Source organism: Actinophytocola sp. KF-1 (assembly GCF_054661535.1).
The window spans coordinates 1-57,671 of record NZ_BAAFVK010000022.1 but is presented as its reverse complement, the minus strand read 5'-3'; the positions used below and the strand labels follow the sequence as shown (position 1 = coordinate 57,671).

43 protein-coding genes (1 of these 43 running past the window's edge) are annotated in these 57,671 nt (G+C 71.2%); 22 read left to right on the top strand and 21 right to left on the bottom strand.

Translation table 11 applies throughout. From position 1 onward, the window contains the following. The 3 genes in view from ACYQ77_RS42690 to ACYQ77_RS42680 are tightly spaced (at most 2 nt apart) and all read left to right on the top strand, a layout consistent with a single transcriptional unit that may run on beyond the window. Nucleotides 1–9, top strand: partial view of a DHA2 family efflux MFS transporter permease subunit gene (locus ACYQ77_RS42690; RefSeq protein WP_459723018.1) — the final stretch only. It extends 1,392 nt beyond the left edge of the window; the window shows 9 of its 1,401 coding nt (coding positions 1,393–1,401); its start codon lies off the left edge, out of view; it ends in the stop codon at nucleotides 7–9. 2 nt (nucleotides 10–11) lie between these two features. Beyond that, entirely contained in the window at nucleotides 12–1,052 is a 1,041-nt protein-coding gene (locus tag ACYQ77_RS42685; RefSeq protein WP_459723073.1) for a zinc-binding dehydrogenase, read from the top strand. After that, entirely contained in the window at nucleotides 1,049–2,230 is a 1,182-nt protein-coding gene (locus ACYQ77_RS42680) for an acyl-CoA dehydrogenase family protein (RefSeq protein WP_459723015.1), read from the top strand. The genes ACYQ77_RS42685 and ACYQ77_RS42680 overlap by 4 nt, the downstream gene beginning before the upstream one ends. Here ACYQ77_RS42680 and ACYQ77_RS42675 read toward each other — a convergent pair. From ACYQ77_RS42675 to ACYQ77_RS42665, 3 genes are read right to left on the bottom strand one after another with little or no spacing between them, the layout of a single operon-like run. After that, on the bottom strand, nucleotides 2,202–4,601 hold the full coding sequence (locus ACYQ77_RS42675) for a helix-turn-helix transcriptional regulator (RefSeq protein ID WP_459723014.1): 2,400 nt from the start codon (nucleotides 4,599–4,601) through the stop codon (nucleotides 2,202–2,204). The two genes, ACYQ77_RS42680 and ACYQ77_RS42675, sit on opposite strands and share 29 nt — an antisense overlap. Continuing rightward, nucleotides 4,598–6,163, bottom strand: a complete 1,566-nt coding sequence (locus ACYQ77_RS42670) for a class I adenylate-forming enzyme family protein (RefSeq protein WP_459723011.1) — start codon at nucleotides 6,161–6,163, stop codon at nucleotides 4,598–4,600. The genes ACYQ77_RS42675 and ACYQ77_RS42670 overlap by 4 nt, the downstream gene beginning before the upstream one ends. 48 nt (nucleotides 6,164–6,211) lie before the next feature. Beyond that, the gene (locus ACYQ77_RS42665) at nucleotides 6,212–6,808 is read right to left on the bottom strand and encodes a QsdR family transcriptional regulator (protein WP_459723009.1); all 597 of its coding nucleotides are present in this window, start codon (nucleotides 6,806–6,808) and stop codon (nucleotides 6,212–6,214) included. Nucleotides 6,809–6,945: 137 nt separating this feature from the next. Between ACYQ77_RS42665 and ACYQ77_RS42660 the strand changes: the two genes are divergently transcribed. Next, nucleotides 6,946–7,803 (top strand): alpha/beta hydrolase family protein, encoded by an 858-nt coding sequence (locus ACYQ77_RS42660; RefSeq protein ID WP_459723007.1) that lies wholly within the window; start codon nucleotides 6,946–6,948, stop codon nucleotides 7,801–7,803. 870 nt (nucleotides 7,804–8,673) lie between these two features. Here ACYQ77_RS42660 and ACYQ77_RS42655 read toward each other — a convergent pair. Then, nucleotides 8,674–9,903 (bottom strand): PucR family transcriptional regulator, encoded by a 1,230-nt coding sequence (locus ACYQ77_RS42655; RefSeq protein WP_459723004.1) that lies wholly within the window; start codon nucleotides 9,901–9,903, stop codon nucleotides 8,674–8,676. 174 nt (nucleotides 9,904–10,077) lie between these two features. Here ACYQ77_RS42655 and ACYQ77_RS42650 point away from each other — a divergent pair, with 174 nt between their 5' ends. The 6 genes from ACYQ77_RS42650 to ACYQ77_RS42625 all read left to right on the top strand — a co-directional run bounded on the left by ACYQ77_RS42650 (nucleotide 10,078) and on the right by ACYQ77_RS42625 (nucleotide 15,958). Next, nucleotides 10,078–10,842 (top strand): ABC transporter ATP-binding protein, encoded by a 765-nt coding sequence (locus tag ACYQ77_RS42650; RefSeq protein ID WP_459723072.1) that lies wholly within the window; start codon nucleotides 10,078–10,080, stop codon nucleotides 10,840–10,842. After that, nucleotides 10,826–11,530 carry an ABC transporter ATP-binding protein gene (locus ACYQ77_RS42645; protein ID WP_459723003.1) on the top strand — a complete coding sequence of 235 codons (705 nt, stop codon included), beginning with the start codon at nucleotides 10,826–10,828 and terminating at the stop codon, nucleotides 11,528–11,530. Before ACYQ77_RS42650 ends, ACYQ77_RS42645 begins: the two co-directional genes overlap by 17 nt. 11 nt (nucleotides 11,531–11,541) lie before the next feature. Further along, the gene (locus ACYQ77_RS42640; RefSeq protein WP_459723001.1) at nucleotides 11,542–12,420 is read left to right on the top strand and encodes a branched-chain amino acid ABC transporter permease; all 879 of its coding nucleotides are present in this window, start codon (nucleotides 11,542–11,544) and stop codon (nucleotides 12,418–12,420) included. A 2-nt stretch (nucleotides 12,421–12,422) separates the two neighbouring features. Beyond that, complete coding sequence (locus ACYQ77_RS42635; RefSeq protein WP_459722999.1) at nucleotides 12,423–13,430, top strand: branched-chain amino acid ABC transporter permease; 1,008 nt, start codon at nucleotides 12,423–12,425, stop codon at nucleotides 13,428–13,430. Next, nucleotides 13,427–14,749 (top strand): ABC transporter substrate-binding protein, encoded by a 1,323-nt coding sequence (locus ACYQ77_RS42630; protein ID WP_459722998.1) that lies wholly within the window; start codon nucleotides 13,427–13,429, stop codon nucleotides 14,747–14,749. The genes ACYQ77_RS42635 and ACYQ77_RS42630 overlap by 4 nt, the downstream gene beginning before the upstream one ends. Nucleotides 14,750–15,439: 690 nt before the next feature. After that, nucleotides 15,440–15,958 carry a helix-turn-helix domain-containing protein gene (locus tag ACYQ77_RS42625; RefSeq protein WP_459722997.1) on the top strand — a complete coding sequence of 173 codons (519 nt, stop codon included), beginning with the start codon at nucleotides 15,440–15,442 and terminating at the stop codon, nucleotides 15,956–15,958. On the opposite strand, the gene ACYQ77_RS42620 is transcribed toward ACYQ77_RS42625, so the two are convergent. Further along, the gene (locus ACYQ77_RS42620) at nucleotides 15,930–18,875 is read right to left on the bottom strand and encodes an AfsR/SARP family transcriptional regulator (RefSeq protein WP_459722994.1); all 2,946 of its coding nucleotides are present in this window, start codon (nucleotides 18,873–18,875) and stop codon (nucleotides 15,930–15,932) included. The two genes, ACYQ77_RS42625 and ACYQ77_RS42620, sit on opposite strands and share 29 nt — an antisense overlap. 564 nt (nucleotides 18,876–19,439) lie before the next feature. Between ACYQ77_RS42620 and ACYQ77_RS42615 the strand changes: the two genes are divergently transcribed. After that, nucleotides 19,440–19,928 carry a helix-turn-helix domain-containing protein gene (locus tag ACYQ77_RS42615; RefSeq protein WP_459722992.1) on the top strand — a complete coding sequence of 163 codons (489 nt, stop codon included), beginning with the start codon at nucleotides 19,440–19,442 and terminating at the stop codon, nucleotides 19,926–19,928. On the opposite strand, the gene ACYQ77_RS42610 is transcribed toward ACYQ77_RS42615, so the two are convergent. After that, on the bottom strand, nucleotides 19,925–20,089 hold the full coding sequence (locus ACYQ77_RS42610) for a hypothetical protein (RefSeq protein ID WP_459722989.1): 165 nt from the start codon (nucleotides 20,087–20,089) through the stop codon (nucleotides 19,925–19,927). The genes ACYQ77_RS42615 and ACYQ77_RS42610 overlap by 4 nt on opposite strands. Nucleotides 20,090–21,069: 980 nt before the next feature. On the opposite strand from ACYQ77_RS42610, the gene ACYQ77_RS42605 reads away from it, so the two are divergent. From ACYQ77_RS42605 to ACYQ77_RS42585, 5 genes are all read left to right on the top strand, one after another. Beyond that, nucleotides 21,070–24,114 carry a tetratricopeptide repeat protein gene (locus ACYQ77_RS42605; protein ID WP_459722987.1) on the top strand — a complete coding sequence of 1,015 codons (3,045 nt, stop codon included), beginning with the start codon at nucleotides 21,070–21,072 and terminating at the stop codon, nucleotides 24,112–24,114. Between the two features lie 45 nt (nucleotides 24,115–24,159). After that, entirely contained in the window at nucleotides 24,160–24,699 is a 540-nt protein-coding gene (locus ACYQ77_RS42600) for a MarR family winged helix-turn-helix transcriptional regulator (protein WP_459722984.1), read from the top strand. Nucleotides 24,700–24,778: 79 nt separating this feature from the next. Further along, complete coding sequence (locus ACYQ77_RS42595) at nucleotides 24,779–26,164, top strand: FGGY-family carbohydrate kinase (RefSeq protein WP_459722983.1); 1,386 nt, start codon at nucleotides 24,779–24,781, stop codon at nucleotides 26,162–26,164. Beyond that, nucleotides 26,161–27,030: a hypothetical protein gene (locus ACYQ77_RS42590; RefSeq protein WP_459722982.1), complete on the top strand. Its 870-nt coding sequence runs from the start codon at nucleotides 26,161–26,163 to the stop codon at nucleotides 27,028–27,030. The genes ACYQ77_RS42595 and ACYQ77_RS42590 overlap by 4 nt, the downstream gene beginning before the upstream one ends. A gap of 198 nt (nucleotides 27,031–27,228) precedes the next feature. Then, complete coding sequence (locus tag ACYQ77_RS42585; protein WP_459722979.1) at nucleotides 27,229–28,263, top strand: LacI family DNA-binding transcriptional regulator; 1,035 nt, start codon at nucleotides 27,229–27,231, stop codon at nucleotides 28,261–28,263. A 716-nt stretch (nucleotides 28,264–28,979) separates the two neighbouring features. Here ACYQ77_RS42585 and ACYQ77_RS42580 read toward each other — a convergent pair. From ACYQ77_RS42580 to ACYQ77_RS42525, 12 genes are all read right to left on the bottom strand, one after another. Further along, complete coding sequence (locus ACYQ77_RS42580) at nucleotides 28,980–30,380, bottom strand: FAD-dependent oxidoreductase (RefSeq protein ID WP_459722978.1); 1,401 nt, start codon at nucleotides 30,378–30,380, stop codon at nucleotides 28,980–28,982. Further along, nucleotides 30,373–32,172 carry a hypothetical protein gene (locus tag ACYQ77_RS42575; protein ID WP_459722975.1) on the bottom strand — a complete coding sequence of 600 codons (1,800 nt, stop codon included), beginning with the start codon at nucleotides 32,170–32,172 and terminating at the stop codon, nucleotides 30,373–30,375. Before ACYQ77_RS42575 ends, ACYQ77_RS42580 begins: the two co-directional genes overlap by 8 nt. Continuing rightward, nucleotides 32,169–34,589: an alpha-mannosidase gene (locus tag ACYQ77_RS42570; protein ID WP_459722973.1), complete on the bottom strand. Its 2,421-nt coding sequence runs from the start codon at nucleotides 34,587–34,589 to the stop codon at nucleotides 32,169–32,171. The genes ACYQ77_RS42575 and ACYQ77_RS42570 overlap by 4 nt, the downstream gene beginning before the upstream one ends. A gap of 2 nt (nucleotides 34,590–34,591) precedes the next feature. Next, nucleotides 34,592–35,161, bottom strand: coding sequence for a D-sedoheptulose-7-phosphate isomerase (locus ACYQ77_RS42565; protein ID WP_459722972.1), 570 nt, complete (start codon nucleotides 35,159–35,161; stop codon nucleotides 34,592–34,594). Beyond that, complete coding sequence (locus ACYQ77_RS42560) at nucleotides 35,158–36,123, bottom strand: ROK family protein (RefSeq protein WP_459722969.1); 966 nt, start codon at nucleotides 36,121–36,123, stop codon at nucleotides 35,158–35,160. The genes ACYQ77_RS42565 and ACYQ77_RS42560 overlap by 4 nt, the downstream gene beginning before the upstream one ends. Next, nucleotides 36,120–37,013 carry a carbohydrate ABC transporter permease gene (locus ACYQ77_RS42555; protein ID WP_459722967.1) on the bottom strand — a complete coding sequence of 298 codons (894 nt, stop codon included), beginning with the start codon at nucleotides 37,011–37,013 and terminating at the stop codon, nucleotides 36,120–36,122. The genes ACYQ77_RS42560 and ACYQ77_RS42555 overlap by 4 nt, the downstream gene beginning before the upstream one ends. Then, a complete protein-coding gene (locus tag ACYQ77_RS42550) occupies nucleotides 37,013–37,966 on the bottom strand; it encodes a carbohydrate ABC transporter permease (RefSeq protein WP_459722966.1) in 954 nt (317 codons plus the stop codon). The genes ACYQ77_RS42555 and ACYQ77_RS42550 overlap by 1 nt, the downstream gene beginning before the upstream one ends. Then, nucleotides 37,967–39,307: an extracellular solute-binding protein gene (locus tag ACYQ77_RS42545; RefSeq protein WP_459722963.1), complete on the bottom strand. Its 1,341-nt coding sequence runs from the start codon at nucleotides 39,305–39,307 to the stop codon at nucleotides 37,967–37,969. A 68-nt stretch (nucleotides 39,308–39,375) separates the two neighbouring features. Then, nucleotides 39,376–41,025: an alpha-galactosidase gene (locus ACYQ77_RS42540; protein ID WP_459722961.1), complete on the bottom strand. Its 1,650-nt coding sequence runs from the start codon at nucleotides 41,023–41,025 to the stop codon at nucleotides 39,376–39,378. Continuing rightward, nucleotides 41,022–42,833 carry an MBL fold metallo-hydrolase gene (locus ACYQ77_RS42535; RefSeq protein WP_459722959.1) on the bottom strand — a complete coding sequence of 604 codons (1,812 nt, stop codon included), beginning with the start codon at nucleotides 42,831–42,833 and terminating at the stop codon, nucleotides 41,022–41,024. Before ACYQ77_RS42535 ends, ACYQ77_RS42540 begins: the two co-directional genes overlap by 4 nt. Before the next feature lie 24 nt (nucleotides 42,834–42,857). Then, complete coding sequence (locus ACYQ77_RS42530; RefSeq protein ID WP_459722957.1) at nucleotides 42,858–44,519, bottom strand: protein O-GlcNAcase; 1,662 nt, start codon at nucleotides 44,517–44,519, stop codon at nucleotides 42,858–42,860. Between the two features lie 596 nt (nucleotides 44,520–45,115). Next, on the bottom strand, nucleotides 45,116–45,709 hold the full coding sequence (locus tag ACYQ77_RS42525) for a hemerythrin domain-containing protein (RefSeq protein ID WP_459723069.1): 594 nt from the start codon (nucleotides 45,707–45,709) through the stop codon (nucleotides 45,116–45,118). Between the two features lie 128 nt (nucleotides 45,710–45,837). Between ACYQ77_RS42525 and sigJ the strand changes: the two genes are divergently transcribed. The 4 genes from sigJ (at nucleotide 45,838) to ligD (ACYQ77_RS42505) (ending at nucleotide 49,767) form a co-directional block, all read left to right on the top strand. Further along, complete coding sequence (sigJ, locus tag ACYQ77_RS42520) at nucleotides 45,838–46,716, top strand: RNA polymerase sigma factor SigJ (RefSeq protein WP_459722954.1); 879 nt, start codon at nucleotides 45,838–45,840, stop codon at nucleotides 46,714–46,716. 51 nt (nucleotides 46,717–46,767) lie between these two features. Further along, nucleotides 46,768–47,880: an Rv2629 family ribosome hibernation factor gene (locus tag ACYQ77_RS42515; RefSeq protein WP_459722952.1), complete on the top strand. Its 1,113-nt coding sequence runs from the start codon at nucleotides 46,768–46,770 to the stop codon at nucleotides 47,878–47,880. 109 nt (nucleotides 47,881–47,989) lie between these two features. Then, entirely contained in the window at nucleotides 47,990–48,907 is a 918-nt protein-coding gene (ligD, locus tag ACYQ77_RS42510; protein WP_459723067.1) for a non-homologous end-joining DNA ligase, read from the top strand. Beyond that, a complete protein-coding gene (gene ligD / locus ACYQ77_RS42505; RefSeq protein ID WP_459722949.1) occupies nucleotides 48,904–49,767 on the top strand; it encodes a non-homologous end-joining DNA ligase in 864 nt (287 codons plus the stop codon). The genes ligD (ACYQ77_RS42510) and ligD (ACYQ77_RS42505) overlap by 4 nt, the downstream gene beginning before the upstream one ends. Before the next feature lie 652 nt (nucleotides 49,768–50,419). Here the strand turns inward: ligD (ACYQ77_RS42505) and ACYQ77_RS42500 are convergent. The 3 genes from ACYQ77_RS42500 to ACYQ77_RS42490 all read right to left on the bottom strand — a co-directional run bounded on the left by ACYQ77_RS42500 (nucleotide 50,420) and on the right by ACYQ77_RS42490 (nucleotide 53,432). After that, on the bottom strand, nucleotides 50,420–51,412 hold the full coding sequence (locus ACYQ77_RS42500; protein WP_459722947.1) for a cation diffusion facilitator family transporter: 993 nt from the start codon (nucleotides 51,410–51,412) through the stop codon (nucleotides 50,420–50,422). Nucleotides 51,413–51,435: 23 nt separating this feature from the next. After that, nucleotides 51,436–52,494 (bottom strand): tartrate dehydrogenase, encoded by a 1,059-nt coding sequence (locus tag ACYQ77_RS42495; protein ID WP_459722944.1) that lies wholly within the window; start codon nucleotides 52,492–52,494, stop codon nucleotides 51,436–51,438. A 71-nt stretch (nucleotides 52,495–52,565) separates the two neighbouring features. Next, the gene (locus tag ACYQ77_RS42490; protein ID WP_459722943.1) at nucleotides 52,566–53,432 is read right to left on the bottom strand and encodes a LysR family transcriptional regulator; all 867 of its coding nucleotides are present in this window, start codon (nucleotides 53,430–53,432) and stop codon (nucleotides 52,566–52,568) included. Nucleotides 53,433–53,478: 46 nt separating this feature from the next. On the opposite strand from ACYQ77_RS42490, the gene ACYQ77_RS42485 reads away from it, so the two are divergent. After that, entirely contained in the window at nucleotides 53,479–56,208 is a 2,730-nt protein-coding gene (locus ACYQ77_RS42485) for a helix-turn-helix transcriptional regulator (protein ID WP_459722940.1), read from the top strand. Then, entirely contained in the window at nucleotides 56,209–57,414 is a 1,206-nt protein-coding gene (locus tag ACYQ77_RS42480; RefSeq protein WP_459722938.1) for a D-arabinono-1,4-lactone oxidase, read from the top strand. The last annotated feature ends 257 nt before the right edge of the window (nucleotides 57,415–57,671 follow it).

Below are 57,671 nucleotides of genomic sequence, written 5' to 3'. Positions count from 1 at the left end.
ACCGTGTGAGCATGCTTGCCGGGCGGCTGAACCCGAGTGCCGGAACGTTCGAGATGAAGCAGGTCCCGGTACCGGAACCGGGGCCTGGGCAGGTGCGGATCCGCGTCCGCGCCGCCGGGGTGTGCCTCTCGGACGTGCACCTCATCGACGGCAGCCTGCCCCCGGCCTTCCTCACCGAACCGGAAGTGACGCTGGGGCACGAAGTCGCCGGCGAGATCGACGTCGTGGGGCCGGACGTGCCGGACCAGTGGCGGCCGGGCACCCGGGTGACGCTCGCGGCGGGCGAGCGGTGCGGGCAGTGTCCACAGTGCACCCGTTTCCGCGAGCCGTGCCTCGCCGTGCGCACCCGGGGCGTCGACTACGACGGCGGCTGGGCCGAGTACGCCATCGCCACCCACCACACGCTGGTCGCGATCCCGGACTCGCTTTCCTTCGAGCAGGCCGCGATCGTGCCGGACGCCGTGTCGACCCCGTGGGGCGCGGTCGCGGGCGCCGGACGTGCCGAACCAGGCCGTCCGGCCGGTGTCTGGGGCATCGGCGGACTTGGCGCGCACGCCGTGCAGCTGCTGCGCATGCTCGGCGCGGCACCGATCGTCGCGGCCGACCCGCTCGAATCGGCGCGCGCACGGGCGCTGGAGTTCGGCGCGGACTTCGCGTTCGACCCGACCGAGCCGGACTTCGGCGACCGCGTGCTGGCGGCCACCGGCGGCGCCGGCCTCGACGTCGCCTACGACATGGCCGGGGTCGGCGCGGTGCGGTCGCAGGCGCTGCGGTGCCTGGCACGCGGCGGACGGCTGGTACTCGTCGGCCTCACCCCGGAGCCGCTCACCATGAGGAACAGCGTCGCGCTGAGCACGCGCGGGCTGAAGGTCATCGGCCACTACGGCTCCGCCCCCGGCGACGTCGAAAAGCTTGTCGACCTGATCCGCTACGGCCGCCTCGACCTGTCGAAGTCCATCAGCGGCACGCTGCCGCTCGCCGAGGCGCCCGAGGCCGTGCGTGCGCTCACCGACAAGACAGGCAACCCGATCCGGCTCATCCTGGTGCCATGAGCTTCACGGCACACACCGGCGACCTGTTCGGTTTCGAGGAGCAACTGTCCGATGAGGAGCGGGAGATCGTCCTGCGCGTGCGGGAGTTCCTGCAGGCCGAGGTCGCGCCCATCGCCACCGAGTACTGGGCACGCGCCGAGTTCCCGTTCCAGGTCATCGACGGGTTCCGCGCCCTGGACACCGCGGGGCTGATGTACGACGGGATGGCCGCGCACCGCGGCACCCGCCTGCTCACGGGGTTCATCGCGCTGGAGATCGGGCGCGTCGACCCGTCCATGAACACCTTCTACGGCGTCCACACCGGACTGGCCATGGGCAGCGTCAACCGCTGCGGCTCGCCGGAGCAACGCGAGCGGTGGCTGCCCGCCATGGCACGCATGGAGAAGATCGGCGCGTTCGCGCTGACCGAGCCGCACGGCGGGTCCGATGTGGCCGGTGGCCTGGAGACCACGGCCCACCGCGACGGCGACCACTGGGTGCTGAACGGCGCGAAGCGGTGGATCGGCAACGCCACGTTCGCCGACCTGGTGATCGTGTGGGCCCGTGACGAGGCCGACGACCAGGTCAAGGGTTTCGTCGTGGAGAAGGGCACCCCCGGCTTCACGGCGACCAAGATCGAGGGCAAGGTCGCGCTGCGGACCGTGCAGAACGCGGACATCACGCTCACCGACTGCGTCGTGCAGGAGGAGAACCGCCTACAGCGCGCGAACTCCTTCCGCGACACGAGCGACGTGCTGCGCCAGACCCGTGGCGGCGTCGCGTGGGGCGCGGTCGGCTGCATGATGGGCGCCTACGAGGCCGCGCTGCGGTACGCGGGCGAACGCGTCCAGTTCGGTCGGCCGATCGCGGGTTTCCAGCTGGTGCAGGACCACCTGGCGACCATGCTCGGCAACGTGACGTCGTCGCTCGCGATGGTCGTGGGCCTCGCCGGGCTGCAGGACCGCGGGATCAACAAGGACGAACACGCCGCGCTGGCGAAGTCGGTCGTGTCCACGCGCATGCGCGAGACGGTCGCGCTCGCGCGGGAAGTGCTGGGCGGCAACGGGATCCTGCTGGCGAACGACGTCGCCCGGTTCATGGCCGACGCGGAGGCGCTGTACTCCTACGAGGGCACGCGGGAGATCAACCAGCTCATCGTCGGCCGCGCGGTCACGGGGTTGAGCGCGTTCGTTCGCTGACCGCGACGCGGCGCGCCAGCTCCACGCGGGACCGCACCCCGAGCGCGGTGAAGATGTTGCGCAGGTGGTGGTCCACGGTGCGGTGGCTGATCACGAGCCTGCGCGCGATCTCCTTGTTCGTCTCCCCCGCCGCCACGAGCCGGGTGATCGCCGCCTGCTGCGGGGTCAGCCCGGCGAGCGACTGGTGCGGCGCCGCGACGGTCTCGCCCGTGGCCCGCAACCCGGCACGCGCCCGCTCGACGTACCGGCCAGCGCCCGCCTTCTCGAAGCCGCGCAGGGCGTCGCGGAACTGGTCACGGGCGTCCCGGGTGCGGCGGTGCCGCCGCAGGAGCGTTGCGTAATGCAACTGTGTGCGCGCCAGCTCCATGCCGCTGCCCGCGCGGCGGTGGCACTCGATGGCCTGGCGGAAGTGCCGTTCCGCCTCGTCGGTGTCCGGCGTGGTCAGTGCGTGGCAGCGGTGGGAGAGCGCGGTCCAGGAGGGGCTGCCGCCCGCGCGGGTCCACCGGTCGAAGATGCCGAGCGCTTCCCTGGCCCGGCCTGCCCGTTCGACGAGGACGGCCGCCTCCACCAGCTGGGGCGTGGCGAGCACGCGGATGGCGGGCTGGTCCCCCGCCACCCCGGCGGCGAGGTCCTCGAGCCGCCCGAGCGCGTCGTCAGGACGGTCCTCGGCGAGGTCCAGGCACGCCTGTGCCCAGGCGGCCACCGCGGCGGGCCTGCCGAGGCCGCGTTCGGCGATGCCGTCGGCCGCCTCGTCCAGTTCCGGTGCCCGGTCGCCGAGGAGCGCGGCGGCGAGCCCGAGCAGCGTGAGGTGCTCCATGCGCAGGTTGTGCGGTGCGTGCAGCCCGTCGCGGGACGCGGCCCTGGCGCAGGGCAGCCGGTCGAGCGCGATCGCGGACAGGGAGAGGTAGACGAGCGCCCACGACAGCTCGGTGTGCCGCTTCTGCAGCCGTGCCCGGCCGACCGCCGCGGCCGCGCACTCGTGGGCCAGCTCGGCGTCGCCGCGGGCGAAGGCGGCCTCGGCGGCCCAGACCGCGCCCGCGACGTCGGTGGCGGCCATGCCGCGCCGCACGGCCTCGTCGAGCGGTGCCGCCGCGTCCTCGTGCCGCCCGGCGAACATCGCGGTGAAGCCGAGGAAGTGCGCCTCGACGAGTGCGTCCTTCGTGGACAGCCCCCGGGCGAGCCTGCGGTAACCGTGCAGGTCGCCGCCCAGCCTGCGTGCCTCGCCCGCCATCAGCAGCGCGGGTGCGGGGTCGGGCAGCAGCTCCGCGGCGGTGGTCAGCTCGTGGGTGGCGACGGCCGGGTCACCGTCGCGCAGCTCGATCTCCCCGTGCCGCAACGCGACCTCGCCGGGCCGGGAGTCCACACGCGACAACAGCAGGCGGGCCCACCCCGGCCTGCCCGCCTGCCACGCCGCGTCGACCGCCGCCAGCAGCCGGGTGGCCCGCAACGCCGGGTCGGCCGTCAACGCCGCCGCCCGCTCCAGCTGGCGGGCCGCGGTCGCGTGATCGGCGGCGGGAGCGGCGGCCAGCTCGTCGGCGAGCGAGGCGGACTCGGTCGCGGCCGCCATCGCACGGTGCCACGTCCGGTCCGGTCCCTCCAGCACGGACGCGAGGTGCGCGTGTGCCGCCCTGCGGTCCGCGACCGAGGCAGCCGCGTACCAGGTGGACCGGGTCGCCTTGCTCATGTCCGCGGGTGCCTCCGCGGCGTTCGCCAGCAGCCGGACGCGGTCGGCCTCCGACAGTTCCGCCAGGTGCGCCGCGTACCGGGACAGCCGTGACATCAGCACCGGCGACACGGGCTCACGGCCCGCGGCCTGGGCCGGGGTCAGCGACTCCGCCAGCGCCACCAGGTCCGCCGGGTTGCCGCCGCCCAGCTCGACCAGCTGGGGCCGCACGCCGGCCGGGACACCGCGGTCCCGCAGCAAGGCGTCCGCCGCGTCGTCGGTCAGCGGGGGCAGCTCCACCGACTCGAACAGCTCGGAGGCGTCCCGCGACGCCAGCACGACAGCGACCGGGTGCCCGGAGAGCCGCCGCGCCGCGTACGCCAGCGCGGCGAGGGACTCCTCGTCGAGCCACTGCGCGTCGTCCACCCAGCACAGCGTCGGCATGGACACCGTGGTGAGGAGGCGGTGGACCGCGGCGCCGTCGGGCAGCGCGGCACCGAACATCCGCTGCAGCGCGGCGAGCGGCAGCGCGCGCTCGGCCCGCAGGCCCCGCACCCCGAGGACGCGCACGCCGGTGGCGGCACGCAGGGCGGCCAGCAACGCCGACTTGCCCAGCCCTTCCGCGCCGCGCACCAGCACGGCGCCGCCGGCCACCGACCGCAGCCCGCCGAGCACGGCATCCCTGCCACGCAGCGGGTAGCCGGTCACGACAACCGGCCGCGCAGTTCGCGTTTGAGCACCTTCCCCGCCGCCGAGACCGGGATCTGGTCGACGAACACCACGTCGCGCACCCGCTTGTACGCCACGACCTGCTCGTTCACCGCCGACATCAGCGACTCCGCGGACACCGCGTCGCCCGCGGGCACCACGAACGCGACCGGCAGCTCACCCACCGCGGGGTCCGGCTTGCCGACCACGGCCGCCGCGAGGACCCCGGGCTGCGCCGCCAGGATCTCCTCCAGCTCACGCGGGTACACGTTGTAACCCTTGTACAGCAGCATGTCCTTCATGCGGTCGACAATGGACAGGTAACCGTCCTCGTCGAACACGCCGACGTCACCGGTGTGCAACCAGCCGTCCCTGATCACCTCGGCCGTCGCGTCGGGACGGTTGTGGTACCCGGCCATCACCTGCGGGCCCTTGATGCACACCTCGCCGCGCTCACCCGTCGGCACCTCGGCGCCGTCGGAGTCGAGGATCCGCACCCGCGTGTCGAAGATCGGCACGCCGACCGTGCCCACCTTCCGCACACCGGACCGGTGGACGGGTCCGAGCACGGCGCCCATGGTCACCTCGGTCAGGCCGTAGCCCTCGGTCACCACGGCGTCCGGTGCGAGCGCACGCATCCGGTTGATCATCTCCAGCGGCATGGGCGCCGCGCCGGACGAGATCGTCTTCACGGTCGTCAGGTCCGTCGTCTCGATCGCCGGGTGGTTCAGCAGCGCGGCGAACAACGCGGGCGCGCCGCCGATCGACGTGATCTTCAGCCGTTCCGCGTCCGCCAGGTACGCGCCGGGGTCGAGCCGGTCGTGCAGGACGGTCGTGAAACCCATCAGCAGCAACGCGTTCAGGCCCGCGATGGTGCCCATGGCGTGGAACCACGGCGTCAGGTTGATCGCGACCGACTGGCCGAGCCGCGTCGGGTACTCGTCGTCCGAGCCGACCTGGTCGAGCACCACGCCGCCGTCGCCGTCGAGCGCGGGCAGCGAGCCGGTCATCCAGCACGCGTACTGCAGCGTGTTGATCACGACGTTGCGGTGCGGCAGGCGCACGCCCTTCGACTCGCCGGTCGTGCCGCCGGTGTAGGCGAGGTGCGCGAGGTTCTCGTCCAGGTCCAGGTCGACCCGCGGCGGCGTCGTCGGCTGGCCCGCGCACAACCCGGGCACGTCCGCGGCGGTCAGCACCACGTCGGCGCCCGCGTCCGCGATCTGCCTCGCGGCGGCCGCCTCCGGCAGCAGCGGGTTCACCGGCACGAACACCGCGCCCGCGAGCAGCGTGCCGTAGTAGGCGACGGGGTACTCCAGGCAGTTCGGCATCCGCAGCGCCACCCGGTCGCCGGGCTGCACGCCGCGGCCGATCAGCCCGTGCGCCGCCTGCGCCGCCCGCTCACCGAGGTCGCGGTAGGTCAGTGACTCGGCGCCGCGGGAGAAGGCGACCTTGTCGCCGTAGCGGCGAACCGCGCCGAGCAGGATCGCACCGGCCGGAACTTCGGGATATACCAGTGATCCCGGCAGTCCGGGTGGCCAGCTGACGTCCGTCCGGACCGGCATCGGCGCCTCCTCGAAGTCGTGTTCGATGAAACACCAAGCGCGAGTGTTTCACAAGGGGGTGGTCGGCACCCGGCCCTCCACGAGCGCCGCGAGCAGGGTCGACGCGGCGTCGAGGTCGGGCGCGCGGGAGGCGAGGACGTCGGAGTACAGGAACGCCTCGCCGAGCCGGACGATGGCGTAGCAGAGGCTTTCGAGGCTCACGGCGGGCACGAACCCGCCGTCGTCGACGTCGCGGCGCAGCAGTTCGATGTGCGCGGCCATCACCCTCGGCTGGACCCGCCCGTGCGGGTCGGTGAGCACCCGGATCGCGACGGTCGGCTCGTCGTCCAGGAACCGCCGGAAGCCCTTGTTGCCAGCGATGGCCGAGCGGTAGTCCCGCATGACGGCGAGGCAGCGCAGCTCGCCGGACGCGTTGCGCACCGCGGCGCCCTCGGCCCGTTCCCACTTGCGCACCGCGGCCGCCATGGTGCGGTCGGCGAGGTAGAAGAGCGCGTCGCCGAGCAGTTCCTCGCGGTTGCCGACGCGGCGGAACAGCGTGCTGCGGGAGATGCCCAGCTCGTGGGCGAACGTGCGGGTGTCCAGGCGGATGCCGCGATCGATCCAGTGCGCGGCGGCACGGACGATCTCGTCGGCGGAGGGGCTCACGGTCGCCGATCGTACGTCCGGGGAGGTCGCGCCGGTCGTGTCACCGCCACGGACCGGTGATTGCACCGATGCGGCAACCGGCGTCCGTTTGCCACAGTCGGTCACCGACCGTGTTCAACGGCGAACGGAGAGGGCACATGCGGAGAACCACACGGATCCTGTGTGGACTGTCGGCGGTCGCGGCACTCGCGATGGCACCGACGGCCCAGGCGGCGGACAACCCCTACGAGCGGGGCCCGGACCCGACGGAGAGCAGCATCGAGGCACTGCGCGGCCCGTTCGCGGTGTCGCAGACGACGGTGTCGAGTCTCGTGTCGGGTTTCGGTGGCGGCACCATCTACTACCCGACCACCACCTCGGCGGGCACGTTCGGCGCGCTCGCCATCTCGCCCGGCTTCACCGCGACCCAGTCGAGCATCGCGTGGCTGGGCCCGCGGCTCGCGTCGCAGGGCTTCGTGGTCATCACGATCGACACCAACTCGATCTACGACCAGCCCGAAAGCCGCGGTGACCAGCTCCTGGCGGCCCTGTCGTACCTGACGAACAGCAGCTCGGTCCGCTCGCGCATCGACGCGTCCCGCCTCGCGGTGGCAGGCCACTCCATGGGCGGCGGCGGTTCCCTGGAGGCGGCGCAGGACCGGCCAACCCTGCAGGCGGCCATTCCGCTCGCGCCGTGGAACACGCAGAAGACGTGGTCCACCCTGCAAGTCCCGACCTTCATCATCGGCGGCGAGAGCGACTCGGTCGCGCCCGTGGCGACGCACTCGATCCCGTTCTACAACTCCATCCCGTCCTCGGCGGAGAAGGCGTACATGGAACTCGACGGGGCGAGCCACTTCTTCCCGAACACGTCGAACACCACGGTGGCGAAGTACATGATCTCGTGGCTCAAGCGGTTCGTGGACAACGACACCCGCTACGAGCAGTTCCTCTGCCCGGCCCCGAACGACTCGAGCATCGAGGAGTACCGCGACACCTGCCCGCACGCGGGCTGACCCCCGACTGAAGGGCCCCTTCGGCACGATCACGTGGCGAAGGGGCCCTTCGCCACGTCCGGGGTGATGAAGGACCCCTTCATCACTTGGGGAATCCACCCCGCGACAAGGGCGGCGAAGCCGCCCCGCGCCGACAGGCACCAAGCCCGGCCGAGCGAAGGGCGGCGAAAGCCGTCCGGCGCCGAAGGCGCTAAAGCCCACGCGAGTGAAGGGGGCGAAGCCGTCCGGCGCCGAAGGCGCCAAGACCCGCCCGGTGGCGAGGGCGCCAAAGCCCATCCGAACGAAGGGCGGCGAAGCCGTCCGGCGCCGAAGGCGCTAAAGCCCACGCGAGTGGAGGGAGCGAAGCCGCCCGGTGCCGAAGGCGCCAAGACCCGCCCGGCGCCGAAGGCGCAACACCTATCCCGTGGAGAAGCCGAACCTGCGGGCTACCCCGGTATTGGTTCGGTGGTGGCGGCGGGCAGAGAGGCGGGCAGGCGTCAGCCTGCCCGTAAGGGCCTGTCTTAGGGTGGCGGAGGCTCGCGGGTCAAGGGTTGCGCAGCAATCCGGCGAAGCCGGACGCCGAAGGCGCCCTTGACGCGTGAGTGCGCCACCCGCACAATCCGCCGCCACCACCGAACACCACAGAACGGCAAACCCCGGGACCTACCCAAGCCGCACCGCAAACACACCCCGAACCCAAGGAACCCCGCAAACAATCCCCAGGCGGGCCAAGATCAACCCCGGCCTCCGGCCCCCCGACATCCAGCCTAGGGCAGACCACCGACAAGATCAGCCGCCAAGGCCCGAGTTGTCCACAGGCAACGGCCTCCGGCCCCCGAACTCCAGCCTAGAGCAGACCACCGACAAACCCAGGCGAACCATCCACAGGCATCATCGCCGCCCGGCGTACCGGCGTCCGGTGGCCAGCAACCCCAACGTCAGCTCGAACTTGTCGTGCGCGTCGGCGAGATCCCGCCCGGTGATGGACTCGATCTGCTTCATCCGGTAGATGACGGTGTTCCGATGGCAGTACAACGCCTGCGCGGCGTGCGTGGGCGACCCGTCGTGAGCCAGCAAAGCGGCCAGGGTCTCCAGCAACGTGTCCGCCAGCTGCGGCGGCTGCCCCAGAATCGGCCCGACGGTCGACGCCACCAGCACCGGCACCACCTCCGGGCTCCCGGCGAGCAGCACCTCGGGCAACCGGTCGGCGAGCGTCACCAACCGGTGCTCCCCCCGCGGCAACGACTCCGCGGCCCGGGACGCGAGCTGGTAGGCGGTGGCGAACCCGGCGAGCCCGTCAGCGCAGGACGCCACCCCGACGCGGCCGGCGACGCACGGCGACAGCTGGTCACACACGTCCCGCACGGTCAGCCCACCGCGTGACACCAACCCGAAGTAGTTCCCACCGCGCACGTGCCAGTGCGACACGATGCCGGCGCGTTCGAGGCGGTCCTCGGGCGCCCGCAGCGGCTCGTCGAGGGGATCGGAGAACGGCGCGACCACGCACATGATCGAGTCGTCGGCCCCGAGGCTCAGCTCCTCCCTGGCCTCCCGCGCGAACTCGGGGTCGGCCCCGCGGCCCTCGACGAGCCCGTCGAGAAAGCTCTGCTGCCGCTGCAGGTCGCGCCGCTGCAGCCGGGTCGTCTCCCGCCGGTAGGACTCGACGAGGATCGCGTTCTGCACGTCGAGCGCCGCCCACAGCTTCTGCCCGGCGTACAGCAGCAGGTGCTCCCCGATCTCCACCTCGCGGTCCCAGCCCTGCCGCAGCAGCGCCTCCCACAGCGTCCTGGTGCCGAGCGTGTACGCCGACAGCACGCGGTCCATCGGCACGCCCTGCCGCGCACGCAGCCGCCCGGTCTCCCGCCACACGTCGATCGCGCGCTGGTCGGGGTCGGGGACGCCGGCCATGGTCTGGATGCCGCGGCGGATGTGCTCGCGGGTGCTCGCGCGCAGGTCGGCCTGGCGGTCCGGACGCTGCTCCGACCAGTACGGATCGCGTTCGATGAGGGTCAGCGTGATGTCGTCGGCGATGGCGTCTGCCTGGCCGAGCAGCGAGGCCCAAGCCCGCTCGATCTCCCGCTCCATGGCGGGCTCGAGCGTCGGCACCCTGGCGGCTTCCATGTCGGCAGCGTTGCACGCGAGTGCACAGAAGGACCAGTCCGAACGCCCAGTTTGGGTCCGCTCGCACCACCGATTTTGGGCATCGTGCCCATGTTCTCGATCGTGCGGTGCGACCAAAGTTCTACCCACGTTGAACCCCAGCGTTGGGAGCCGTGCGTGGCAGAGACCTTCGAGATGTCCGGCGTTTCGGTGACGTTCGGCGGGCTCGTCGCGCTGTCCGACGTGTCACTCTCCGTCGCGCCAGGGCAGGTCCTCGGCGTCATCGGCCCGAACGGCGCGGGGAAGACCACGCTGTTCAACGTCGCGTGCGGGTTCGTCCGGCCGGACAGCGGCACGCTCACGTGGCGCGGCACCGAGCTCAAGCGCCTGCGCCCCCACCAGCTGGCGGGCCTGGGCATCGCACGCAGCCTGCAGGAGCTGGGCCTGTTCAGCCGGATGACCGTGCTGGACAACGTGCTCGTCGGCGCGGACCGGCACGCGCGGACCGGGTTCTGGCCGTCGCTGCTGGGCCTCCCCCGCCGCGCGCGGGACGAGAAGGCGCTGACCGAGCGGGCGATGGCCGTGCTCGAGGAGTTCGACATCGCCGACGTCGCCGGGCGCTACCCGGGCAGCCTGCCCTACCCGGTGCGCAAGCGGGTCGCGCTGGCCAGGGCGCTGGTCGCCGAACCGGACCTGCTGCTGCTCGACGAACCCGCGGGCGGGCTGTCGTCGGCGGAGATCACGGAGATCGGCGAGCTGGTGCGCGGGCTGACCGGCCGGATGTCGGTGATGCTGGTGGAACACCACATGGACCTGGTGATGAGCGTGTGCGACCACATCGTGGTGCTGGACTTCGGGAAGGTGATCGCGCGCGGCGCGCCGGACGAGGTCCGTGCGGACCCGGCGGTGCAGGCGGCCTACCTCGGCGAGGACGTGGTGACCGGTGCTGACCGTCGATGACCTGTCCGCCGGCTACGGGCCGGTCCGCGCGCTCGACGGCGTGAGCCTCACGGCGGCCGAGGGTGAGATCACCGCGGTGCTCGGGGCGAACGGCGCGGGCAAGACGACGCTGCTGCGCACCATCTCCGGGCTTGTCCGGGCGCGGTCCGGGACCGTGTCGCTGGCCGGCCGCCCGATCACCGGTGTGTCCACTGAGGATCTGCCCGGGCTCGGGCTGGCGCACGTGCCGGAGGGCAGGGGCGTGCTGGCCGAGCTGACCGTCGAGGAGAACCTGCGGCTGGGCGCGCTGGGCGCACGCAGGCGGACCGGCGCGGCCGATCTCGCACGGATCTACGAGCTGTTCCCCGTGCTCGAGGAACGCCGCAACGGGCTCGCGCACGTGCTGTCCGGCGGCGAACGCCAGATGCTGGTGATCGGCCGCGCGCTGCTGTCCCGGCCGAAGGTGCTGCTGCTCGACGAGCCGTCGCTCGGCCTCGCGCCGCGGATCGTGGTGCAGATCTTCGAACTGCTGCGCGGGCTCGTGCGCGACGACGGGCTGACCGTCGTGCTCGTCGAGCAGAACGCGCGGAGCGCTTTGTCCATCGCGGACCACGGCGTCGTGCTCAACCTCGGCGAGGTGGTGGCCGTCGAGGACGCCGCGACCCTCGCCGAGGACGACGCCCTCCGTCACGCCTACCTCGGATTCTGACAGGGGGCCTCGTGCAGCAACTGCTGACCACCGTCCTCACGGGCCTGACGCTCGGCGTGGTGTACGCCGCGTTCGCGCTGGCGCTCGTGCTGATCTGGCGCGCGACGCGGATCGTGAACTTCGCGCAGGCGCCGATGGCGATGATCACCACGTACGTGGCGCTGGTGCTCATCGACGCCGGCTACTCGTACTGGCTGGGCTTCGCGGTCGCCCTGCTGTCCGGCCTCGTGCTCGGCGCGGTGGTGGAACGGTTCGTGGTCCGGTTCGTGTCCGGCAAGTCCGAGATCAACGCGGTGATCCTGACGCTCGGGTTGTTCATCGTGCTGCACGCGCTGGCGGCCATCGTGTTCGGCTCGCGGTACCGGTCGTTCCCGGCGCCGTTCGGGCTGCGCGGCTTCCAGATCGGCGACACCACGATCGCGCTGACCGGGTTCGGGGTGTTCACCATCCTCGCGGTCGGCGCGGTCATGGTCGGGCTGGTGCTGCTGTTCCGCGGCACCGACCTGGGGCTGCGGATGCGGGCGTCGGCGTTCAACCAGGAGGTGTCCCGGCTGCTCGGCGTGAAGGTCGGGCGGATGCTGACCCTCGGGTGGGCGCTCGCCGCGCTCGTGGGCTCGCTGTCCGGGCTGCTGATCGCGGGCGGCGGGCTGGTCCACCCGTCCTACATGGACGGTGTGGTGGTGTACGGGTTCGTCGCGGCGGTGCTCGGCGGGCTGGACAGCCCGGTCGGCGCCGTGGTCGGCGGGGTCCTGCTGGGCCTGTCGCTGAGCCTGGTCAGCGGCTACGTCGGGGCGGAGCTGGTGCCGCTCGCCGCGCTGGTGATCCTGATGGCCGTGCTGCTGCTCAAACCGGGCGGGCTGTTCGCGAGCGTCCGTGAGCGGAGGGTCTGACCATGGTCCGCAGGCACCTGTTGCTCGCGCTCGGCGCGCTCGTCGTCATCGTGCTCGTGCTGGAGAACACCAGCCAGTTCCGCAACGCGCAGTTCGCCGCGATGGCGTACTACGCGATCGCGGCGGCCGGCCTGACCGTCCTCACCGGACTCAACGGCCAGTTGTCGCTCGGGCACGGCGCGCTGATGGCGGTCGGCGCGTACGCCACCGCGCTGATGCTCCAGTCACGGGAGGCAACGCTGCCGCTGCCGGTGGTCCTGCTGCTGTCGGTGGTGATCACGCTGGTGGTCGGGGCGGTCGTCGGGGTCGCCGCGGCCCGGCTGCACGGCCCGTACCTGGCGGGGGCCACGCTCGCGCTCGCGGTGGCGGTACCGGGGATCCCGGTGTACTTCGGCGAGTGGCTCGGCGGCGACCAGGGGCTGAACGTGCGGATGCCGGAGATCCCGGGCTGGCTCGCGGACGCCGCGTACTTCGTCACCGGGCAGGACCTCACGCCCATCAGGTACCTCGCCTACGTCGGCTGGCTCGCGGTGGTCGTGGTGTTCGTGCTGCTCGCGAACCTCGCGCGCAGCCGGGTCGGGCGCCAGTGGCAGGCCGTGCGGGACGACGAGGTGGCGGCCGAGCTGGCCGGCATCGACCTCGGCCGCGCGCGGGTGCTGGCGTTCGTGGTGAGCGCGGGGTGTGCGGGGCTCGCGGGTGGGCTGATGGCGTTGTCGGCGCGGCTGGCGGCGCCGAGCGGGTTCACGTTGACGTTGTCGCTGCTGCTGTTGTCGGCGGTGGTGCTCGGGGGGTTGGGGAGTCTTGTCGGGGCGCTGGTCGGGGCGGCGCTGCTGACGTTCCTGCCGCAGGTGGTGACCCAGGCCGGCACGGGCCTCGGTCTCTCCGACGTGCAGGCCGCGCAGCTGGCGCCGTTGATCTACGGCCTGGTCACCGTCCTGGTCGTGCTGCTCGCACCCGCAGGCCTCGCCGGCGGGTTGCGGAAACTCATCCACTGGAGGCGAAGTTCATGAAGCGCTGGTACACGGGTACGGCGTTACTCCTCGCCGTCGCGGTCACGGCGGCCGCGTGCGGGGCGGGCGGCCGGCCCGAGAGCGAGGAGAAGGGCTCGACCGTCGGCATCACCGACACCACCATCAAGATCGGCGCGCACTTCCCGCTGACCGGCGTCGCGGCGCCGGGGTACAGCGAGATCCCGAGCGGGCACAAGGCGTACTACGACTACGTGAACGCGAACGGCGGCGTCAACGGCCGCAAGATCGAGTTCGTCGTCAAGGACGACGCCTACAACCCGACGAACACCAGCCAGGTGACCAACGAGCTGGTGCTGAACGACGAGATCTTCGCGATGGTGGGCGGTCTCGGCACGCCGACCCACAGCGCCGTCGTGGACTACCTCAACGACGCCAAGGTCCCGGACCTGTTCGTGTCGTCGGGGTCGCTGCAGTGGGGCGACTGGCCGAAGGAGAAGCCGTTCACCTTCGGCTGGCAGCCCGACTACGAGATCGAGGGCAAGATCATCGGCGATTGGGTCGCGAAGAACATGCCCGACGCGAAGGTGGGCCTGTTCCTGCAGGACGACGACTTCGGCCGGGACGGCGAGAAGGGCGCCCGCAGGTACCTGGACAAGCAGATCGTGGCGGTCGCCAAGTACACGCCGGGCAACACCGACGTCGCGCCGCAGATGGCGCAGCTGCAGGCGGCGGGCGTGGACGTGGTGCTCGGCTTCAACGTCCCGTCCTACACCGCGCTGAGCCAGCTGGTGTCGCTGCGGCTGAACTTCAAGCCGACGTGGTTCTACAGCAACGTCGGCTCGGACCCGGCCCTCGTGGGTTCCCTGCTGGCGCGGTTCTCGGAGGGCAAGGTGACCGACGGCGCGTCCATGCTGAACGGCGTCATGAGCACCGAGTACCTGCCGGGCGTGGACTCGCCGGACGACCCGTGGATGAAGCTGTGGCAGAAGGTGTGGGACGAGCACGGCGCCGACGGTGAGCTGACGAACTACCGCGTGTACGGCATGTCGCAGGCGTACACGTTCGTGCAGGCACTGCAGGCCGCGGGCCCGAACCCGACCAGGGAGGGCATCGTCGAGGCGATCGAGAAGTCCGGCAAGGACTTCGCGGGGCCGGGCCTGGCCCCGTTCCGCTACACCGGGGAGAGCCACCTCGGCATCTCGGGCATGGCGGTGGTCGAGATCCAGGACGGCATCGGCAAGGACCTCACCCCGGTGCTGGTGACCGACCTCGGTGACAGCCCGATCAAGGAGGACGACTCGGCCGCGGGTGACGCCCCGCCGTCGAACGGCATCCCGGACGTCAAACCCGCGGAGTAGCGCGCGAGATCCCGGCCGGCGGCGTGGCGACCCACGCCGCCGGCCGCTTTGCGTTGGCTGGCAAGGTGGACCGGCGTGCACCCGATCGGGTTCAGTCCCGTGAGGACGGACACAACGCAATACGACACCCGCACGTCAGGTCGCGCACCAGCGGTGAAATACCTCTTGTACGGACAGTTCAGAACACGAAACGACCGGACACGCGGACGTCAGCTCCGCCCACGCAGCGCACAACGGTGCGCGTGGAAGCCAAGGCACGCAACGCATTCGCCGCTCCGCGGTGCGCTTGACCGCGTTCACCCACGTACTTTAATGTGCGTCGTGATCACCACAGCACGTAAAGTAATCGTCGAAACATTCCCGCCCAAGTGATGAAACGCGATCACGATGGGTGTCGTTCGCCCACCGGACGGCGGCTCGCGCCTCTACCCTTGGACAGAGGTGCGACGCGGCCTTCCACATCGGTGCGAAGGACCGCCAGGCCATGGGCGGATTCGGTCAGCCCAGCCGGTGCATCGGCGGCCGGACACCGGACATGTCCCAGCATGACATCCCGGAGTCGAGGCACGCCCCCAACGACAACACGCGCATCGGCTTTGGGCTGTGACCGGAACGGGAGAACACTCGGATGACCCCTCAGCACACGGGCGACACCCCCGTTCGCCCTGCCACGCACCAAGGCAGGACCGTGTGAGCACATCGCGAAACGAGGCCACCGAGAGGGCCATCTCCCGTGCGATCGGGGAGGAACTGCGCCGTGCCCGCGAAGCGAACGGCTGGTCACGCGGCCAGCTCGTCTCCCGGCTGCCGTCGGGCATCGGGGACCGCACGCTGCTCTCGTACGAACACGGCACCCGGCACCTCACGGTGCTCCGCTTCATCGAACTGTGCTCCGTGCTGGACGTCGCGGCGCCGACGCTGTTGAACCAGGGCCTGCAGCGGGCACGCATCCAGCTGCAGAACGTGATCCTGCAGATCGACCTGCGCGACCTGCTCAGCGACCGGAACGAGCGGTTCCTGCCGATCATCCCCTGGGCGCGCAACAAGTTGCGGGAGTTCCCGGACGGCGTCGTGGCGCTGCCACCGTCGTCGGTGCGGGAGCTCGCCACCTTCATCGGCAGGCCCTACCACGAGCTGGCCGGCTACCTGGCGAAGTTCATCCCGGACGAGCCGTTGCCCTTCAGTTCCGATATCGCGACAGACGGATGACGGACATCCTGTGCACGACCGCCTCACCCGACGGCTCCTCGGCACGCGCCGCGGGCACCCGGCCGGGGAACCGGAACTTGTCGATCTTCTCCTGCAGCCGCGCGATGAGGCCCGGTGATCCCGTGTAGTCGTACAGATCCATGGCTTCCTGCCACGTCGACAACGCCGCGTGCGGCTCGCCGCTGTTGTGCAGCGCGTCCGCGAGCGCTTCGACCGCGACGGCCTGCGCCGCGAACTCCTGGGTACCGCGGAGCAGATCCACGCCGTTCGAGGCGTGCGCGACCGCCTTCGCGAACTGCCGTTGCTCCATGCGGATCTCCGACAGGGCAACGCAGATCAGCGCGGCGGCGGTCAGATCGGGCACCGCCTCGGCGACGGCCAGCGCTTCCTCGTAGCGCGCCGCGGCGGTGTCCGCCTCGCCGCGCTCACGGTACGTCGCGCCCAACTCGGCGAGGATCGTCGCCTCGACCGAGCGCTCACCGGTGGCCCGCGCGAACTCCCAGGCCATCCACAGGTGCGTCATCGCGGCGTCGGGGTCGACCGGGCGCAGCACCTGACCGAGCCGGAGTTTGAACCAGCACAGTCCTTCGAGGTCTTCGGCGGCCTCGGCAGCCTCCGCGCCACGCAGGTACAGGTCGACGGCTTCCGCCCGGTCGCCGCGGAGCACCGCCAGCTTGCCGAGGTGGAGCAGCACGGACGCCTGACCCCCGCGGAGCCGCTCGACGTCGCCGGAGCAGGCCGCGGCCTCCAGCCACCGCCGGGCCGCGCCGTGGTCCCCCAACCGCAGGCACGTGATGCCGAGACCGTGCTGGGCGACGGCTTCCGCCTCCCGGTCACCGTTCCGGTTCGCCGAGTCGACGGCGAGCTCACGGATCATCCGGCTCTCCACGTGGCAGCCCGCGAGGTCGAACAGGAGCGCCACCGGCTCGGCGAGCGACCAGACCCGGTCGTGGCACGCCATGTCGTGGCCGAGCCGGACGAGCGCGGGCAACGTGGTCCGTTCCCGGCCGAACCACGCGGACGCGTCGGCCTCGTCGCAGAACGAGCCCCACGAATCCGTCGCGCCGCCCGGGTACCCGCACAGCAGGCGGGCCGCGTCGGTCGCCGCCGTGCGGTAGTGGTCGAGCAACCGGGACACCGCGGCACGCCGCCCCTTCAGCGGCTCGTCGCGCTCGAGGCAGCGGCCGGCGAACTCGGCCACCAGGTTGTGGAAGCGGAACCTGTCCAGTTCGTCCGCCTGCTCCACGAGGTGGAAGCCGGCCAGTGCCATGAGGCTCCGCATGGTCTCCGTCGGCGTCCTGCCGTCACACGCGTAGGCGGCGGTGGCGCTGATGTCCATGCCGGGATGGATGGCGAGCAGGCGGAACAGCCGCCTCTCCTGCGCCCCCAGCGCGCGGTAGGCGGTGGTGAAGCAGGCTTCCATGTTCGACGTCGTCTCGCCGCGCGAGCCGTTGACGGTCAGCAGCCGCCGCATGTCGAGGTGGGTGACGAACTCGTCGACCTGACCGCGGGAACGGCCGGCCAGTTCCCTGCCCAGGATGGTGAGCAACAGCGGTGAGCCCGCGCAGTAGTCGATGACCCGGTCGAAGGCGGGTCCCCGCCGGACCGCGTGCACCGCGAGGAGGTCATCGGCGGTCCTGCTGTCCACGGGACCGAGGGTGATCCGGCGGGCGCCGGTCTCCGCGGCGAGCATCGACAGCCGCTGGCGGCTCGTGACGATCACCAGGCAGGAGTGCAGCAGCCCCACCAGTTCGCGGACCTGGTCGGTGTCGCGCGCGTTGTCGAGCACGACGACCATCCGCCTGCCCGCGACCAGGAGGCTGAGGAGCCGCTCGCGCTGGCGGCGGCCCAGCACGGGTTCCGGCGGCTGCCCGAGCGCGCGGAGGACGGCGTCCACGACCGCCGCGGTCTCGACCTGGCCGGTCCCGGACGAGCCCCGCAGCTGCACGAACACGTCGCCGTCCGGGAAGCGGTCCCGGGCGCGGTGCGTCCAGTGCACGACCAGGGCCGTCTTGCCGACCCCGCCCGCGCCGTCGACGACGACCACACCGGGACCCGGTCCGGTCTCGTCGAGGATCGCGAGTTCCGCCGTCCGGCCGGTGAAGACCGGCACGTCGGGTGGCAACTGACGCGGCACCAGCGTCGGTACCGGCACGGCGGGGACGGGGTGCGCCGCCTTGAGCGACGCGTTGTGCTGCTGCAGCTGGCGGGCCGCGTACTCGTCGCCGTCGGCGCGGTACCGCCGCCAGGTCGCGAGGTGGTAGCGGGTCGCGTCCGCGTACCGGCGCAGGCCGTGGAGCGCGGTGAGCCGCATAATGGCCAGCACGACGTCGTCGGGGAAGTCCGCCTGCAGGTCGGTGAGCGCGGCCACGGCGTCGTCGTGCCGCCCGAGGTCGAGCAGTGCCCGCACCCGCAGGGTGTGCGCGCCGAGCCAGACGTCGCGCAGGATGTGTTCGCGCCACTGCTGCGCGGGTGCGCTGGTCAGGTCGGCCGCGGGCAGCCCGCGCCACCACCACAACGCCGCGTCGATCCGGTCCACGGTCTGCTGCGGGTCGTCTGCCAGCGCGAACGCCGCCTCCGAGAGCTGCTCGCGGAACCTGCCGAGATCGATGCGGCTCTGGGCCACGTCGAGGCGGTAGCCACCGGGCACCGCGTGCAGCGCGGGCGCGGACGGCATCCGCTCGAGCGCGCGGCGGATCCTGGTGGCGTAGGTGTGCACGGTGGGCGCCGGGTTCAACGGGACGGGCTTGTCGTCGGGCCACACCCACCGCAGCAGGGTCTCGACGGGCACGACCTCCCCCGCGTGCACGACGAGCGTGGCGAGCATCGCCCGCTCACGCGGCCGCCCCCACGTGTCGTCGGGTGCGCCGTCCACCAGCAACGCGGTCGTTCCCAGAATTCCCAACGCGTCGTCCATCCAGCTTCACCCCAAAACAACAAAGCTGGTACCGAGCGGCCATATCCTCGTCGGATGGTACTTATGAAAAGAGATCAGCACGACCCTGTGACGCAATTGTTGCGCGAGATTTTTTTGCCTCGAACGCGCCGTCATTTGCCGCCTCCGTCGACACGGCCACGAGCCGGCACATCGCAGATCGCCAGCTCGACATCGTTGACATGACGTCTTCCGTTAGACACTCCGTCAACATGCCGTGCGCAGAGTGTCAATTTCGCACGTGCAGATGCACGTGCACAGGGATCGCGGCATGATGTGAGACACGCGGCAACCCCACGCGAAGCCCTCAGGAGGAAAGTTGGTGCGATCGTGCATAAAAGCTGGCAACACGCCTACTGAATGTCCATATGAGACTGCTCCGGACGGGGACACTCGCACCACGCCCAGTGATGATCACTACGTTAACCTTGACTTCGCAGATAGCAGCGGTTATTCAATTGTAAGCAAGCATAATCCACCGGCACGAGCCAGCGAGGTGCGACGCACGGCGGCAGGCGGAGCGCGCGCCATGGGGAGGAACTGCGGATGGATGCTGCCCAGGACGACGAGGACAGAACCTTCGCCCGCGTTCTGGGCCAGGAGCTGCGGACCGCCCGGGAAACCAAGGGGTGGACACGCATACAGCTCGTCGAGCAGCTGCCCTCAGGCATAGGTGACCGCACATTGCTCACCTACGAGCATGGAATTCGCCAGCTCACCGTGAACCGATTTGTGGAAATCTGTCGAACGCTCGGAGTCGCAGCCTCGGAGATACTCGACCGAGCTTTGGAGAAGGCGCGCGATCTGCGCGCCTTTCCACTGCGTGTGAGTTTGACCGCGGTTCTTCGCGATCAGCGACAGGAGTTGGAGCCGGTTCGATTCTGGGCACAGCACAGAATAAGGGACTCCGCATCGACGGATATCATCTTGTCACCGGCAGTTGTGCGCGAACTAGCGGCGGCACTGGGTTTTTCCCATATCACACTCGCCCGCTATCTTGTTGAATTCAGCCCCGATGACCCGTCAACGACCTAGATTTCCACGGAATTGTATGGGAAATGATCATTCCCACACTGCTGCTCAGCGCTGACCACCTGAGCTGATGCCGGCTCCGCAGCTGCACCGGACGCGGTCAGGACCAGACCCGCCGCAGTCATGCCGAGCACAACGGCGAGCCCGGCGATGAACTTCTTCATGTTCTTCCTTTCGGCGAACCTCTTCAAGGCCGCCAGTCACAACGGGGACCCGGGTCGGTTACAGGGCCAGTGTGGCGCAGTTCGCCGCCGAAGACAACTGATTCATCCACAACGTGCATGCTCGGTGTAACTCCCACAGAGCCGCTGACCTGCAAAAATGACCGTTTTCTACTTCGATTCGATGAACTGACAACCCAAAAAGTCCCGCATTGGGTGTTACCGATCGGTTATAGTTGCGAAGCCAGGAAAGCCTCTGCTATACGCAATTTCAGCAGGATGCCGGTACAAGCCTCGGATCTGCCGTTCCGCAGTTGACAGACAACAGGCCTGCGAGCTGGCCAGACGACATAGCGCGGTCATTAGGAAATGGCAGCTGTCTCAACAACGCTCCGGGCACGCCAGGACGCGCCGTGACCTTGGCTGCCAGAGCGTCCTGCCACGGACGGTCTTCCGTGATCGCTTCGCGCACCTGACCGACGAGCTACCTGTCAGCCCATAGCACCGGAGCGTGCCGCCGGAATGTTCGGTCCCGGAGTCGTTCCGCAGCCGCGAGACCGGCTGTGCGACCACCAATATCCGAAGGCCGACGGCCGCGCGGCGCGATCGACCCCTGCGCGAGCAGGGCCCGGCATCGAGGCGGTCAGCTTCCGGCAGGGAAAGCGCGTCCATCATCGTCGTGGCCGTGGCGTGGACGGCACGGCCACGACACCGTGTGAGTTCGAGGCGTCCGATGCGGGTCTGCGTTCTGCAAGACCGCGGACCGCACCGGCAAGTTTCACCGGTGCCCCCATACCGTGCAGTCGCGTCCGGCATCTGCACGTGAAGTGGGCAAAAACCTGTCAAAACCTTTCCGTTCCCTGGCCTGAACTACAACGATCGAATCACGTGGCGTAACTGATCTCAATCGATAAGTAGCATCCCGTTTGTTGGAGATGTGGGCCCATACATCTCATGACCAGCTTGTTTGGGGTGCGGCTGGGGTGGACGCATTACTGGGGATCCTCGGGACCACGGCGTTGTTCATCAACGGCGACGCCGACGACACATGGGGCAGACCGCGCGAGCGTGCCGTGCTCGCGACGTTGGCCGTGCACGCGGGCCGGGTCGTGCAACTCGACACGTTGATCAGATGGGCCTGGCCGGAGGACAAGCCCGTCCCGCAGAACCCGGCGACGACGTTCCACACGTACGCCGCGCGGATCCGCAACGCCTTGCGCGCGCTGCCGGTCCCGACTGAAGTCCGTGCCCGCCACGGCGGTTACCGGCTCGAGATCGACCCTTCCTTGATCGACCGCAACCAGTTCCGCACGCTGGTGGCAGCCGGCCGTGCCCGTGCCGCCGCCCGTGAACCGGAGCAGGCGATCGAACTGATCGACCGTGCGCTCGCACTGTCACGTGGTTCACCGGTTGCCGACCTGAAGAGTCCCGCCGCGGCGGCGTGGCGCAATGCCATGATCGAGAACGAGTTCCTCGCGGCGCACACGACCGTCGTCGAGCAGTTGCTGGCGCTGCGCCGGTTCGACGAGGCGCTCATCCGGCTCGACGACCTGCACGGCGAGTACCCCGACAACGTCACGCTGGCCACACTCCGGCTCAGCGCTCTCTATGGCGGTCTCCGCCGTACCCACGCGACCGCGTTCTACTTCGCGTTCCGCGGCAGACTCCGGGCGAACGGCGACGACCAGGCCGCCGAGCACCTCCGCCAGCACCACGACGCGTTGCGCACGGAGCACGGTGTGGTGTACCGCCCCGTTCCGACGCTGACACCGCAACAGCTACCGCCGGACCACCCCCGTTTCATCGGGAGGTCCGAGCCCCTCGGCTTGCTGGACGCGTTGGTCGACGTCGCGGCCGGCGATCCGGCGCCTGGTGTCGTGGTCATCGACGGCACAGGCGGGATCGGGAAGACGGCGCTCGCCGTGCACTGGGCACACAAACACCGCCATCTCTTCCCGGGCGGCACGCTCTTCGTCAACATGCACGGGTATGCCGACCGGTCGAGGGTGGAGCACCCGACGGTGGTGGACCACTTCCTGACCGCGCTCGGCCACCCGCCCGAGGGCCGGGTCGGTCTCCGTCACCGGGAGCAGGTGCTGAGTTCGCTGCTCAGTGACATGAAGACCCTGGTGCTACTGGACAACGTCCGGGACACAGCCCATGTGCGGGATCTCGTTCCACTGTTGTCGAACTGCGTCGTGATAATCACGAGCAGGCAGTGGCTGACATCCCTGCGCAAGGAGTTCGGGGCCCAGCGGGTCACGCTGCGCCCGATGTCGGTGAGCGAAGGCGCGCAGCTGATCTCGGCACAACTCGGCCCCGCCAACGAGCTCGGCGAGGAACGGCTGGGCTACTTCACCTCGATATGCGGTGGGCTCCCATTGCTGCTCACCGTGGTGGCCGGCGACCTCGCAGGGAAGTCTGCCGCGGCCGTCGAGGAGTACACAGCGCTCGTGGACCGCCGCGGCCTGGTTCGCGGTCTCGGCGACAAGGGTGACGGACCGACCAGCGGTGCCGCCTGTTTCGCCCCTTCGTACCAGGCCCTGGCTGCTCCGGAGCGCCGCCTGTTCCGTCTGCTGACGCTGCATCCCGGTCCCGAGATCGGGATCGACGCGGCCGTGGTGTGCGACGGCCGGCAGATGGACGAGACCGTCGTAAGCATCAGCAAACTCGCGGGCGCACACCTGATCGAGGAGGCGGATTCGGTTCGCCGCTACCGCTTCCATGACGTGATCGCGGAGTTCGCGGCCCAGTGCCGAGACGCGGACGAGACACCCGACGACCAGGCCGCCGCCGAACGGCGCATCCTGGACTACTACCTCGGCACGGTCACCAACGCGTGCCAGGTCGTTCATCGCAGCTACAACCCACCACCTCCTTCTCCGGACCACGGAGGTGTCCGCCTGACCTCGTTCGACGACGCCGACGGCGCTCGTCAGTGGTTCGCACGGGAAAGGACCAACCTGACCGCCGCGATCACCTACGCGGCCGAGCACGGGTACCACGACCACGTCTGGCGCCTCACTGATCCGGTGACGACCTTCTTCGACCGGGCCGGCAGCTTTGTCGACAGCCGAAGCGTGCGGCAAGTCGCGTTGCGCTCTGCCCGTGCCCTCGGCAACCGCGAGGCTGAGGCGTCGATGCTGAGCTTCCTGGGCATCGCACACATGATGCTGGGAGATCACGACGAGGCGCGTCGAAGCCTCGAGTTGGCCCTGCCATTGGCGGTGGATGAAGGGCTGGACCGCGGAGAAGCCTCCATCCTCCACCTACTCGGCCGGGTCGCACTCCGCCGGGGAGATCCGGCGGAAGCACTCGACCTGTTCCGTCGCGGCATGGAAATCGACCGAAAGAGCGGCAACAGGGAAGGCCTGTGCTGGGCGCACTGCCGCATCGGCCACGCCCTGCACGCCCTCGACCAGCACGAGCAGGCGCTCGCGCATCTGAACCGCGCCGCGCTCCTCGCCCAGGACATCGGCGAGTCCTCGGCGGAAGCGGCCGCCCTGACGGAAATCGGCGCGATCCATCGCGAGCTTGGCGACCTCGCGATGGCAGCCGGTTGTTGCGAGCAGGCGCTGGCGATCGCCCAGAGCGTTCCAGACATGACGGCGACGGCAACGATTCTCGTGGACCTCTGCGAGATCAATCGCGTCAGGCGCCGGTCGCGGGCCGCCATCGACTACGGCAGGCGAGCGGTCGACCTGTGCGAGAAGATCCACGACCTGGTGAACCACGCTCGCGCGCTGGAGGCTCTGGGCACTGCCCAGTACGAGTGCGGAGATCTGGTGGACGCGGCGGTCGCGTGGCGGCACGCCGCCGACATGTACGACGCGACAGGCAACTCGGCCAGTTCGGCACGTCTGCGGAACAGGATCGAGACAGTGCCCGTGTACTACCGGGAGGTCGTGCCGTTCGCGAGGTCTGCCGACGAAGTGGGCATCTCGCCGTTGTCCTGGCCGGACCTGGAGGAGACGACCCAACCCCTGTTCCCCGGCACCCGGACGGGCGATGGGAACCGAGAGCCGTGATGCCGTTGACCCTTCCGGAAGTGGGTACTAGTCTGCATACCAACTATGAAGTACGTACACGATGGCCATGGACTCTATGACCCAGCTGTCCGGGACGCCATGGAGCGGTTCGCGGACGGGGATGGAGGCACGCTTTTCGAAGCGGCAGCCGCTGTCCGAGCGGCCGCGCACGCGGTGGAGCGACTACGAGCGACCGGAGCCGAACACCGGGCGCTCAGCTCCGGTGCCGTCGACGTCCTGTTGCGGCTCAGCGACGGTGAACCAGCAGGGATCGGGGAACTGGCCAGGGCCGCCGGTTTCAGTTCGCGGAACGTGACCGGATTGGTGGACACGCTCGAGCGAGCCGAACTGGTCAGGCGGGCCGCCGACCCGGATGACCGTCGGGTCGTGCGCGTTTCGATCACCGAGGCCGGACATGCCTGGCTCCGCGAGTTCCGGGAGCCTGCGCGGATGGCCATGACGGCGGTGTTTCACGGGTTCAGCGCCGAAGACGTGGCTCGCCTACGGGATCTGTGCCTTCGCGTTGTCGTGAACGGGCAGGCAGTGGCCGAGCGGATGCGAATCTCAAAGTCTACTTCGGACTGACTTGACCTTTGGCGGCCCCGGTGGCGAGGATGGCTCGCGAATGTGGCAACGTTGCCACACGTCTGGGGAAGGGAAAAACGTGTCCGGGCTGCTGGCCGGCGTCGACGTCGGTACGACCAACTGCAAGGTCGGCGTCTACACCGTAGACGGTACCGCCGTGGTCGAGCGCCGCCGCCCCACCCCGGCGGACGCCGGGAACCTCGTCTCCGGCGTGCTGGATGACCTGCGGCTTTGCGTCGAGACGGCGGGCGCGCCGGACGCGGTGGGGGTCACCGGCGTGGCCGAGGGCGGGCTGCCGCTCGACGACGACCTGCTGCCGATGGGCCCGATGCTCTGGTGGCACGACAAGCGGGCCGCCGGCGAGGCGGGGTGGCTCGCCGAGCGGGTGGGCCGGGCGGCGATCTTCGAGCGGACCGGCGTGCACGTCTCCGCCAGGACGCCGCTCGCCTCGTGGCTGTGGTTGCGGCGGCACCAGCCGGCACTGCTTGACCGGATGCGCGTGTGGGTGGGAATTCCCGAGCTGGTGGCGACCGTGCTCGCCGGCACACCGCTCGCACACCGCACGTTCGCCGGGCGTTCCGGGGCCTACGACCAGCTGGCGGACCGGTGGGACGACGACCTCCTCGACCTGGCCGGGGTGCGTGCCGGGCAGTTGGCGGCACAGCAGGTCGGGCCCGCCGCGGCAGGACCACTCCCAGTAGGCACCCCGGTCGTGGTGGCGGGACACGATCACCTGGTTGCCGCACACGCGGCGGGCGCGCGTGAGCCGGGAGATGTGGTGGACTCTCTGGGAACGGCAGAGGCGGTGGTGACGGTGTCCGAGCGGGTGGCCCCCCGCACCGCGGCCGGTACCGGGACGTCCTGGAACCGGACCGCGGACGGCACGCGGTGGGCCATGGTGTCCGGTTATCCGCACTGTGGGCGGCTTCTCGAATGGCTGTGCTCGCTGGCGTCACCGGCAGGGGACGTGGCGGGCCTGGAGAAGGCGACCGCGGCGGTGGACCGGCGGCCGACCGGCATCGTGGTGCTCCCCTACCTCGAGGGCCTCGGCGCGCCCGCGCCCGACCCGCACCGAAGACTCACGGTGCACGACCTCGCGCCGGGGCAGGGGCTGCCGGACGTCCTGGTCGGCGCGCTCGAGGGCGCGTCGTACCACGCCCGGTGGCTCGCTGAGCACCACGCCGAGCTCACGGACACCAAGTTGCACGCGGTGACCGTGCTCGGCGGACCGAGCAGAGGCGCGGCATGGATGACGGTGAAAGCCCACGTCATGCCGGGTCCGGTGCGGACGACGGCGACCGCCGACGCGGCGTGTGCGGGTGCCGCGCTGCTGGCGGGCGTCGCGACGGGACGGCCGGCACCGGTGCTGCGTAGCGATGTCCTGGCACGTGACGATCTCCTCGCCGACCGATACGACGCGATCTACCGGGGCGGCTTCCTGCCCCGGGTACGGGAGGTGGCATGACAAGCCTGACCGAGTTGGCGCGGCCGTCCGGTGGTCTGGCCATGGTGGCGATGGACCAGCGCGAGAGCCTGCGCGCGATGCTCGGGGAGCACTCCCCCGCACCGGTACCCGACAGCGACCTGACGAAGTTCAAGCTCGCGGTCGCCACCGAGCTCGGCGCGTACGCCAGCGGGTTCCTGATCGACCGGGAGTTCGGGTTCGACCAGGTGCTCGGCGAACGGCTGCTGCCGCCGACGTGCGGGCTGATCCTCGCAGCGGACCGGCTCCGGCACCCACCGGAAGGCGGGCCGGTCGTGGAGACGTCGCTCGACGAGGCGATCAACCCGGTGCACGTCCGGGAACGCGGGGTGGTCGCCATGAAGCTGCTGCTGGTATGGCGACCGGACGAGCACCGCGACGAGCGGCTCGCCATGGCCGAGGAGTTCGTGCGCCGCTGCGCGGACGCCGGTCTGCTGTCGATCCTCGAGGGCGTGGTGCGCCCGACCTCGGACGACGACTTCGACCGGCTGCAGCTGGAGGCCGCGGCGGAGCTGGGCGCGCTGCGGCCGTCCCTGTACAAGGCGCAGGTGCCGAGACGCGGCCTCGGCGACCAGGCCGAGGTGGCACGGGTGTGCGAACGGATCACCGCGACGGTGCCCGTGCCGTGGGTGGTGCTGTCGCAGGGCGTGACGATCGAGGACTTCCCGCACGCCGTGCGCACGGCGTGCCACGCGGGCGCGTCCGGGTTCCTCGCGGGCCGCGCCATCTGGAGCGACACGCTCGCCGACCCGGCGCCACTGCTGCGGTCACGGGCGGTGGACCGGCTGAAGCGGCTGGCCGAGGTGGTCGACAGCTCGGCGCGGCCGTGGCAGGAGGCCGCGGCGTGAGCGGACCCTGCGGAGCGGAAGACCCGGCACCGATGCCGTCCCGGAGCCTGCGAGGGGGCGGCGGCGTGAGCGGACCCTGCGGAGCGAACAATCGAGACCGATGCCGTCCCGGAGCCTGCGAGGGGGCGGCGGCGTGAGCGGAGCCTGCGGAGCGAACAATCGAGGCCGATGCCGTCCCGGAGCCTGCGAGGGGGCGGCATGAACCACCAGGTCGACGGGGTGCCCCGGCGCGTGACCATTGGCGATGTCGCCAGGGCCGCCGGGGTGTCACCGTCGACCGCGTCGCGGGCCTTGACCGGTCAGGGCTACGCGGCCGCGTCGGTGAAGCTGCGGGTGGAGGCGGCCGCGGCACGTCTCGGGTACGTGCCGGACGACATCGCCCGCAGCCTCAAGCGGCGGACGAGCAGGCTGGTCGGGGTCGTCATCTCCGACCTGCGCAACCAGTTCTACGCCGACCTCGCGGCCGGGATCGAGCAGGTGCTCGGCGAGGCCGGCTACCAGATGGTGCTGGTCAACGACGACGGCGACGCCGATCGCGAACTGGCGGGCGCCCGCACGCTGCTGGCGATGCGGGTGCCCGGCGCGATCGTCACGCCGCTCACCCCGGAGGCGGGTGCGCAGCTGACCGCGCAGGGCGTGCGGGTCGTCGAGGTGGACCGGCAGATGGCGGAGAGCCAGTGCGACGCCGTTCTCGTCGACTCGGAGGAGGGCGCCCGCGTCGCCACGTCCCACCTGCTCGAACTCGGCCACCGGCGGATCGCGTTCGTGATCGACGAGCTGGAGTGGACCACCGGCGTCGGCCGGCTGGCCGGGTACAAGGCGGCGCTGCGTGCCGCGAAGGTGCGGTTCGACCAGCGGCTGGTCGCGCGGGTCGGGTTCGGCTCGGGCGACGCCGCGACCGCGCTGTCGAACCTGCTGGACGCGCAACCGGACGTGACGGCCGTGTTCGCGGCGAACAACCTGATGGCGTCGGGCGTGTGGCAGGAACTGCAGCGGCGGCGGTTGCGGGTGCCCAGGGACATGTCGCTGGTCGCGTTCGACGACCTGCCGTGGATGACGATGGTGCAGCCCGCCGTGTCGGCGGTGTCGCAGCCCGTGTTCTCACTCGGGGCGCGGGCGGCGGAGCTGCTGCTGGCGCGGTTGTCGGGTGAGCTGACCGGGCCGCCGAAAACGGAGTGGCTGGCACCGACGTTCGAACGCCGCGGCTCGACGCGCAAGGTGGTCGCGGGCTGAGGTTTGGCCTCCGGCCCCCGTTTTCCAGCCTACGGGATGGGACCGACAATTCCGGGCGCGTGCCGCGGGGTTATCCACAGGGCCGGGCTGAACCCGACATTCGAACGCCGCGGCCGAAAGCGGTCCTCGGGCTGAGGACACAATCCGGGCGCAGGTTGCGCACCGACTCCGATAACGCGAACGGCCCGCCGAAGCTTCGGGCCACGGAGTGGACCACCCGGCCTCCGGCCCCCGATCTCCAGCCTACGGCACAAGACCGACAATCCCGGACGCAAGCAGCACAGTTGCCCACAGGACCGGGGCTGACCCCCGACACTCGAACGCCGCAGCCGAAAGCGGTCCGCGAGCTGAGGACACAATCCGGGCGCAGGTTGCACACCGACTCCGATAACGCGAACGGCCCGCCGAAGCCTCGGGCCACGGACTGGACCACCCGGCCTCCGGCCCCCGACCTCCAGCCTACGGCACAAGACCGACAATCCCGGACGCAAGCAGCACAGTTGCCCACAGGACCCCCAGGTTCGGGCCGCGCGCCGCGCTGGGCATCGTCGCGAGTTTGGCCTCCGGCCCCCGTTTTCCAGTCTACGCCGTAGGGCCGACAATTCCGGGGGCACGCCGCGGAGTTGTGCACAGCGGACGGTGACCTGTGGATGGCTCGGCCGGTTTTGTCGGTGGCCCGTGAGACCATGGATACCGGGGGCCGGAGGCCGCCGCCCCTACAGCGCCAGCACCTGGCCCTCCTCGCGGAGCTGCGTTTGCAACTCCACCACGTCGACGCGTTGCACGGCGATCCCCTTCCGCAACGCCTGCACCGCCGCCAAACCCGCCGCGTGGCCGAGCATTTCGTATTGCGGTTCCATGCGAACCGAACTGAACGCCAGGTGAGACGCGCTCACGCAGACCGGCACGAGCAGGTTCTGGCACTCGCCATACCGTGGCACCAACGCTCGATACGGGACCTGGTACGGCCGCACCGGAACCGACAGATAGCCCTCGTTGTACACGGACGGGATCGGGTCCGGGTGTTCGTACACCCACCGCCACGTGCGGCGGACCTCGCGGACGTCCATGTGGTACGACCCCATGGCCACGGTGTCGTACTGGGAAACCCCGAACAGATCATGCTGGGTCAGTACGTACTCGCCCACCATCCGGCGTGCTTCCCGCACGTACAGCTGGTGCGGCAGGCCACCGTCGAACTCGTCCGCTGCCCAGCCCCAGCCGGACAGCACACCCTGGCTGGACATGAAGTACAGGAAGTCCTGTGTGTACTCCTGGAACCGGCGCACGATCGCCGCGCGGCGTGCCGGGGTCGCCGTCGGGTAGTCCTGGTGGGTGCCGTCCAGCAGGTTCAGCGACAGCGGGCCGATGGAGTTGCCGTCGCACTTGCCGTTCGGGAGGTTCTGCACCAGGCCGACCACGTCGCCCGGGTCGCCGAGCGCCAGCCACCGGCGCGCCAGTTCCCACTCCTCATCGCGGAAACCGTCGCGGCGGGTGAACGGGATGCGGTCGTCCGCTGTGGACAGGCAGACGCGGTAGCCGTACGCCATCACGCGGCCGTCGCCCTCGCCTGCGGGGACCTCCTCTCCCGGGTCGATCAAGGGCAGCAGCCGGCCGGAGGACGAGAACGGGTTCAGGTACGGCGGGAACTGGTGCTTGCCCGGCGCCGGTTCCGTCCGGCCGGCCAACGGTTCTCCGTGCAGCGAACGGCTTTCGCGGCCCACCCGGTACGACACGCCCGCCGCCGCCAGCAGGTCGCCCTCGTAGCTCGCGTCCACGTACACGGCCGCGTCCGTGACCACGGGCAGGGCGGCGTCGAAGACCACGTCCACACCCGCCTCCGTCAGCCACCGCGTGAAGACCTGTTCCGCCACATGGGGTTCCGGGCCCGCGTACCGGTCGGTGCCGTAGTGCTCGGCGACCGCCGCGCGGAACTCCGCCGCCATGCCGCCGATCACGCACGGGTCGCCGATGTCGGTGTAACCGAGGCCGCCGGACACCATGCCGCCGACGTGCCTGCCCGGCTCCAGCAACGTCACGGCCACCCCGTGGCGGGCGGCCGCGACCGCCGCGCACACGCCGGCCGCGGTCGCCCCGTACACGACCAGCTCACCCAAGGCTCTCCTCGCAGGCCAGCAACAGCACGCCTGCGCACCACGCGTGCGACAGCGTCAGCAGCATGCCCTTCGGCTGGTAGCACGCGGTCTGGTAGTACCGCTCGGTCACCATCCCCCGGTACGCGTTGAAGTCGCCGTCCTCGCGGGCCACGAACTGCCGGAAGCACGCCAGCGTCTCCTCCGCCGACCGCGTGTAGTACTCGTCGCCGGTGTGCTTGCCGAGGCGGGTCAGCTCGCTGTGGCAGATCAGGCCGTACGAGTGCAGGTGCTGGTTCGCGGGCGACGCCTGGTCCGCGCCCCGCGACCGGAACTCGTACGCCCCCAGCAGCGTGTGCGCCGGGAAGTCCACGTCGTAGGTGTACCGGAACGTCAGCGTCCAGTCCGCGGCCCGCCGCGCCAGCTCCAGCCACGTCCGGTCGCCGTCCGCCTCGTACAGCGACACGTACGCCATGATCGCGAGGTACCCGTCCTCCGACGTGGGCGCCAGGTCGACGTCCTCGGGCGCGCCGTAGAGGAACTCGTCCCGCACGGCCTGTGCGTAGAAGCGGCCCGCTCGCTGCGCTACCTCCACGCGCCCGTCCGCGACCAGGGCTGGGATCCACGCCAGCCCGCTGGTGCCGACGCGGTCGATCACCTCGCCGGTCGCCACGTCGTACCCGGAACCCAGCGAACCGTCGGCGGCCTGGCCCCCGCACGCGACGTCCAGGTTGGACCGGACGGCCTCCGTCCACAGCCGGGGCGCCCGTCCCAGCGCGACCGCGCGCTGCAGGAACACCGTCGCCTCGCCGAGCGTCCGGGCGTGCACGCGCCGCCGGTTCGGGGTCCAGCCGGCGTTCCAGCCGTTCTCGCGGGTCCACTGGCCCCAGAACGTGCCGCCCGGCGTCAGGTTCGCGGTGATGTTGTCGAGCACCGCGCTCGCCGCGTCCACATAGGTCTGGTTGCCGACGCGGCGGCCGTGGCGCAGCAACGCGTACGCGTACGGGACGCCGCTGATCCACGACACGTGCATGGCCTGCCGGTCGCCGCGTTCCCCGAGCGCGTCCCGGTCGAACGCCGCGGTTTCCAGCAGGACCGCGTCCTCCTCGCGGTAGTGCCACCGGTACAGGCCCCAAGCCGTCAGCTCCGCCGCCTCGGCGAGCGTCACCCACGGCACCGCGTCCAGGTCACGCGCGGCGGTCCTGCGGTGCACGTCCCGCAGCACGCCGGTGTAGGAGTGCCGGTCGGGCCCGAGCAGGTAGACGTCGAAGTCGATGACGGCGGTCTCGCCCGCTGCCCACGCGAACGCGGGCAGGTCGGCCGGGCGGGGCACCGGCGAACCGTCGTACACCACCGGCTCCTCCCGGTACGGGAAGTGCAGGCGCAGCTCCGGACACCCGTCCGCCACCGCGAACCCGACCCCGGCCTGCCCGAGCGGTGACCACTCGCGGGTGACGAGCGCGGCGCCGCCGTCGCGGTCCCACGCGAACACCGCGGGTGTCGCGCACCGGTCGGCACGGAACGACCACGCGTCCGACTCCAGCTCCGTCGGGTTCGGACGGTCCACGGTGAACCGCGGGAACCGCACCCGGCACCCGGCCACCCGGTTCTCGCCGTAGAACACGCCCGGCACGAGCCAGCCGGGGTCGTCGGCGGGCCCGAGCCGCAACGCGACCCGCAGCCCGGCGGTGACGGCCGAGGCGGCCGTCACCGTCAGCCGCACCGCGAACCGTCCGCCGTCGTGGGGCGTCACGTCCTGCTCGACCGCCAGCGCGTCCGCCGGGCCGAGCACCGTGACGCCGATCGGGGGCGTCACCACTCGATCATGTCCGTCTCGACGACCGGCGCCTCCTCGTCTCTCGGCACCAGGAACGTCTTGATCTCGGCGGGCCCGAACGACGCGGTCACGGGCCGGCCCAGCACCTCGATGGTCGCCTCGCACGCACGCCCCGCGGTCTCGTACGCACGCACCACCAGCGCGTGCGGTCCGTCCTCGGCCACCTTCAGCACCGACGGCACGACGCTGCCGTCGGACACGGACATGAACGACCCGGCGGTGGGCAGGTCACCGTCGTGGTAGGACTCGAGCAGGGTGAACGCGGGCTGGTTCAGCTCGGCGGCGAGCCGCACCACGGACGCGTCCCGCCAGTCGCCGCCGTGCGGGACGAGGCGCAGGGTGAACTCCTGGCGGCCCTGGTCCTGGAACGTGTACAGCTCGTCCGGGTCCAGTTCCTTCGGCTCGTGCCACGCGTAGACGGGGCTGCGGGCGGCGGTCACGCCGATGTCACCGCCGAGCACGTCGTGCCCGTACTTGCCGTCGTTGAGCACGGCGAGCCCGGCGCGGCGTCCACCGGGCAGCTCGCCGGACACGTCGACCCATGCCTGCGCGGCCTCCTCGCTGCCGTTCGCGGGCCGCACCAGGTGCCCGTACGGGATCTCGAACGTGGCCTCGGCGCCGGACAGCACGGTCGGGAACCGCAGCTTCAGCAGCTTCTGCTTCTCGTGCCAGTCCAGCGTGACGCGCACCTCGACGTGCCGGTCGCGGACGCCGAGCACGTACTCCTCGGTGAGCGTCGACGACCCGTACTCGCTGACCACCCGCAGCACCGCGCGCACCGGCCCGTTCTCCACGAGCCGCACCGAGCGCGGCGCGAACACGCCGGCCACCTTGTCGTAGGCGCGGACGCGGTGGCCCCACGTGTCGGACCGGTCGTCGATCACCACGCCGTGCGCCCCGCCGCGCACCACGTCCACATCGGACTTCTTGTCGCGCAGCGAGCGCAGCCAGCCGGTCTCGGGATCGATCTCCAGCGCGACGAACTCGTTCTCCAGCCGGGTGTCCGTCGCGGTGACCCCGGGCGCGCCCTCGCTGTCGCCGGACGGGTGGATCCGGTACACGCGGTAGCCGAGCGGCGGCACGTCGGCGGCGATGGCGATCCGGCGCCGCCACCCGTTGACGGTCGCCTTCGACCGGGTGCGCTGCACGGCGACCGCCGTGCCCGTGTCGTCGACGGCACGCGCGCCGAACGCCGGGAACCCGCCGAACTCCAGCTCGACGTCGGCGACCAGCCGCCACGGGTGCGGGTTGAACACCACGAGCGGGGTCATGTCCGGCTCCTGCCGGATGTCGATGCGGCGCGCAAGCGTTTGCACGGACCGGTTGAACGCCTCACCGGCGAGTGAGGCGGCGTGGCCGTACTGGTCGCGGCTGTCCTCGTAGGCCGGTTCGATGGCGGCGCCGCCGAGGGTGTCGTGGAACTGGTTGAACAGCACCAGCTTCCACGCGCGCGCGAAGTCCGCCGACGGGTAGTCCACGCCGGACAGCGCACTGGCGACCGCCGCCCACTTCTCCGCGCGGGCCAGCAGGTTCTCCGCGCGCCGGTTCCAGCGCTTGACACCGGAGTGCGCCGAGTAGCAGCCGACGGCGTGGTGCTGCAGTTCGCCCGCGTGCACCGGGATGTCCACCCCGGACGAGGTCAGCGCGTCGAAGAAGTCGCGCGGCGACGAGCACCGCAGGCGCGGCAGCCCGCCGGTCGCGTCGAGCCTGCGGATCGAGTCGAGGTTCGCCCTGGTGGGACCGCCGCCGTGGTTGCCGACGCCGTAGAACACCATCAGGTCCGGCGCGTCCGCGGGCAGCTGCGCGAGCGACTTGTCGATCTGGTAACCGAGGTCGGTGCCGGAGCTGCAGTACTCGTGCGGGATGCGGTAGGTCAGCACCCGGGTGCCGTCCGGCGACTCCCACCAGAAGTACGGGCCGGGCAGTGTCATCTCGTGCGGGCCGGGCCGCATGAACACGTAGGCGTCCATCCCGGACTTGCGCAGGATCTGCGGCAGCGACGCGTTGTGCCCGAACGGGTCCACGTTGAGGCCGACCGTGGACGTGATGCCGAACTTCTCCTTCAGGTACCGCTGCGAGTACAGCGCCTGCCGCACGAACGACTCACCGCCGGGCAGGTTGCAGTCGGGTTCGATCCACCACCCGCCGAGCTGCTGCCACCGGCCGTCGGCGATCCGCTTGCCGATGGCGGCGAACAGGTCCGGGTCGTGTTCCTCCACCCACGCCAGGTACAGCACGGAGTCGCAGGTGAAGACGAACTCGGGGTACTCCTCCATCCGGTCGATGGCCGAGGCGAAGGTGGCCCGCACCTCCTGGTAGCCCTCCGGCCACTGCCACAGCCACACCGGGTCGATGTGCGCGTTGCCGATCATGTGCAGCAGGCGTTCTTCCGACATCGTCACCCCTCCCCGGCGGCCCATGCGTCGACCCGCTCGCTGAGCAGGTGCAGGAGCAGCAGGTGCATTTCCTGGATCCGTGCGGTCTGCTTGGAGTCGACCACGAGCGCGTGGTCGGCGTGCGCCGCGGCGGGCCCGCCACCGGAGCCGCCGAAGAACACCGTGGTGGCACCCATCCTCCTCGCCTCGGCGAGGCCGCGCACCACGTTCTCCGAGCGGCCGCTGGTCGAGAACGCGATGACCATGTCACCGGGCCGGACGAACCCCGCGACCTGGCGGGCGAACACGTCGTCGTAGCCGAAGTCGTTGGCGATGCAGGTGAGCACCGACGGGTCGACGGTCAGCGCGAGCGCGGGGAGCGGTCTGCGGGTGCGCTGGTAGCGGCCGATCAGCTCGGCGGCGAGGTGCTGCGCGTCGGCGGCGCTGCCGCCGTTGCCGAACGTGAACAGCCGCCCGTCGCGTTCGTAGGTCCTGATCAGCAGGTCGGCCACGGTCGACAGCTCGGGCAGCAGCTCCTCCACCCGGGAGGCGAGCCCGACGTGGTCGGCGAGGTGGTCGGCCAGTTGTTTCACGTGTGTCCTTCCCTGAAGAAGCGGCGCATCGCCACCGCCGCGGCGCCCACGACACCCACCCGGTCGCCGAGCGCGGCCCGTTCCACCCGCACCGACCGGCCGCCGGGCGTCATCGCGGCCGCCCGGACCGCGTCCCTGGCGGGGTCGATCAGCGCGTCGCCGGACCGGGTCACCCCGCCGCCCAGCACGACCAGTTCGGGTTCCAGCATGTTCACGATCGACGTCAGCCCGGAGCCGAGCGCGTCGACGGTCTCCCGCCACACCCGCGCCGCGAGCGGGTCACCGGCAGCGGCGTGCGCGGCGACCTCGGCGGCGGTCAGGGTGTCCAGCGCCGCGAGTGAACTGCGGTCGTCGAGCGACTCCCTGGCCCGCTCGGCGATCGACGTGCCGGACACGTACGCCTCCAGGCACCCGCGGCCACCACACCCCCGGCACGCGCGCCCGCGCCAGTCCACGACCACGTGCCCCAGCTCCGCGCCGTTGCCGGTCGCGCCCCGGTACACCTGCCCGTTCAGCACCGCGCCGCCGCCGACCCCCGTCGACAGCGTCAGGTACACCATCTGCGACGTGCCGACCCCGGCGCCGAACCGGTGCTCGGCCTCGGCGGCGGCCGTGCCGTCGTTGTCCAGTGCCGCGGGCCGCCCGAACGCGGCGGCGGCCAGCGCCGTCACCGGCACGTCCACCCAGCCCGGCAGGTGCGGCGGGGACAGCAGCACGCCGCGCTCCGCGTCGAGCGGGCCGCCGCAGCCGATGCCGACCGCCGCCACCTCCGGCCAGTCCGCGCCCGCGTCCGCGACCGCCTTGCGACCCAACGAGAACAGCACGTCGAGCACCGGGCCCGGCCCGTCCGCGGCCGGGGTCGGCGCGACGAGGAACGAGCGGACCCGCCCCGTCGCGTCGACCAGCCCGGCCGCGAGCTTGGTCCCCCCGATGTCGAGCGCCAGCACCCCCGGAGCCGTCATCCCTTGCGCCCCTGCGTGGCGATGCCGTGGATGAAGTGCCGCTGGGCCAGGAAGAACACGATCACCATCGGCAGCACGGTGATGACGCTGCCCGCGAGCACGATCTCCCACTGCTGCTCGCCGGCCTGCCCGAACCGGTCGGAGATCGCCTTCAGGCCGCGCGGCAGCGTGAACAGCTCCACGTCCCGCAGGTAGATCAGCGGCTTGAGCAGGTCCGACCAGCTGGCCTTCAGCTCGAACACGAACGTCACGACCAGCGCGGGCTTGCACAGCGGCACCGCGATCCGCCAGAACAGGCCGAAGTGCCCGACGCCGTCGATCTTCGCCGCCTCGAACAGGTCCCTCGGCAGACCGAGGAAGAACTGCCGCAGCAGGAAGATGTAGAAGGCGCTGCCGAACAGGTTCGACGCCCACAGCGGCACCTGCGTGGTGGCGAGCCCGACCGAGTTCCAGATCAGGTAGACCGGGATCATGGTGACCGCGCCGGGCAGCATCATGGTGGCGAGCACCAGCCCGAACCAGCCGTTGCGGCCGGGGAACCGGTAGTAGGCGAACGCCCACGCCACCATCGCGCTGGAGATCGTCACCGCCAGCGCGGCGGCGAGCGACACCGTGACGCTGTTGACGAACCACGTCCAGACCGGCGCGGCGTCCCAGATCGTCAGGTAGTTCGCGAACGCCCAGTCGCGCGGCAGGATCAGGTTGTCGAACACCTGCGAGCGCGGCTTGAGCGACGCGGTCAGCACCCACCAGAACGGGTACAGGAACGCCACGGACGCGGCGGTCAGCCCGATCCAGAAGAGCACCCTGCTCCGCTTCACCGGCACGGGTCTCGGGCCGCGTGCCGGCACCGGCGCCGGCCGTGCGGGGGCCGTCGTGGTCGTCGCCATCAGCGGTCACCGCCCTCGTAGTAGACGAACCGCTTGCTGACCTTGATCTGGATCGCGGTGATCACCATGATCACGACGAACAGCAGCCACGCCATGGCGGACGCGTAACCCATGTGCAGGAACTGGAACGCCTGCTGGAACAGGTACACGAGGTAGAACAGCGCCGCGTCGGACGAGTACGTGGCCGAGGCCGAGCTGCCGTAGAACGCGGCGTAGGCCTCGTCGAAGGTCTGCAGGGCGTTGATGGTCTGCACGATCAGCGTGAAGAACAGGGCGTGGCTGATCATCGGCACGGTGATGTGCCGGAACCGCTGCCACGCCGACACCCCGTCCAGCTCGGCCGCCTCGTACAGGTCGCGCGGCACGTTGTTGAGCGCGGCAAGGTAGATGATGACCGTGCCGCCGATGGACCAGACGTGCATGAGCGCGAGGCCCGGCTTCACCCACGCCGGGTCGGTGCTCCAGTCGGGGCCGTCGATGCCGATCAGCCCGAGGGCGCCGTTCACCAGGCCGACCTGGCCGTTGAACAGCATCAGGAACAGCACGCCGACCGCGACCTTCGGCGTCACCTCCGGCAGGTAGAACAGGGTCCGGAACACCCCGGCCGAGCGCCGCCCCACCCGCGAGAGCATCATCGCGAGCCCCAGCGCCACGATCATGGTGCCGGGCACGATCATGATCGCGTAGATGATGGTGTTGGTGAGGCTCCTGCGGATCTTCGGGTCGCTCAGCAGCTGCTCGTAGTTCGCGAGACCGACGTTGCTGGTCTCGCGCAGCCCGTCGTAGTCGGTGAACGACAGGACCAGGCTGATGATCATCGGACCGCCGAGGAACACGACGAACCCGACGAGCCACGGGGTCATGAACCCGTACGCGGCCCAGGTGTCCCGCTCCCGGAAGCCACGCGCCCAACGGCGGACGCGGGACTTCCGGGACGTGTCGAGCGGGTGCATTTACTTCGCCGCGTTGTCGAGCGCGGTCTGGGCTTCCTGCTGCGCCTGCTTCATCGCGTCGGCGGGCGACTGCTGCCCGGACAGCACCCGGTTCACCGCGTCCTGCCACGCCGTCTGGAACTCCGAGCCCGCGGGCGAGGCGGGCAGCGAGAACGCGGACTCCTGCGCCTCGAGCACGGCCTTGACCGCCTTGTCGTAGACCGGGTTGTCGCTCAGCTGCACCAGCTCACCGAAGATCTTCTCGTCGGCGACCTCGTTGCCGGTGTAGACGCCGGTGAACGCCTTGCCCTCGGACTTGCGCTTCTCGACGCGGGCCTCCGCGGCCGCGATCCAGGTCGCCGAGTCGGTCATCGTCTTGATCCACTTGCAGGCCTGGTCCTTGTGCTTGGCCGCGGCCGGGATCGCCCACGCCGAGCCGGTGACGAAGTCGATCGCCTTGCCCTGCTCGTCGGTGAACGGCTTCACCGTGAGCTTCGCGTCCGGCGAGACGTCGGAGAGCACGTTGAGGTACCAGTCCTCCATCGGGAACGCGGCGAGCTGGTCGGTCGCGAACGGGTTCTTGTCGCCGAACAGGTCGAACGAGTCGCGGAACGCCTTGAAGGAGCCCCAGCCGCCCTGCTTGTTGATCAGCCCGACGGTGTACTCGAGCGCCGCGATCAGCTTCGGGTCGTCGAGGTTGGCCTTCTTGCCGTCCTCGCTGAGCATGTCGACGCCGTTGGCCTTGGCCCACACGGGCAGGAACTCGGGGATCTTCGGGTCGAAGCCGATGCGGGCGAGCTTGCCGCCGTTGCGCTTGGTGAGCTGCTCGGTGACGGTCGCGAGCTTGTTCCGGTCGCTCGGGTCGACGTCGTCCGGCGTGAGCCCGGCGCTCTGCACCGACGGCTCGTTGATCAGCATGACGCGGTTGTTGTAGAACTCGGGCAGGCCGTAGAGCTTGCCGTCGAGGGTGACCTCCTCGAGCGCGGGGTCGCGGTACTGGTCGAGGTCGATGCCCTCCTTCTCGACGCAGTTCTCCAGCGGCTCGAGGGTGCCGCGGGCGGCGTAGGTGCCGAGCTTCTCGCGGCCCATGTACACCAGGTCCGGCGGGTTGTCCGACGCGACCGCCGAGAGGAACTGCTGGGCGTCGAAGGCGTTCTCGCTGACCTTCACCTTCGATGGCGCGATGGCCTTGCCTGCCAGGTCCGCGCGCACGGTCGCGATCTCGTCGCCGAGGCCGAAGCCCATCGTGGTGAGGGTGACCGCGCCGCCCCCGTCCTCGTCGTCACCACCGCCGACGCCGCCGCAACCGGCGAGGACCAGGGCCGTTGCCGCGGATAACGCCGCCACCCGTGGGAATCGCATGGAACTTCCTCCGCGTCGTCGAGGGGAAAGAGTGTGGCAACGATCCCACATGGAATCGTTGCCACACGCTAGGACGACGTACGACCTCCGTCAAGGGTGTGCCGGTAAGTCCCCCACACCCGCGCGACCTCGGCCAGATCCTCACCGGTCAGCGCCTCGCCGGAGAGGTCGATCCGGTCGGCGTAGTAGAGGGCCGGCACGCCGAGTTCTGCCTGGATGTCGAGGTAGGCACGCCATTCCGCGCGGTCCGGCAGGCACCAGCCGTCGCTGTCGACCGGCATGCCCGGCAGCGCGGCGGTGACGACCGAGGCGCGGTACCGCATGTGCGGCACGACCGGGCCGTCCGGGTCGATCGCGTCGAGCATGCGGATGTCGTTGAGCCGGATCATGTCCGTGACGTCCGCGAACGCCGGGTTCGGGGTGTGCGTCACGATCAGCGCACCGGGTTTGACCGACTTCGCCGTGTCGTACACCAGCCTCAGCAGGTGGTGCAGCAGCGCGGCGCCCCACCTCCGTCCGGCGTGCCGCAGGGCGGTCCCGCTCGGGGTCTTCGCGAGGAAGTCGACCTTGAGACCGTCCGCGTCGAGGTCGCCAAGCATGTGCGTGACGGCGTCGACCACGGTCTTCTCGCCCAGTGGGTGCTCGGGGTCGAGGGCGACGGGCGTGCCGTCCGGCAGGGTCACGCACGCCTCCGGTGGCGCGCCGTCGTGGTCCCACGCCTTCCACCACAGCAGGACGCGGCGGTCCTCGGCGTGCTGCTTGGCGATCCAGCCGCGCAGGTCGGGCCACTTGTGCTCGTCGGCGCGGCTGGTGGCGTAGTGCGCGGCCCACTTGTCGTCGACGACGACCGTGCCGGGGACGACGTCGTGGCGGGCGAGGTGGGTGAGGAAGCGGTCGTAGTTCTCCTGCGTCGACTCGTCCTGGGTCGTGCCGGGGAGTGCGCTCTGCGCGCCCCAGCCGCAGAAGATGGGTTCGAGCCAGTGCCGGTGCACCTGCGCAGGGACCGGCGGTGCGATGGCCCGCTCCCGCAGCAGGTCGCTGTGGGCGCGGATCGCCGCCTGCGGGGTGTCGTGGCCGAACTGGATCACCAGCGTGGGCGTGGTGAACTCGCCGTCGACACGGGTGTGGCCCTCGTAGTCGAGGCGCAGCGTGAAGCCGTCGGTGCCCGCCGCGTAGTGGAACGACGTGAAGGTCTGCTCCGCGATCGGCGCGGCGAGGCCCATGGCGGCCCAGCGGCCGTCGCGGGCGACCGCGTAGCACCAGGGCGCCGGGCAGAACAGCCAGCGGCCGACGCCGGGCTCCGCGCCGTCGCCGGTGACGGCGATGACGGCGGGTTCGACGGCCGGGCGCAGCACGCGGCGCGGGTGGTCGGGGTTGGGTGAGAACACGGTGTCGAGCGCGGATCCGCTGGGCAGGAAACCCGCCGGCGGGCGGTGGCCGCCGAGCAGGTGGGCGGTGAGGAGGTCGCCACGGCCGCGCACGGTGGTGGTGATCTCCAGGCGGTCTGGGTGTTTCTCGAGGACGGTGACGCGTTCTTCCCAGCGGGAACTGGTCGCCCGTACGGTGATCCGGTTGTCGTCCTCGGTGGTGGTGAGACCGAGGGTCTCGTCCGGGCCGTGCAGTGTGTCCAGTGAGGACAGCAGGCGGAGCTGGAACCACAGTACGCCGTCGTGTGCCACGCTCACGACCGCGCGCTTCGCGTTGAGCGTCACCTTCATCGGACGTCCACCAGTGCCTCCGCGTGCTGGCCGAAACGGGTCGCGCCGACCGTCAGGTCCGCGCCGATGCGTGCCCGCCGGCGGGGCGTCTCCTCCGGGGTGACGACGAACTCGAACGTCTCCGTCGCGCGGCCGGGCACCTCGGCGGTGGCCGACGGCGGGTCGGCCCGCCAGCCGTCCGGCACGACGAGGGCGATCGTCACGTCGTCGGCGTCGGCGAACGGGTTGCGGGCCTCGACCTCGACCGCGAACGGCACGCCGGCGCCGGTCGTGACCTGGTAGGGCCGCAGCCACGCGCCGACGCCCTCCGCGTCGAAGTCCACGTCGGACAGTGGCAGGAGCTCGCGGTGGATGCGGGCCAGTTCGGCGCCCTTCTCCTCCAGGTGGTCGAGGTAGGCGTCGTCGACGCGGCGGGGTTCCCAGTGCCCGCTGATCATCAGGTCGGGCGCCAGTTTCCGGTACAGGGCGGCGCTCTTGGTGAAGTCGTCGATGCGGAACCGGTTCTTGTACTGCAGGTTCAGCACCTCGGCCCGCTCCCCCGGCCGCCAGGTGGTGGACTGCTGGTCACCGGTCGCGACCACCCGCTGACCGTCCACCTCGAACGCGATGGCCACCGCGTACATGGTGTGGCCGGGCAGCGGGTACATGGTCAGCTCGTACTCGTGCCACCGCACCGGTCTGCCGGTCGCGACGATCCGGTCGACCGGGATCGGGTCGTACCACAGGCACGGCAGGTCGTAGCGGGCCGGCGTGGTCAGCACGTCCGCGACCGTTTCGGCGGACCACACCCGCGTGCCCTCGACCTCGCGCAGCAGGTTGAACCCCGCCACGTGGTCGTCGTGGTAGTGCGTGGGGATCGCGACCTCGACCCGCTCGACGCCGAAGTCCCTTTTCAACGGCCCCAGCGAAGGCAGCCACGGCCGCCGCGACGACCGGTCGTCGCCGGTCGGCAGGTTGACGATCATGTCGAGGCCGAAGTCGATCAGCAGTGCCGCGCCGGTGTCCGAGCGCAGCACGTAGCTGGTCGCGAAGCTGGTGGTGTTGCGCAGCAGGTGCGGGGTCAGTTCCTCGAACGGGTGCTCCCACTGGCCACGCGCGTGCCACGGCTTGTCGTGGCGGGAGTCGTGGTACGCGAGGAGGCGGCGTTCCAGCAGGTCGAACGCCGCCCGCGGGTCGTCGATCGGGTCGCCGTGCGAGGGCAGCACGAGGTCCGGGCGTCTGGCACCCAGTTCGTAGAGCGACAGCACCGTCGACTTGACGCCCTCGAGCGCGGTGTACGACCACTGGGTCGCGGCGAGCGACCACACCTTGCCCGCGCTGTGGATCAGGTCGCCGGTGAACGCGAGCCGCCTGCCGTCGACGTCCACCAGGTAGGACACCGAGCCCAGGGTGTGGCCGGGGGTCGGGACCGTCGTGATGTCGAAGCCGCCGAACCGGCGCGTGCGGTACTCGGGGACCGTGCCCGTCACCGGGACCGGTTCCAGCAGGGAGAACCGGTCCTGGCGCAGGTCGTAGTAGTTGCGGAGGGGGCGTTGCTGCCAGTGCGCGTCGACCTCGTCGAACAGGTCGCGCTCGACGGGCGGCACCCAGATCCGCGCGCCGTGCGCGACCGCCCGGTGCAGGCCCTGCACCTGGTCGCGGTGGTGGTGCGTGACGAGCACGTCGGTGACCCGGTCGGCGCCGAAGTCGGCGAGGTGGTCGAGCACCGCGCCGTCCCCGAAGTCGATCAGGACCGCGTCGCGGTCACGGACGAGGACGTAGACGTTGCAGGTGTCGCGGAACAGGTGGACACCGTCGGCCGGCCGCATGTGTGGCAACGTTGCCACACGCGGTCAGGAACCGTCCAGCACCGCCGTGACGAACACGTCCAGCACACCGTCGCCGACCAGGACGCCCTTCTTGTGGTGTGGCCGCCGGTCGTCGCGGACGTTCGCCGCCGCGGCGGCGAGGCGCCGGACGTGGTCGTGCCCGGTGCCGTGCGTGATGACCGGGACCAGCGCGGCGAGGGCCTCACCCCACAGCCGGGCCGAGGTGAGCCACGCGTCGGCCTCGACGGCGAACCGCGCGTCGGCGGCGGCGACCAGGTCCGGCATGGCGATCAGCCGGCCCGCGAGGTCGGTGAGCCGGGTCAGCGCGGTGTCCTGGTCGCCACGGTCGAGGTCGGCGCGGATCTGCGCGAGCACGGCCGCGTGCCGGGGCGCCTGGTCGTGGTGGAGGCGCTCGTCGCGGGTGTTGAGGTCGGCGAACGCGGTCAGGGCGGCTGCCACGTCGGCACGGCCGTCGCCCATCGCGGCGAGCGCTCGCCGGTGCGCGGCGGCGGCGTCGAACCCCGTGTCGTCCCAGCCGTACTCGGCGAACGCGCGCAAGGCGACGGTGCTCATCGCGACCTGGTTGGCCGGATTGGACAGCACGCCCTCGACGTGCGCGGAGAGCCCGTTGTCGCGGCCGTCGTACGGGCCGAGGGGGACCCGGCCGGGGCAGTAGTCGTTGACCGGGTAGTTGTCCCACACGAGGATCGGGTGCCCGAACAGCTCGCGCGCCTGCCGCGCCTCGTCGACGGTGATGGTCGCGGGGACGACGTCGTGGCCGGTCCACCAGACGGCGGTGTCGGGGGCGAGCAGGTCGCGGATCTCCTTCTTGTAGCGGGTTTCCTCGAGCCCGTGATATTCGGTGGGCACGAACTGCACCGGGACGCCCGCCCACTCGCGGACGCGGTTGACGAGCCACGCGTGCGCGGCGCCGAGGTGCCCGTGCTCGGTCTCGTCGCGGGGGTCGTGCCAGAGCCGCGGATCGATGTCGTCGAGCGCGACGCAGAAGTGCTCGCAGCCGAGGTCGCGCACAGCGGCGAACTTGGCGAGCAGGGCGTCGAGATCGGCCCGCTCGCTGTACCGAATGGACAGTCCAGGTGAGACGGTGAAGACGAACCTGACGTGGTTGGCGTTCGCCCGGTTCACCAGCTCGGCGAGGCGGGCCAGCTCGTCGGGCGGGTAGGCCGCACGCCAGCGGTCGCGGTGGTAGGGGTCGTCCTTGGGGGCGTAGACGTAGGTGTTCATGCGGTGGGCGCCGAGGAAGTCGAGGTGGGCGAGACGTTCCCGGTGCGTCCAGGGGGTGCCGTAGAAGCCCTCGATCGACCCGCGCCAGGCCATCGCGGGCCGGTCCTCGACGGTGACCGCGGGCAGGCCGTCGGCGAGCAACCGGGCGAAGACGTTGGCGGCGTGGAAGGTTCCCGCGGGGTCGGCGCCTTCGAGCAGGACCTCGCCCGGACGGGTGACCACCCGGTACTCCTCCGGTGCGCCTGCCCTGCGCGCGAAGCGGATCGTGAGGTCGGGGGCGGGCGCGTCGGTCCGGTACACCCCTGCTCGGTGGAGCGCCGACCGGACGACTGCTTCCGCCGCACGGTCGGTCACCCCGTCGAGGGCGACCGTGCCGTGGCGGAATGGAACACTGCCACCGTGGTGGATGAGCCGTCGTGGCGGCGGAATGATCGAACCCATGCGTCCTTACGGTAGTTGTCCACAGGTGCATCGGTTGTCCACAGCCAAGATCGACTTCCGTCCCCCTGTCGGTGGTCACCGGTAGACTGGACAGCGGGGTGCCCCCGGGAGTGGTGGGGGCTGCCCGTATGTACTGGGGCCGCGGTTTTCTTTCGGTTTTCCCAGGTCAGCGATGTCCCGGGTTTTGTGGTTGACCTTGTTGTGGGGTTTCCCTCCGGGGGGTCCTCGCCGGACGGGCTGGTCTCCGGGATGGCGGCGGGTCGGGCACGGGGCTGGGTTGGCAAGGACTGCTGTTGAGTGGTGGTGCCTGCCATCCCGTCGACCTCCCACGGGCTATCACACCGCGTCAAGGGGGCCCGGCGGCTTTGGCATGTGGGCGCTTTGGGCTTCGGGCCCCCTTGACCCGGTGTGATCGGGCTTCGCCAGGTCGACGGGATGGCAGGCACCCCATAGTGGGTGATGGGGCTTCGCCCGCTTCGCGGGGTCCGTGCGCTGCGCGCCCGGCATGCAGGGCTCCTCGCTGGACGGGCAAGGCTCCGGGAGTCCGGGCAGCAGTCCGTTGTGTGGTGCGGTGGGGCGTCAGGTCTTCCCCACTGTCATGGCCACAGTTGGGTTGCGCGGTGTGCTGGTAGCCATGCGTCGCGGTAGGCGTTGCGGACCGGTTCCGGCAGGCCGCCGATGATCGCCAACGCCGTGTCGTCTGCCGTGCCGTCCAGTAGCCACGGCAGGATGCGCGAGACGTCCGCGCCGTAGCGTGTGGTGTGTGCGCCGCCGAACGCGGCGATGTCCGCTTCCGTGACCGTGGCCTCGACCAGGGCGAGCGCCTCCTTCTCCTCGTGGGCGAGGTGTGCGGTCAGTTCGAACGCGAGCGCGTCGGTGAGGTCGCCTACCCGGTCGAGCCGTGTCTCGTCGGTCAGTGCCTCGTCGATCGCGGCCAGCAGGGGGTCGATGCGGGCGTGCTCGTCCTCCATCGCGGCCAGCAGGGCCAGGTCGTCGGGGCGGTCGGCCAGTGCTGCGCGCATGGGTGGCCACAGCGCCTCGTCCTCGGCGACGTGGTGGGTGAGCAGCGCCTTCTTGAACAGTTCCCAGCCCGCGGCGGTGCGCAGGAGTGGTGTGCGCTTCGCCGCGGACTTCGCGAGCAGGCCCAGGTCGCGGCGCAGCGCGTCGTGCATCACGTACATCATCGTCATGTCGGGCACGGTCTTCCCCTTCCGAAGTGGTCACGGCCATGACGAACGCCACGGCGCCGATGTGACCGGCGCTGGTCACATCGGTCGCGTCCGGTTCGTCAGTGCGGTAGGACCACCACGGAGGACTGATGGACGACAACGACTGGCTCGCCGAGCGGTTCGAGGGGCACCGCGGCCACCTGCGCGCGGTGGCGTACCGCATGCTGGGCTCGCTCACCGAGGCCGACGACGCCGTGCAGGAAGCGTGGCTGCGACTGTCCAGAACGGACACCAGCGACGTCGAGAACCTCGGCGGCTGGCTCACGACCGTCGTGGGCCGGGTGTGCCTCGACATGCTGCGGTCACGGCGGGCACGCCGGGAGGAACCCGCCGGGCCGCACCTGCCGGACCCCGTGGTCGGGCGCGCCGACGGGTTCGACCCCGAGCACCAGGCGCTGCTCGCGAACTCCGTCGGGCTCGCCCTGCTGGTCGTGCTGGACACGCTCGACCCCGCCGAGCGGCTCGCGTTCGTGCTGCACGACATGTTCGGACTGCCCTTCGACGAGATCGCGCCGATCATCGGCCGCTCCAACGCCGCCACCCGGCAGCTCGCGAGCCGCGCCCGGCGGCGCGTCCAGGGCGCGCCGACCACGCCCGACCCCGACCTGTCCCGGCAGCGCGTGGTGGTCGACGCCTTCTTCGCCGCCGCGCGTGGCGGTGACTTCGACCGGCTCGTCGCCGTGCTCGACCCGGACGTCGTGCTGCGGACCGACGGCGGTGTCCTGCCGGCAGGCGCGATGCGGACCGTGCGCGGCGCCGAGGCCGTGGCCGGGCAGGCGCTGCTGTTCCGGCGGTCGGGCGCGGCCGTGGCCGGCGAGCCCGCGCTGGTCAACGGGGCGGCCGGCATGGTCGTCCGGCGCGACGGGAAACCGCAGGTCGTGTTCGGTTTCACGGTGGTCGGTGGCCGGATCGTCGAGATCGACGTCCTCGCCGACCCGGATCGGGTGGCCGCGCTCGTACTGGAATGACCACCGCCGCGAAGGGGTACCCGGTGCGCCGGACCGGAAGGAGGCGCACAGATGAACACCGGTGAGCTGCGCCGGGTGCTGGCGCACCAGGGCCCGTTCGCCACCGTCCACCTGGACGGGTCGCACGACACCGAGAACGCCGCACGGGAGCAGGAGCTGCGCTGGCGTGCCGCGCGCGGGGAGCTGGCCGAGAAGGGCGCCGACGAGCAGACGCTCGCCGCGCTCGACGAGGCCGTGCGCACGTCCCCGCCCGCCGAGGGTCGCGTCGGCAGGCTGCTGATCGCCGCGGGCGGCGAGGTGCTGCTCGACCGCACGCTCGCGGGCCCGCCGCCCGCTCCCGTCACCCGCGTCGGCTCGTGCCCGTACCTGCTGCCGCTCGTCGCACTCGACGCCGGCCAGGTGCCGCACGTCGCCGCGCTCGTCGACAAGACCGGCGCCGACGTCCGCGCTGTCGACACCGATGGGGTGGTGCGGACCGAGCACACCACGGAGGGTGAGGACCACCCGGTGCACAAGGTCCGCGGTGGCGGCTGGTCGCACCTGCGCATCCAGCACAACGTCGAGGAGACCGTGCACCGCAACGTCCGCAAGGTCGCCGAGGAGCTGACCAGGCTGGTCGACGAGGTCGGCGCCCGGCTGCTGGTCGTCGCGGGCGAGCAGGCCGTGGTCGCGGAGCTGGCGGACGAGCTGCCGCCGCGCTGCCGCGAGATCCTGGCCGAGCCGTCGGGCCGCCGCGAGAACGACGGCGGCGACTTCGACCGGATCGTCGCGAGCCTCGCCGCCGAGCGGTCGCGGGCCGAGCAGGACGCCGTCGTCGAGGAGTTCCGCGCCGCGCTGGCCGCCGACCGCGGCCTCGCCGTGCAGGGGCTCGCCGAGACGACCGCCGCGCTGCGGGAAGGCAACGCTGCCGCCGTCGTGTTCGGCGACGACCAGGCGCTGCACGACACGGTCGTGTGGACCAGCGCGGAACCGAGGACCGTGGCGCTCAACGAGGACGAGCTGCGTGCCGTCGGCGCCCGGCAGGTCGACCAGGCACCCGCCGACGAGGCACTGCCGGTCGCCGCGTTGCTGGTGGGCGCCGAGCTGGTGAGCGCCGCCGACGTGCGCGGCGAACCGGTGCCCGTGCGCGACGGCGTCGGGGTGCTGCTGCGGCACCGGCCATGAGCGAGGACCGGCTGACCGAGTACCGGTCGAAGCGCGACACCGCGGCGTCCGGCGAGCCCGCCGGGCGCCGCGGACGTGACGAGGACCTCGAGTGAACGCGCCGAAGGCGATGCTCGCGACGCTCACCGACCGGCGGTTCTCGTCGGCGAGCTGGCTGTTCGAGCGCAAGCTGGACGGTGTGCGCGCACTGTCCGAACGCGACGGTGGCGCGGTGCGCCTGTGGTCCCGCAACGAGAAGCGCATCGACGGCAGCTTCCCGGAACTGGCGGAGGCGCTGGCCGAGTACGGCGGCCCGGAGTTCGTGGCGGACGGGGAGATCGTCGCGTTCGACGGCGCGCAGACCAGCTTTTCCGCGCTGCAGCCCCGTATCCACCTGACGGACCCGAAACGGATCGCGGCGACCGGGGTGCGGGTGTACTACTACCTGTTCGACCTGCTGTCGTACGGGGGTGAGAACCTGCGCGGCACGCCGTTGCGGGAGCGCAAGCGCGTCCTGCGGAAGGCGTTCACGTTCACCGATCCGCTGCGCCTGTCCGCACACCGGGACACGGAGGGCGAAGCGTACTTCGCGGAGGCGTGCGGGCGCGGCTGGGAGGGCGTGATCGCGAAGCGGGCGGACTCGCTGTACCAGCCGGGCCGGTCGGCGGACTGGCTGAAGTTCAAGTGCGTGCGGGACCAGGAGTTCGTGGTCGGCGGGTTCACCGACCCGAAGGGTTCGCGGGCGGGGTTCGGCGCACTGCTCGTCGGCTACTACGACGGTGACCGGTTGCGGTACGCGGGCAAGGTCGGCACCGGCTACGACCGGACGGCGTTGGTGTCGCTGCGGGAGCGGATGCGGGGGCTGGAGGTCGACCGGAGCCCGTTCGCGGAGCGGGTGCGGGAGCCGGACGTGCACTGGGTCGCGCCGGAGCTGGTGGCGCAGATCGGGTTCACGGAGTGGACGACCGACGGACGGCTGCGCCACCCGCGGTTCACGGGGCTGCGCAACGACAAGTCGCCGACCGACGTGGTACGGGAGGGGCCGTGAAACTGTCCAATCTCGACAAGGAGTTCTTCCCGGACGCCGGGTTGTCCAAAGGGGACGTCATCGAGCACTACCGCCGGGTGGCGGAGGAGATGCTGCCGCACCTGCGGGGCCGCCCACTGACGATGCGCCGCTACCCGGACGGCATCGAGGGCGGCGGGTTCTTCCAGAAGGACGCGTCGGACCACTTCCCCGACTGGGTGCGGGTGGTGGAGGTCCCCCAGCGCCAGGGCGGCACGATCCACCACGTCGTGTGCGACGACGAGGACACGCTGGTGTACCTGGCCAACCAGGCGACCATCGAGTTCCACGTCTGGCTGTCCACTGTGGAGGACCTGGAACACCCGGACCTGCTGGTGATCGACATCGACCCGCCATCGGGGGTGCCGGTACGCACACTCCGCGACGTCGCGCGCCGGCTGGCCGCGGTGTACCGGGAGGTGGGGCTGACGCCGTACGTGCAGGCGACCGGCGGGCGTGGGTTCCACGTGGTGGCGCCGCTGGACCGCAGCGCGGACTGGGAGGAGACGCGTGCGCTGTCGATGGCACTGGCGGACCACGTCGCGGCGGAGGACCCGGACCTGCTGACGACCGCACAACGCAAGAACAAGCGCGGTGACCGGATCTTCCTGGATGTCAACCGGAATGCGTACGGGCAGACGTTCGTGGCACCGTTCACGCTGCGGGCACGCCCGCAGGCCGGCGTGGCGATCCCGATCACGTGGGACGAACTGAGCCGGGTCGAACCGGACGGGTTCACCCCCGACCGGATCCGGAGGCGCCGCAAGAAGGACCCGTGGGCCGACATGTCCAACGACGCGGCATCAGCCACCACGGCACTAAAGGCACTGACCCGCGGTTGAGAAGTTGTCCACAACCGCCCGAGTTATCCACAGCCACCCCCTTCCACCCCGAAATCGTCGGTGGTCCCCGGTAGACTGGCATGGCGGGTGGCCCCCGGGATCGGGTGGGGGTTGCCATCGCGCGCGCGAGCGGTGGGAGCAGACCCAGGACGCCGCCCCCAGCATGGGGAATCCCGAGCCCGGAATGAGGATCCCGACTCCGGAATGAGGATCCCGACTCCGGAATGAGGACGCCGATCCCGGCGTGCCGGGCGCTGCGCGCCCGGCACCGCGAAGCCGGGGCGAAGCCCCATAACCCCGTGAGGGGTGCCTGCCATCCCGTCGACCTGGCGAAGCCCGATCACACCGGGTCAAGGGGCCCGGAAGCATGAAGCAACCCCGTGCCCAAGCCTCCCGGGCCCCTTGACGCGGTGTGATAGCCCGTGGGAGGTCGACGGGATGGCAGGCACCACCACGGACACCAGTCCTTGCCAACCCAGCCCCGTGCAAGACCCGCCGCCATCCCGGAGACCAGCCCGTCCGGCGAGGACCCCCCGGAGGGAAAACCCACGCAACGCACACCGACAAGCCCAGAACGACGGAACCCTGCGGCATCGGGTGGGACATGAGTCAAGTACCGGGCAGCCAGGCCGCGTTCGCGTGCGAAGTGCCGTCAACGCGCCTCTCGCGGCGCGGGTCTGTCCTCCCCGTAGCGCGCCAGTACCCGGGCCCGCAGACCCGGATCCGACCGAGGAACGGGTTCGAGGAAGATCTCGTCCAGGTCCGGGTACCGCTCCGCCAGTTCCCCGGCGATGCGGACGCACGCCACCTCCAGGTCCGCCGCCGTGAGGTCGTCGACGAAGTCGAGGCGGGCGCACATCAGGATGCGATCCGTCCCGGTCACCATGGTCAGCAGGTCCACGACCACCTCGACCTCCGGCGCGGCGTTCAGCCACTCGCGGGCGCCGCGGACGATCGCGGGGTCCGCCTGGCGGCCGATCAGCAACCCCAGGTTCGTCCGCCCCAGGAGGTACGCGACCCCCGCGAGCAGGACGCCGATGAGCACCGACGCCAGCCCGTCCCACAGGGAATCGCCGGTGACGTCGTGGAGGGCCAGGCCGCCGAAGGCCAGCAGGATGCCCGCCAGCGCGGCACTGTCCTCGTAGAACACCGTCTTGACCGTGGGGTCGTCGATCAGCGACAGGTACTGCCGCACGGTCCGTCCTTCGGCCGCTGCCTCCGACCGGAGTTGGCGCACCGCCCGCAGCCACGACACACCTTCGAGGACGAACGCCAGTGCCAGCACGAGGTACCCGACAATCGGGCTGGTCTGTTCCTCCGGCTCGCCGAACACGGTGCGGAAGCCCTCGTAGAACGCGAACAGGGCACCGGACGTGAAGATCGACACCGCCGCCATGAGCGACCAGAAGTACCGTTCCTTCCCGTACCCGAACGGGTGGGCGCGGTCCGCCGGCTTGGTCGATCTGCGCAGCGCGGTCAGCAGCAGGCCCTCGGTCAACGTGTCCGCCACCGAGTGCGCCGCCTCCGCGAGCATCGCCGCCGAGCCCGTGATGATGCCCGCTATCAGCTTCAGTACGGCGATTGCGAAGTTTGCGCCCAGTGCCACCAGCACGGTGAGCGTGCTCTCGGACTTCTCTTCGGCCACGGCTCGACACTAGAACCTCGGCGTCAGCCCGGCAGCGCGTCGAGCACCGCCTTCGTGAACTCCGCCGTCGACGCGGTGCCGCCCAGGTCCCTCGTGCGGACCGGCGAGTTCGCCAGCACGTCGGTGAGCGCGGCCATCACCGACGCCGCCGCCTCCGGGTGGCCGAGGTGGTCGAGCATCATCGCCGCCGACCAGATCGCGCCCAGCGGGTTCGCCACGCCCCGGCCGGCGATGTCGGGCGCGGAACCGTGTACCGGCTCGAACATCGACGGGAACTCGCGCGTCGGGTCGATGTTGCCCGCCGGGGCGATGCCGATGCTGCCCGCCACCGCGGCCGCCAGGTCGGACAGGATGTCGCCGAACAGGTTCGAGCCGACGATCACGTCGAACCGCGACGGGTCCAGCACGATCTTGGCGACCAGCGCGTCGATGTGCTCCTGCCGCCACTCGACGCCGGGGTGCCGCACACCGGCTTCGGCGACCAGTTCGTCCCAGAACGGCATCGTGTGCACGATCCCGTTCGACTTCGTCGCCGACGTGACGTGCCCGCGGCGCGTCGCCGCCAGCTCGAACGCGTAGTCCAGGATCCGGGTGACCCCCGGCCGGGTGAAGATCGCCTCCTGCACGGCCATCTCGTCGGGGAAGCCGCGGTTGAACCGGCCGCCGACCTCCGAGTACTCGCCCTCGACGTTCTCCCGCACGACCACGAAGTCCATGCCCGGCTCCGCGCCGCGGACGGGAGTCGGCACGCCCTCGAACACCATGATCGGCCGCAGGTTCACGTACTGCCGGAACTGCCGCCGGATCGGGATCAGCAGCCCCCACAGCGACACGTGGTCCGGCACGCCCGGCCAGCCGACCGCACCGAGCAGGATCGCGTCGTGGTGGCGGACGCGGTCCAGCCCGTCGGCGGGCATCATCGCGCCCTCGGCCAGGTACCGGGCACACGACCAGTCGAACTCGTCGTAGCTGAACGTGACGCCGTGGCGGGCGCCCACACGATCGAGGACGGCTCGGGCGGGCGGCAGCACCTCGGCGCCGATGCCGTCGCCGGGGATGAGGGCGATGCGGTGGTCGGTCATGACCCATGAGTCAAACGGACGCGGGGCGGCCGGGGCCAAGACCGGCTCCCTGTCGGACTGATAGGCGGTGCCTATCGAGGCAGGAATGCGGCGGCGGCCGGGCTCAGGCGGCCCTCCCGGTGCACCAGGCACACCCGCAGCACCTCGTCGCTCGCCAGGTCGCGCACCACCGCGCCGGCCACCCTGGCCATCTCGCGCCACGACTCGCTGAGCACCGCGACCCCGACCCGCGCCAGCACGAGCGGCAGCACCGCCTCCCGGTGCTCGATCTCCACCGCGATCCGCGACCCCCGCGCCCGGCGGAGGATGTCGTCGGCGACGCGCCGCATGCCGGTGCCCGGCTGGCCGACGATCAACCGCTGGCCCCGGAGCGCCTCCGGGGGTACCGGCTCGCCCGCGGGCAGGTCCGCCTCGGTGCCCGCGACCAGCACGAACGCCTGCGTCTCCAGCTGGTGCACGGCGAGCCCCGCCAGGTCGGGACCGAGGTGCGGCGTGCCGAGCACGCCCAGCTCCGCGGTGCCCGAGCGGATCGCCGCGATCACCTCCGGCGGTGTGGCCGCGGCCCGCACCGCCACCTCGACCAGCGGGTACTCGGCGCGGAACCGGCTGATCATCGCCGCGAGCGGGCTCACCGCCTGCGACGGCATGGACGAGATCACCAGCCGTCCCGCCCGCAGCCCGTGCACCGCCTCGACGGTCGCGCGGGCCAGCTCGACCCCGCGCAGCACCTCCCGCGCCGGGTCGATCAGCCGTTCCCCGGCCGGGGTGAGCACGAGCCTGCGGCCGGTGCGGTGGAACAACTCGGTGCCCAGATCGCGTTCGAGCGCCCGCAGCGCCTGCGACACGGACGGCTGCGCCACGAACAGCTCCTGCGCGGCCCGGTGCACGCTCCCGTGGTCGACGATCGCGAGGAAGTACTGCAGCTGGCGCACGTCCATACACCGAGGCTATGGGCGAACCGCCGTCTAGGACATACTGCACCGCGTGGCGCGGGTGTCGGTGCCGGAACTCATCGGGCGGCGAGCCGAGCTCACCGCCCTCACCGCCTGTGAGTCCACTTCGGACATCCGGATGGTGCTGGTCGACGGGGACGCGGGCGTCGGCAAGACGCGGCTGGTCCGCGCGTTCGCCGAGCAGACCGGCGCGACCGTGCTGACCGGCGGCTGCCTGCAGTTCGAGGCGGACATCCCGTACGCGCCGTTCGTCGAGGCGCTCCCCCACCTGTTCACCGGTGCGGGCGGCCCCGCGGCGGGTGACCGGGCCGCCGAGTACCGCAGGATCGCCGACGCGATCCGCGCCGCGGGCGAGCGGGTCGTGCTGGTGGTCGAGGACCTGCACTGGGCCGACGCCGCCACCCGTGACCTGCTGTTGTTCCTGCAACGGGCGCTCGCGAGCGCACCCGTGCTGATCATCGTCACCTGCCGGGCCGACGAGGTGCCCGCCCACCACCCGGTCGCGGCGCTCGTCGCGGAGCTGTCCCGGTCCCGGCACACCACCCGGCTCCACCTGCCGCCGCTGGACCGCGAGGGGGTGGCGGCGCTCGCGGCGGGCATCCTCGGCGCGCCGCCGCCGACCGAGCTGGTCGACACGCTCGTGGCCCGCGCCGAGGGCAACCCGTTCTTCACCGAGGAGCTGCTCGCCGAGGGCAACACGGTGCCGAGGACGGTCCGCGAGATCATCGTGACCCGGATGGCCCGGCTGTCCGCGCCCGCGCAGCGGCTGGCGCGGCTCGCGTCCGTGGTCGGCAGGACCGTGCCGCACGACCTGCTGGCCGCGCTGGTGCCTGCCGACGACCTGGACGCGGCCGTCCGCGACCTGATCGACCACGGCCAGCTGGTGATCGTCGAACCGGACGCCTACGCGTTCCGGCACGCGCTCATCCAGGAGGCGCTGTACCGGGAGCTGCTGCCCGGTGAGCGGCGGCAGGCGCACGCGGCCGTCGCGCGCGGCCTCACGGCCCGTCCCGAGCTGGCTCGCTCGCACGCGGCCGAGCTGGCGCACCACTGGGACGCGGCGGGTGCGGCGGAACCGGCGCTGGCCGCGGCGGTGGTCGCCGCCGCCGGCGCGTCCGACGGGCACGCCCCCGCGGCCGCGCACGCGCACTACGAACGGGCGCTGCGCCGGTGGCCGGACGTCGCCGACCCCGAGTCGGTGACCGGCATCGACCACGACCAGCTCCTCGAACGGGCCGCCGAGGCCGCGAGCCTCGCCGGGCACAACCAGCGCGCCGTGGAGCTGACACAGCAGCGGCTGGCCGACCTGCGCGACCCGGAACGGATCGCGCACGCCTACGAGCAGCTGTCCTACCAGGCCCGCAGCGTCGGCAACTGGGAGCTGGCGCGGCACGCGAGCGCCGAGACCGTGCGGCTGCTGCCGGACGGCTCGCCCGCGCGGCTGCGGGTCGAGTCGTGGCAGATGATGCTGGCCATGCTGGGTGCGCGGCACCTGGACGCGGTGCGGCACGGCGAGCGGATCCTGCCGCTGGCCCCCGAGGGCCCGGACGACGACCTCGTGCCGCGCAACCGCGCACTCACCGCGCTCGGCACCGCGCACGTCATGCTCGGGCACGTCGACGAGGGCGTCGGGTACCTGGCGCGGCACCGCGAGTTCGGGGCGCGTACCGGGGTGCCCCGGTTCGTGGGTGTCGGGTACGTGAACACGGCCGAGAGCCTGATCTGGGCGGACCGGCAGACCGAGGCGCTGGCGCTGGCCCGCGACGGCGTCGAACGGGCGAGCGAGCTGGGGTTCGCGATCTACCTGCTGCCGATCGTGGGCAACGCCGTGCGTGCGCTCGCCGAGCTGGGCCGGTGGGACGAGGCGCTCGACACCGCGGCCGACCCGGACGACCCGGCCGCGGACCCGTTCAACTGGATCTTCGTGGACCTGCCGCGCGCGGAGGTCCTCCTGCGCCGAGGTGAGCCTGCGGCCGCCGCCGCGCTGCTGGCCAGGGCGGGCGCCGTGCTGGACGGGCAGGACGACGCTCAGTACGGCACCGAGCTCGCGCACCTGCGGGCCCGTCTGGCGGGTGAGGAAGGCAGGCACGCCGACGGTCTGGCCGCGGTCCGGACGGGTCTGGAGACGGCGTTGGCCGCGCAGGACATGTGGCTGGTCGCCCGGCTCGTGGCGACGGGCGTGTGGCTCGCCATGGCCACCGGGGACACCGCCACGGCCGACGAGCTGCTGTCCGCGGGCCGTGAGCACCGCACGTCCCTCGAGGCGCGGGGCGCGGTGGCGTTGCCGCGCACGCTGCGTGCCGTGGCGCTGGCCGAGGCGGAACGCGCGGGCCCGGACCCGGCGGCGTGGGCCGCGGTGGACGGTGGCCCGGAGGTGTACCTGACCGCGTACGCCCGGTTCCGCGAGGCCGAGGCCCTGTTGTCCGCCAAGGGTTCCCGCGTGCGGGCGGCCGAACTGCTGGCGGCCGCCGCCGCGACGGCGGCCGAGCTGTCCGCGGCACCGCTGGCCGACCGGATCGCGGCGCTGGCCGGGCGGGCGCGGCTGGTCCCGTCGGGCGCGGCGCCCGCGCTGGGGCTGACCGCGCGCGAGGCGGAGATCTTCGCGCTGGTGGGGCAGGGGAAGACGAACGCGGAGATCGCGGCGGAGTTGTTCATCAGCACGAAGACGGCGAGCGTGCACGTCTCCAACATCCTGCGGAAGCTCGGGGTGAAGAGCAGGATCCAGGCGGCCGCACTGGCACACAGACAGGAGCACGCGTAGGTGGAGCAGAACTGGGCCGGCAACATCACCTACCGGGCGCGTGAGGTCGTGCGGCCGCGGTCGGTCGACGCGCTGCGGGAACTGGTGGCGGACCGGGAGCGGGTGCGTGCGCTGGGGTCGCGGCACTCGTTCAACGACCTGGCGGACGGGCCGGGCACGCTGGTGTCGCTGGAGGAGCTGCCGGACGAGATCGTCGTGACCGGCGACCAGGTGTCGGTGCCCGCGGGTGTCCGGTACGGGGTGCTGGCGGAGTTCCTGGCCGGGCGCGGGCTCGCGCTGGCGAACATGGCGTCGCTGCCGCACATCTCCGTGGCGGGCGCGATCGCGACCGGCACGCACGGCTCCGGCGACGGCAACGGCTGCCTGTCCACGGCGGTGGCCGGGCTCGAACTGGTGACCGCGTCGGGCGGGCTGCGCACGTTGTGGCGCGGCGACCCGGAGTTCGCGGGCAGCGTCGTGGCGCTCGGCGCGCTGGGCGTGGTGACCAGGGTGACGCTGGACGTCCGGCCCGCTTACGAGGTGCGGCAACAAGTGTGGGTGGACGTGCCGTGGGCGTCGGTGACCGGGGAGCTGGACGCGTTGTTCGCGTGCGGGTACAGCGTCAGCGTGTTCACCGACTGGACCGGGCCCGCGCAGGTGTGGGTGAAGAGCACGGGACCCGCGTCCCTGCCGTTCGAGGCGACGCCCGCGCCGGGCCCGGTGCACATGCTGGCGGGCGAGCCGGTGGCGGCGGTGACCGAGCAGGGCGGTGTGCCCGGCCCGTGGCTGGACCGGTTGCCGCACTTCAGGCTGGGCCACAAGCCGAGCGCGGGCGCCGAGCTGCAGAGCGAGTACCTGCTGCCCAGGGACGCGGCGGTGACGGCGCTGACGCGGCTGCGGGAGATGGCGCCGCGGATCTCGCCACTGCTGCAGATCACGGAACTGCGCACGGTGGCGGCGGACCGCCTGTGGCTGTCCCCGGCGTACGACCGGGACGTACTGGCGATCCACTTCACGTGGAAGCTGGACGTCCCGGGCGTCACAGCGCTGCTACCGGACCTGGAAGCGGCCCTGCTCCCCCTGGGCGCCCGCCCCCACTGGGGAAAGCTGTTCCACACAAGGAAAACCAGCACCCTCTACCCGAGGTGGCCGGACTTCACAGAACTACGCACCCACCACGACCCCGGGAACAAGTTCACCAACACCTACCTGGACAACCTGACCTAACCCCGCGAGTTTCCCGTTCAGGACGCGCGAGTCTCCCGTTCGCGACCCGCGAGTCGCCCGTTCAGGACCCGCGAGTCGCCCGTTCACGACTCCCGAGTTGGCGGTTCGCGAACCGCCGACTCGCCGGTCCCGAAAGGGAGAGGGTTATTCAGAAGTGTTGATCTTGTAGACAGCGCAACAGCCCCGCCTGGCTAGGATCGTTTTCCTTCCACAGAAGACGAACGACCAGGGTGGGGCTGTTGCGGTACGAGTCTACG

Excerpts from the sequence above, each read along its gene's own strand:
- ACYQ77_RS42490 (WP_459722943.1), bottom strand. The coding sequence starts at position 53,432 with ATGGACGTGCGCCAGCTGCAGTACTTCCTCGCGATCGTCGACCACGGG.
- ACYQ77_RS42590 (WP_459722982.1), top strand. The coding sequence starts at position 26,161 with ATGACAAGCCTGACCGAGTTGGCGCGGCCGTCCGGTGGTCTGGCCATG.
- ACYQ77_RS42535 (WP_459722959.1), bottom strand. The coding sequence starts at position 42,833 with ATGCGGCCGGCCGACGGTGTCCACCTGTTCCGCGACACCTGCAACGTC.
- ACYQ77_RS42530 (WP_459722957.1), bottom strand. The coding sequence starts at position 44,519 with ATGGGTTCGATCATTCCGCCGCCACGACGGCTCATCCACCACGGTGGC.
- ACYQ77_RS42615 (WP_459722992.1), top strand. The coding sequence starts at position 19,440 with ATGGATGCTGCCCAGGACGACGAGGACAGAACCTTCGCCCGCGTTCTG.
- ACYQ77_RS42610 (WP_459722989.1), bottom strand. The coding sequence starts at position 20,089 with ATGAAGAAGTTCATCGCCGGGCTCGCCGTTGTGCTCGGCATGACTGCG.
- ACYQ77_RS42495 (WP_459722944.1), bottom strand. The coding sequence starts at position 52,494 with ATGACCGACCACCGCATCGCCCTCATCCCCGGCGACGGCATCGGCGCC.
- ACYQ77_RS42655 (WP_459723004.1), bottom strand. The coding sequence starts at position 9,903 with ATGGAAGCCGCCAGGGTGCCGACGCTCGAGCCCGCCATGGAGCGGGAG.
- ACYQ77_RS42670 (WP_459723011.1), bottom strand. The coding sequence starts at position 6,163 with ATGCCGGTCCGGACGGACGTCAGCTGGCCACCCGGACTGCCGGGATCA.
- ACYQ77_RS42560 (WP_459722969.1), bottom strand. The coding sequence starts at position 36,123 with ATGACGGCTCCGGGGGTGCTGGCGCTCGACATCGGGGGGACCAAGCTC.
- ACYQ77_RS42630 (WP_459722998.1), top strand. The coding sequence starts at position 13,427 with ATGAAGCGCTGGTACACGGGTACGGCGTTACTCCTCGCCGTCGCGGTC.
- ACYQ77_RS42550 (WP_459722966.1), bottom strand. The coding sequence starts at position 37,966 with ATGCACCCGCTCGACACGTCCCGGAAGTCCCGCGTCCGCCGTTGGGCG.
- sigJ (WP_459722954.1), top strand. The coding sequence starts at position 45,838 with ATGGACGACAACGACTGGCTCGCCGAGCGGTTCGAGGGGCACCGCGGC.
- ACYQ77_RS42660 (WP_459723007.1), top strand. The coding sequence starts at position 6,946 with ATGCGGAGAACCACACGGATCCTGTGTGGACTGTCGGCGGTCGCGGCA.
- ACYQ77_RS42540 (WP_459722961.1), bottom strand. The coding sequence starts at position 41,025 with ATGAAGGTGACGCTCAACGCGAAGCGCGCGGTCGTGAGCGTGGCACAC.
- ACYQ77_RS42545 (WP_459722963.1), bottom strand. The coding sequence starts at position 39,307 with ATGCGATTCCCACGGGTGGCGGCGTTATCCGCGGCAACGGCCCTGGTC.
- ACYQ77_RS42685 (WP_459723073.1), top strand. The coding sequence starts at position 12 with ATGCTTGCCGGGCGGCTGAACCCGAGTGCCGGAACGTTCGAGATGAAG.
- ACYQ77_RS42515 (WP_459722952.1), top strand. The coding sequence starts at position 46,768 with ATGAACACCGGTGAGCTGCGCCGGGTGCTGGCGCACCAGGGCCCGTTC.
- ACYQ77_RS42635 (WP_459722999.1), top strand. The coding sequence starts at position 12,423 with ATGGTCCGCAGGCACCTGTTGCTCGCGCTCGGCGCGCTCGTCGTCATC.
- ACYQ77_RS42570 (WP_459722973.1), bottom strand. The coding sequence starts at position 34,589 with ATGTCGGAAGAACGCCTGCTGCACATGATCGGCAACGCGCACATCGAC.
- ACYQ77_RS42680 (WP_459723015.1), top strand. The coding sequence starts at position 1,049 with ATGAGCTTCACGGCACACACCGGCGACCTGTTCGGTTTCGAGGAGCAA.
- ligD (WP_459723067.1), top strand. The coding sequence starts at position 47,990 with ATGCTCGCGACGCTCACCGACCGGCGGTTCTCGTCGGCGAGCTGGCTG.
- ACYQ77_RS42555 (WP_459722967.1), bottom strand. The coding sequence starts at position 37,013 with ATGGCGACGACCACGACGGCCCCCGCACGGCCGGCGCCGGTGCCGGCA.
- ACYQ77_RS42650 (WP_459723072.1), top strand. The coding sequence starts at position 10,078 with ATGTCCGGCGTTTCGGTGACGTTCGGCGGGCTCGTCGCGCTGTCCGAC.
- ACYQ77_RS42600 (WP_459722984.1), top strand. The coding sequence starts at position 24,160 with ATGAAGTACGTACACGATGGCCATGGACTCTATGACCCAGCTGTCCGG.
- ACYQ77_RS42620 (WP_459722994.1), bottom strand. The coding sequence starts at position 18,875 with ATGGACGACGCGTTGGGAATTCTGGGAACGACCGCGTTGCTGGTGGAC.
- ACYQ77_RS42525 (WP_459723069.1), bottom strand. The coding sequence starts at position 45,709 with ATGACGATGATGTACGTGATGCACGACGCGCTGCGCCGCGACCTGGGC.
- ACYQ77_RS42585 (WP_459722979.1), top strand. The coding sequence starts at position 27,229 with ATGAACCACCAGGTCGACGGGGTGCCCCGGCGCGTGACCATTGGCGAT.